This is a genomic window from Bradyrhizobium sp. BRP56, assembly GCF_020194035.1.
Taxonomy (GTDB): domain Bacteria; phylum Pseudomonadota; class Alphaproteobacteria; order Rhizobiales; family Xanthobacteraceae; genus Bradyrhizobium; species Bradyrhizobium australafricanum.
The window spans coordinates 55,132-98,795 of record NZ_JADYVV010000031.1; the positions used below are offsets into that span (position 1 = coordinate 55,132).

The following is a 43,664-nucleotide window of genomic DNA, read 5'->3' on the forward strand; positions in this document are numbered from 1 at the left end:
GCAGCGCACGGCCGGTCATGTCGACCGGATCAGGCGCGGGGTGGCTTGAAAGGAGAGAGGCGATCGGCCAAAGCCGGCAGCCCGATGCTGGCGTCGCCGTAGCTGTGCGGCGCATAGGCGATCGGGAACGCGGTCTCCTGCGGAGCCACGGAGGCGACGTGCGTCAGGCAATGGTCGCTGTGAGGCGAGGCGGGATGCGCCGGAGTCTTGCCGCCGGCGCTGGCGTCGTTGATCGGCTGCGCGATCGAGAAGCCGGGAGCCGCGTCGGTATCGCCGTCGGAGGTCCAGCCGTGGAAGAACGACAGCACCAGCGCAAGCGAAATCAGTCCCGCAAGCAGGCTGCGCCAGCGGCGCGATCCCGTTGCGTCAGGAGAAGACTGAATCATGGTGCGCGAAGCGTCCATGGGGCCTACTTAGCGCCGTGCCCGCGCGCATTCAAGTTCCGGTCCGCGACAGATTGGCCGCGGATACTATAACGTTACGCGCTGTCTGCGGTTCGGCGCAGCAGCTGGCGACGGCACCGGCGAGCGGACCGCGCGTGTCGCGCACGAGAAGCAGGAAGACAAACAGAGCGCCTGTTGCGCCCCACAGCCCAACGCCGCGCCGCCCGGGGCTTCGGCTTGCTGCAGCTCGTGAGCCGGGAGCTGCCGAGGGGCCAGTTGCGCGCGAGTCCACGTTGGCCTTAACCGTCCGATAACTGATTTTCCTAACCACCCCTTGGGTTGTGTTCCCGTACAAGGGCATCCACAGGGGCAGGAAAATGTCGGTTGTCTCAACGAGCAGCGTGCCGGAATACCGGCGGCTGTCGATCAAGGGTGTGTTGCGCGCCAGCAGGATGGGCGCGATCCAGTGGCTCGTCCTGAGTGCCGCGCTGCTGGTGCTCGCCATCACGCTTGGCACCGGCTATCTCGCGCTGCAGTTTCGCGAGCGCGCGCTGGAGATGTCCGAGCGCGAGCTCAACAACACCGCCCTGCTGCTGTCGCGGCATTTCGACCAGCAGCTTACAGATCTCCAGCATGTCCACGACGACATCGTCAATTATCTGCGGGCCGAGCAGGTCGAGACCGCCGATCAGTTCGAAAAGAACATGTCGCTCCTGAGCGCGCACGAGATGCTGCGCACGCGGTTGGCGGCGCTGCCGCATGTCGGCGGGCTCAACCTGTTCAACGCCAAGGGATGGCTGATCAACTCATCCGAGATGTGGCCGGTGCCCGACATCAGCGTTGCGGACCGGCGCTATTTCCAGGAGTTCATTTCGGGACGGCCGACCTCGCCTGTGATCGTCGAGCCCGCGATGAGCAAGGTGACCGGCAACTGGACCACGATCTTTGCGCGCAAGATCACCGGGCGCAACGGCGACATCATCGGCTTCGCAAGCCGCGGCGTCGAGCCGAGCCATTTCGAGGATTTCGTCGCCTCGCTGGCGCTGAGCGGCGACACCGTGATTTCGATGATCCACCGTGACGGCACCATCATCGCGCGCTATCCGCAGGATGCCAGCGTGATCGGTCGCAACATCATCAACCTGCCGGTGTTCCAGAAGGTCATCAGCTTTGGCGGCAACACCTCGGGACGGTTCGTTGGCGCTTCGGGCGAGGAGAACGTCGGCGCGGTCAGATCGCTGTCGCATTTTCCGATCCTGATCCTCGCTACCACGAAGACATCGAGCGCGCTGGAGGACTGGCGCACCCAGACCAAACTGCAATTCTGCGCAGCCGTGTTGGCGGTATTGATCATCAGCTTCGCGGTCTTCCTGATCGTCCGTCAGTTGCAGCGGCAGCACGATGCGGCAAGCCGCAGGCTGTCCGAGAAGAGCCAGCACCTCGACACCGCCATCAACACCATGACGCAGGGGCTGCTGCTGTTCGACGCCTCGGCGCGGCTCGTGATCTGCAACCAGCAATATATCGACATGTTCGGCCTCTCGCCTGATGTCGCGAGGCCGGGCTGCCATCTGCGCGAGTTGATCCTGCATCGCCAGGCGATCGGCTCGTTTGTCGGCGACGTCGACGAGTACTGCGCCCGTTTCACCAATCCCAGGGGCGATGAGGTTCGGGACTCCGTGATCATGACGCCTGACGGTCGCAGCATCCGCCTGATCTATAAGCGTGCGCCCGACGGCGGCTGGGCCACCACGCTCGAGGACGTCACCGATGGGCGGCGTGCGCAGGCGCGGATCGAGTATCTCGCGCATTACGATGCGCTGACCAATCTGCCGAACCGGACGCTGTTCCAGCGCCACGCGGAAGGGCTGCTGCTCGAGGCCGCCACGCGCGAGTTCGCCATCCATTACATCGACATCGACGAGTTCAAGCGGATCAACGACACGCTGGGCCATCTGATCGGCGATGAGTTTCTCCGGCGCGTCGCCGAGAAGTTGCGCCAGTCGGTCGGGTCGAATGACTTCATCGCGCGGCTCGGCGGCGACGAGTTCGCGATCGTCCAGCACGACATCACCTCGGACGACGACGTCGGCGACCTGGTCGCACGCATCTATCAGTCGCTGCGTACGCCGTTCGACTGCCTCGGCCATCATTTGTCGAGCGACGCCAGCATCGGCATTGCGATCGCCCCGCGCCACGGCTCCGACCTGTTCCGCCTGCTCAAATGTGCCGACCTTGCGATGTACGCCGCCAAGGCGGCGGGCCGCAGGACCCATCGTTTCTTCGATCCGGCGATGGAGGCGCAGGCCAATCTGCGCCGCGCGCTGGAGGCCGATTTGCGCATCGCGCTGGCCGAGGGCGGCTTCGAGCTGCACTACCAGCCGCTGGTCGACCTGCGCAGCGACGAGGTGACCGGCTGCGAAGCGTTGTTGCGTTGGCGGCATCCCGTGCGCGGCATGATCTCGCCGGCGGAGTTCATACCGGTTGCCGAGGAGACCGGGCTGATCGAGGAGATCGGGCAGTGGGTGCTGCGCACCGCCTGCACCGAGGCGGCAGCCTGGCCGGCGCATGTGCGCGTCGCGGTCAACGTCTCGCCGATCCAGTTCAAGTCGGAGACGCTGGCGCTGAAGGTTGCGAATGCACTTGCAGAGAGCGGGCTCGATCCGCGCCGGCTCGAGCTCGAGATCACCGAGGCGGTGCTGATCGCCGACGACGACGCGGCGCTGGTCACGCTCGGCCAGCTCCGCGCGCTCGGTGTCCACATCGCGCTCGACGATTTCGGCACCGGATACTCGTCGCTGCAATATCTGCAACGCTTCCCGTTCGACAAGATCAAGATCGACCGCAGCTTCGTCAAGGAAGTGACCCGCAACAGCGGCTCGGCCTCGATCATCCGCGCCGTGGTTTCGATCGCAGCCGACCGCAACATGATCACCACCGCCGAGGGCGTCGAGACCGATCAGCAGCGCGACACCGTGCAGATGCTCGGCTGCACGCAGATGCAGGGCTACCTGTTCAGCAGGCCGGTTCCTGCGCGGGACCTGCGGACGCTGCTCGCGGCCGATTGCGTCGCCGCCTGAGCGCCTGCCGATCCGGTCCGTCAGGAACAATCGTCGCCGTCTCCGATTGAGAGTGGAAGCTCTTAGAGGCGAGGCGGTCCATGAAAAGCAAGCTCGTGTCCGATGCGCCGAGCGCGCAGGTTCACGTCGTCGTGCTCGATAGCGGCGAGGAAGCGTTCGGCGCGCTGACGAAATTCGCCAATGATGCGAAGGTGACGGCGGCATCGCTCACCGCGATCGGCGCGTTCGAGCGGGCAACCGTCGGCTGGTTCGATTTCGCATCCAAGAGCTATCGGAAGATCGAGATCAACGAGCAATGCGAGGTGCTGTGCGCGATCGGCGATATCGCGACCGGCGACGACGGCAAGGCCAGCCTGCATATTCACATCGTGCTCGGACTGTCGGATGGATCGACGCGCGGCGGCCATCTGCTTGCCGGCATCGTTCGGCCGACACTGGAGGTTGTGGTCACCGAAGCCCCTGCCAGGCTTCGCCGGCGGAAGCGGCCCGAGTTCGGCATTGCCCTGATCGATCCCGCCGCGACCGCCTGACGCTTTCCGCCGAAAAGTTCCTAAAAATCGACCTGCCGACGCCGAGGCGCGGAACCGAACCCGTGGAACCGCGTTCCCTTGCGGGGCTCGACCGGCAGGCGATCAATGAAAACCGCAGCAACGTCCGCGGCCATGCTGCTGTTTGCCTCGTGCATGGCAAACGCAGAGAGTGGCCTTGCGTCCTATTATCGTGGCATCGGCAGGAGTGGCGAGATGACCTGCGCGCATCGCAAGCGGCCATTCGGCAGCATGATCACCGTCTCGTATCTGGGAAAATCGATCCGGTGCCGCGTCAACGACCGCGGCCCGTTCGTTCGTGGACGGATCATCGATGTGTCGACCACGGCGGCCCGCGCGCTCGGCATCCTTCAGCTCGGCGTCGCGCATGTCGTGATCCAGTAGAGCGCGGCCGGCAGCAGGATCAGGGCTTGGAAGCGGTCGCCCGCTGCTCGGCGATCGCCTTGCGGAGCGTCCGTGACAGCGCCTCGACCGAATAGGGTTTCTGGATCAGCTCGAAGCCGCTGTGCGCGTTCTCGGCGAGCACATTGCTGTAGCCGCTGGTCAGCACCACCGGCAGGCCGGGAAAGCGATCGCGGATGAGTCCGGCGAGCTCGACGCCGTTCATGCCCGGCATGATCACGTCGGAGAACACCAGGTCGGCGGCAAATTCGTTCTCCGAGAGGATCGAGAGCGCGGCATTGGCATTGGCCGCGCGCTTGACCGAATAGCCGAGATCCTCGAGCAGCTCGGTGGAGAACTGGCCGACATCGTCGTTGTCCTCCACCACGAGGACGCGATAGCCGCGCCCGATCGAAGCCTGCTCGGTGCCCGCTCGGGCTGCGACCTTGGCGTCCGCCGGGCGCATCGCGTGCGGCAGATAGATGGTGAAGGTCGCACCGTGCCCGGGCGTAGAGGTGACCTCGATGTCTCCATCGGATTGCTTGACGAAGCCGAAGGCCTGGCTCAATCCGAGACCCGTTCCCTTGCCGACCTCCTTGGTCGTGAAGAATGGCTCGAAGATCGCGTCGAGGTTTTCCGGCGAGATGCCGGTGCCGGTGTCCTGGATCGAGACCGTGACGAAATCGCCGCTGCGCGAGGCCTGGGCGCGCAGGGCGGGGATATTCTTGACCTTCCGGACGCCGATCGTCAGTTGGCCTTCGCCGCTCATGGCATCGCGGGCGTTGACCGCGAGATTGAGTAGCGCGGTCTCGAATTGGCCGATGTCGGCGATCGCAAAGCAGTCGGGATCCTCGATCCTGACCTCGATGTGGATCCGCGCGCCGACCAGCGGGCGGATCAGCTGCGTCACGCTGTCGACCTGCGTGCCGACATTGAACACTTCCGGATTGAGCGGTTGCCTGCGCGCGAATGCCAATAGCTGGGCGGTGAGCTTGGAGGCCCGCTCCACGGTCTCGGAGATCGCATCGATATAGCGGCGGCGCCGGTCATCCGGCAGATCGCGGCGGCGCAGGAAGTCGGTCGCGGAGCGGATGATGGTGAGCAGGTTGTTGAAATCGTGCGCGACGCCGCCGGTGAGCTGGCCGACCGCTTCCATCTTCTGCGACTGCCGCAGGGCTTCCTCGCCGCGGCGCCGTTCGGTGATGTCGACGGCCTCCGGCACGGCGCCGACGATGGTGCCGTGCTGGTCCTGCAGCGGCCGCATCGCGAAATCGAAATAGCGTTCGCCGATCGGCAGGCGCAGCTGCATCTCGATCTTGACTTCCTCGCCGCGCATCACGGTCGCGAAGGCATTCTGGATCACGCGCGGCATGCCCTCGGTCGCGGCGAACCACGGCGTGTCCCAGAACGGCTTGCCGACGACGTCGGCGGCATCGGTACAGATGCCGGCCAGCGCCGTCTGGTTGGTGTAGAGCAGGCCGCCATCGCGGTTGAGCAGCATCTGGTATTGATGGCTGGTTTCCAGGATCGCGCGCGTCTGCGCTTCGCGGGATTCGAGCTGCGCGGTGCGCTCCAGGATGCGCCGCTCCAGCGACTCGTTGAGCTTGCGCAGCTCGATCTCGGCTTCCTTGGCCGCCGTGATGTCGTGGGCGACGCCGATGAAGCCGATGTGCTTGCCGTTCGGGTCCCAGCGCGGCTGCGATTCCGAGCGCAGCCAACGCCAATCGCCTGCGGCGTTCCGATAGCGGGCCTCGAGCACGAATGGCTTCAGCGAGAGTTCGCCGGTGATCTGCTCCTGCAGGATTTGCGGCAGGTCATCCGGATGCAGCGCCTTGCGCCAGTCGAACACAATCGCTTCCTCGAACGGCAGTCCAAGGAAGTCGAGATAGGCCTGGTTGGCAAAGGAGCGAGTGCGGTCGAGCTTGGTCACCCAGATCGGCACCGGCGCGCTGTCGGCGATCAGGCGGAAGCGCTCTTCGCTTTCCCGCAAGGTCTCCTGCGCCAGCATCTGATCGGTGACGTCGAGATCGGCGCCGACCAGCCGCAGCGCACGGCCGCTGCGGTCGCGCTCGATCTTGGCGACGACGCGGATCCAGCGGCTCTCGCCGTCGTTCGGGCGGACGATGCGGTATTCGGCCGTGTAGTCTTCGCCGCCGGCCTTGAGCACGCCGAACAGGTGCCGGATCGTGCGCTCGCGATCCTCGGGGTGGATGCGCGCGACCCAGTTCTCATAGGTCTCGTTGACCTCTTCGGGCGGCAGCCCATGCACCAGGAGATATTCGGGAGAACGGCGGTTGCGCACGCCGTCGCGGAAATCGATCTCGAGTCCGCCGACCCGCGCGATGCGCTGGATCCGCGCCAGCTCCGCCTCGCGCTCCTGGAGCTCACGATGGGCGCGATCGCGTTCGCGCGCGATCTCCTCAAGATGCTGCCGCAGCCGTTCGGCTGCCGCAGCTTCGGGAAGCACATCAGCGGGATCGGATGGGGTCATACGCGCCGGCAACCTCTCGGTGCAGTTTCACACAGGACGCGGCGGCTTTGCCAGCTTGATTTACGGCAATCACTTGCCCTTCACTTGGCTTTGGGCGGCCGGCAATTATAGGCCCGGCGGAACCCGGCGGCCTGTGCGTCCTCCTCGGAGCAGAACCAGCGATCCGGATTGCCGAGGCCCGGGTAACTGCGGCACGCCTGCAAATGGTAGATGCCGACATTACCGGTGACGCGGGCGCGCACGGCGTATTTGCCCTTGATGTTGCAGCTCGCCGGCATCGGCAGGTCGTCGGGGAAGAGCGCGTTGCGGATCTGCTGGTCGCGGTCGGCGGGGCAGGCGTTGCCGAGCAGGGCGCCGTCCTTCCTGGCCGTACGAAAGTCGCGCGGCGCCACGAAGCAGCCCTTCCAGAGCCCGGCGCGATCGTCCTTGGCGGTGGCTTCATCCGGCTTGAATCGGCCAGTGGCCGAGTTTTCGACATTGAGAGCATAGCCTTTCTGGACCAGCACCTGGCTCAGGCTGGTCGGGTCGCCCTCGATCTTGCAGACGCCGAGGCGGCGTTTCTTGAAGGTCGGATCGACGCCGATATCGTCGCAGTGAACCTGCTTGCCGCCGATCAGTCTGGTCAGCTGGTCGCGCGCCTCGATCCCGCAGGTCCAGACGTCCGCGTGCTCGTCGATGCAGAGCTGATCGACCGCCGGCGCGTCGATGCCGTCGAGCCGATAGGTTGTGTTGCCGAGCTGAACGGTGCCGGCGTCCTTGATGACCGCTGACGCCGTGGGGCCTGCGGTTGCAGTCAGGCTGGTGGTTGCAGACAGGAAGGCCAGGAGAAGCGTCGTGGCGACCGGATTTCGAAACCGCATTTTCTCAACTTCAGATCTTTGGCGGGCAGCCGAACTTCTAGCACAAGCCGGTACGATCCAACCAAGGACTGTTGGCGAGTGGGGGCGTGCGCACCGTCACGTCCCGATCGGCATTCCGCGACGTAGAACGGCCGGACAATTGCCATTGAAGGGATGCGCATGGGCGAGCTTCGTTATCAACGTCCTCCGCCGAAATCGTCACCGGCATTTGGAGCCTGCTATGCCTCGCGCGCTGGCGGCGGAGAAAGACGGCCCAGGAGACCGCGCCCGATCAAAGATCCAATTGACTTGATCAGAACAAAATAGGAACATGATGCGCCACCTGAATCCCGGATACCCCATCATGTCTGCACGGCCCGAATCTGACGACGATGACGGGCTGGAAGCCGCTGTCGATCAGGCCATTTCCGCCTGCGGCGGGAATCTGCGTGCCACCATCCGGGCGCTGATCGTGGCCAATGAATTCCTGGAGAACGAGGTCAGCGAGCTGATGAAGGCCGTCGCGAAGGCTCATTCGCGTGGCCGCTTCAAGACCTATTCGGGCTGAAATACCGATCGGGCTACCGCCCAGGACTGACCATGGACTGGCGGGTCTGCATTAGACCGTTGCCTCCGGGGCAATTTGCTGTACCAACGGAGTGGTTACGCCCAATCGCCCGTGCCAGATTGCGCGGGGAGGAATCCTGCCAAATGGACAATTCGAAGTCCGAAAAAGCCCAAGCAAGAAGAGCATGTTCAAACGAATCCTGATCGCCAACCGCGGCGAGATCGCCTGCCGGGTCATCAAGACTGCGCGCCGTATGGGGATTGAGACGGTTGCCGTCTATTCCGAGGCCGACCGCGACGCGCTGCATGTCGAGATGGCCGATGAGGCCGTGCTGATCGGACCGCCCGCTGCGGCCGAGAGCTATCTTTTGATCGACAAGATCGTCGAGGCCTGCCGCAAGACCGGCGCGCAGGCGGTGCATCCCGGCTACGGCTTCCTGTCCGAGCGCGAGGCGTTTCCGCGCGCGCTGGAAGCCGCCGGCATCGTCTTCATCGGTCCGAACCCCGGCGCCATCGCCGCGATGGGCGACAAGATCGAATCCAAGAAGGCCGCGGCGAAGGCGAAAGTCTCGACCGTGCCGGGTCATCTCGGCGTCATCGAGGACGACAAGCACGCCGTCCAGATCGCCGACGAGATCGGCTACCCCGTGATGATCAAGGCCTCCGCCGGCGGCGGCGGCAAGGGCATGCGCATCGCGCATTCGAAGGCGGAGGTCGCCGAAGGCTTCAACCTCGCCAAGGCCGAGGCGAAATCGTCGTTCGGCGACGACCGCGTCTTCATCGAGAAATTCATCGTCGATCCCCGGCACATCGAGATCCAGGTGCTCGGCGACAAGCATGGCAATGTGATCTATCTCGGCGAGCGCGAGTGCTCGATCCAGCGCCGCAACCAGAAGGTCATCGAGGAGGCGCCGTCGCCGCTGCTCGACGAGACCACCCGCCGCAAGATGGGCGAGCAGGCCGTCGCGCTGGCCAAGGCCGTAAACTACGATTCGGCCGGCACCGTGGAATTCGTCGCCGGCCAAGACAAGAGCTTCTACTTCCTTGAGATGAACACCCGCCTGCAGGTCGAGCATCCCGTCACCGAATTGATCACCGGCATCGACCTCGTCGAGCAGATGATCCGCGTCGCCGCCGGCGAGAAGCTCGCGATCGCGCAGAAGGACGTGACGCTGACCGGCTGGGCGGTGGAGTCGCGCGTCTATGCCGAGGATCCGTTCCGGAACTTCCTGCCCTCGATCGGGCGGCTGGTGAAATACCGCCCGCCGGCGGAAGCCAGCCATGACGGCATCACGATCCGCAACGACACCGGCGTGCAGGAGGGCGGCGAGATATCGATCCATTACGATCCGATGATCGCCAAGCTCGTCACCCACGCTCCGTCGCGCGCCGCGGCGATCGAGGCGCAGGCGACCGCGCTCGACGCCTTCTATGTCGACGGCATCCGGCACAACATTCCGTTCCTGTCGGCCTTGATGAACCATCCGCGCTGGCGCGAGGGCCGGCTGTCGACCGGCTTCATCGCTGAGGAATTCCCGAAAGGGTTTTCGGCGCGCGCGCCCGAGGGCGAGATCGCGCGGCGGCTGGCCGCGGTCGGCGCTGCCATCGACCACGTGCTGGGCGAGCGCAAGCGGCAGATCTCCGGCCAGATGGGCGGCCGCGTCGTGCTGCGCGAGCGCCGCCGCGCGGTGTGGCTCGACCGCGCCGAGATCGCGCTCGACGTCGCGCGCGAGGGTGACGCAATTGCAGTGCGCTTCATCGGCGCCGACGGGCTGCCGGGCAACCCTCATAACCTCGTATCGAGCTGGGTCCCGGGCGATCCGGTTTGGCAGGGCACCATCGACGGCAACTTCGTCGCCGTGCAGGTGCGGGCGATCAACAACGGCTTCCGCCTCGCGCATCAGGGTTTTGAGATTCCGGTCTATGTTTTCACCGAGACCGAGGCGACCTCGGCGCGGTTGATGCCGGTGGTCTCGGCCGCCGACACCGGCAAGAAGTTGCTGTGCCCGATGCCTGGTCTCGTGGTGTCGATCGCGGTGACCGAGGGGCAGGAGATCAAGGCCGGCGAGACCCTGGCGGTGGTCGAAGCCATGAAGATGCAGAACGTGCTGCGCGCCGAGCGTGACGGCACGGTCAAGAAGATCCACGCCGCCGCCGGCGCCACGCTCGCGGTCGACGCGCTGATCCTGGAGTTCGCGTAACCCTGTCATTCCGGGGCGCGCGGTACGCGCGAACCCGGAATCTCGAGATTGAGAGCGAGATGAGATTCCGGGTTCGATGCTTCGCACCGCCCCGGAATGACGGAGAATAGGACATAGCAAATGGCCTTCCGCAAACGCCGCGAAGCCCTGCGATCGATTCTCACCGGATCGACCTGCATCCGCCCGGGCTCGGTCTATGACGCGACCTCGATCCGGATTGCGGACGATCTCGGCTTCGAGCTCGGCATGTTCGGCGGCTCGGTGGCGTCGCTCGCCGTGCTCGGCGATCCCGATATTGCGCTGATCACGCTGACCGAATTCGCCGAGCAGATACGCCGCATGTCGCGTGCGTCGACGCTGCCGGTGCTCGTCGATGCCGACCACGGTTACGGCAACGCGCTCAATGTCCGCCGCACGGTTCAGGAAGTGGAGGCCGCCGGCGCGGCCGGCCTTACCATCGAGGACACGCTGCTGCCGCAGGCGTTCGGCCAGACCAAGACCCAGCTGATTTCGCTGGAAGAAGGTGTCGGCAAGATGAAGGCCGCGCTTGACGGCCGCAGCGATCCGTCGCTCGTCATCCTGGGCCGGACCGGTGCCGTCTCAATCACCAGTCTCGACGATGCGATTGCACGCGCCAGGGCCTATGAGGCGGTCGGCGTCGATGGCTTGTTCTTCACCGGCATCAAATCGCGCGGTGAGCTGGAGGCGCTCTCGGCCGCGACGACGCTGCCGATCGTGCTCGGCGGCGCGCCGGAGGAGATGACCGCGCTGGACTATCTGGCAAGCCAGCGCGTCAGGATCGCGCTGCAAGGCCACGCGCCATTCGCGGCCGCAACCCAGGCCGTCTACGAGACGCTGAAGGCGCTGCGCGAAGGCGCCTCGCCGAACAACCTGAAGGGCATTGCCTCGTCCGAACTGACCGGCCGCGTCATGCGCGAGGCGGAGACCAAGGCGCGCAGCGGCGAGTTCCTCGGTCTGAAAAAATGAGCGGCGTGATCCGCCACGTCACCATCAGCGGTCGCGTCCAGGGCGTCGGCTATCGCGCCTGGGTCGACGAGCAGGCAAACTCACGCGGCCTCGAAGGCTGGGTCCGCAATCGCCGCGACGGCAGCGTCGAGGCGGTGTTTGCCGGCCCCGACGACGTCGTCACTGACATGATTGCGGCATGCAACCGCGGTCCGTTCTCGGCGCGCGTCGCTGCCGTGCACGCCGCATCAGGCAACTCCGATCTTTTGAACCAGCGCCGGGCAGGGGAGCGTTTCTCGGTCCTGCCGACGGTCTGAAGCGCGGCGTCACGCGACCGCTGAGATCACCAGCGCCTGAATCCGGCCTTCGATCGCGCCGCTGCCGAACCGGCGCGCGAGCGCCGATGCGGCGTGCTCGGTCGCAGCATCAACGCCGATACCGCCGCGCGCCTCGATCTCGGCGCGGAGCGGTGATCCCTGGCAAAAGCCGATCGCAGGATCATGCGGCGCATTCGCCCGGCTTTGCAGCCGAACGTCGTCGATCTCGATCTTGCTGAAGCCCGCGGCTGCAAGGTCGGCCCGGATTGGGTCGGCTGCGTAGTGGCCATAAGGCGTGCGCGCCAGAAAGCGCGGGGGATCGGCCGGAAAGACCTCCGCCAATGCCTGGGTCACCACGTCGGCAAACTCGTTGTCCTCGATGCGACCCCACATGTTGAACAGGAAACGGCCGCCCGGCTTCAGCACACGGCGCGCCTCCGAATAACCCTTGGGCTTATCGGGGAAGAACATCGCGCCGAATTGGCACGCGACGACGTCGAAGCTCGCATTGTCGAACGGCAGGTTCAGTGCATCGGCCTGCCGCCAGGTGATTGCGGTCCCGCTTGGCATCTGTGACTTCGCTCGTTCGAGCATCGGCTCATTCAGGTCGGTCGCCACGATCCTGGTGTCGCTGCCGAGCGCGGACGACAGCGCACGGGTGACGGCGCCGGTGCCGGCTGCCGTCTCAAGCAGGTCGCGCGGGCCAAGAGCCTTGGCACATTGCGCCAGATCGCGTGCGTAGGGTTCGAAAATCATCGGCACGAGGAGCCGGTCGTAAAGCTCTGGAATGGATCCAACGAACTCCTTGTCGGACGCTGGCATGCGCAATCTCCCTTGCGGCCGCGACGCGGGCGACCCGGCGCACGGCCCATCATCCACGCGGATCAGCTTGGACGAAGAGCTCGGGGGCCACAAAGGAAAACTCCTCACCTCCGATGCACGGCATTCGCCGAGGCGCCGGATAGGTCAGGAGACCTGCCATGTCTCGTGCGCCGTCGTGGACAGCACGGCCAGCCTTGACTTCTGCTCCGAATCGTCTGATATTTCTGTCATGACAGAAATAACCGCTAAGAAAAAACTTCCCGCCGTCGTCGAGCGCTTCATCCTGCATTGGGGCGACATGGGCGACGAATGGGGCGTCAACCGTTCGGTCAGCCAGATCCACGGGTTGCTCTACCTTGCCGAAGCGCCGATGACGGCGGAGGACATCGCCGACACCCTCGGCATGGCGCGCTCCAACGTCTCCAACTCGATCAAGGAACTGTTGTCCTGGGGATTGATCCGGCGGGTGCCGATCCTTGGCGATCGCCGCGACCACTTCGAGGCCGAGACCGACATCTGGGAGGTCGCGGCCAAGATCGCGGCGGGACGCAAGGAGCGCGAGATCGATCCCGCGCTCGCAGCGCTGCGCGCCTGCGTCTCCGACGCGGCCGACGATCCCGCGATCAGCCCGCTCGCGAGCAAGCGGCTGAAGGAGATGCTGACATTCACCGAGCTGGTCGACCGCTGGTACACGCAGATGCTGAACGTGCCGCGGCCGCGCTTGGTCGCGCTGATCAAGCTCGGCGAGAAGATCGTGAGTTTCCTGCCCACGGGCAGGGCCAAATAAAGGCGGCGGCGTAACGGGAGCGTGCGATGGCGTCAGCAAGGATATCCACCTTAAAGACAGCGCCGGCTTCCGATACAAAGCTGCTCGACGACCATCGCTTCCGCGCATTGCTGTCGGACGAGGATTGGGGCCGCCTGCCGGTTGCGATCTGGCGGCGCTTCTCGAAACGGTTTGAAGATGGCAACACCGTCGTCTATGTCGGCGAGGTCGAGGAAGCCGCGTGCAGCCGCATCGGCTGGTGGCTGGCGCAGGCCGCACGGCTGATCGGCGGACCATTCCCGACCGGTACTGAAACGCGCGTGCCGATGATCGTCACCGTCACCGAGGACGCGGCAAGCGGCGGCCAGGTCTGGACCCGCATCTGCGCGCGCCGCGACGGCTTCCCGCAGGTGATTCATTCCGCCAAGCGCTTTGCCGGTTCGACCGGGCTCGAGGAATATGTCGGCTTCGGCGTCAGCATGGCGCTGCGGATCGCGGTCGAGCACGAGGCGCTGGTGTTTCGCAGCGTCGGCTATTCGCTGCAACTCGGTCCGTTTCGCCTGCCGCTGCCCGAATGGCTTACGCCGGGCGATCTCACCGTGACCCATTCCGATCTCGGCTGCGGTGACTTCCGCTTCACGCTGGAGATCATCCACCCGCGTTTCGGCAGGCTGATCCGTCAGTCCGCCGTGTTCAGGGAGGCCACGCCATGACGCCGCTGCTTTGGACACTTGTCGCCATCCAGATTGCGATGGGCGCATTCGATACGTTCTATCACCACGAATTCACCGAGCGGCTGGCCTGGCGTCCCTCGCAGCGCCACGAACTGCAGCTGCACAGCGTGCGCAACATGCTCTATGCGCTGCTGTTCCTCGTGCTCGGCTGGCTGCAAGTGCACGGCATTCTTGCGATCGCCATCATGGCCGTCCTCGTCGTCGAGGTCGTCATCACCTTGATGGATTTCGTCGAGGAGGATCTGAGCCGAAAGCTGCCGCCGAGCGAGCGGATCAATCACACGCTGCTGGCGATCAATTACGGCGCCATCCTCGTGCTGCTGGTGCCGGTCCTGATCGGTTGGGCGATGCTACCGACCGCCGTCGCGCCGGCCTATGCGGGTCCGCTAAGTCTGTTCGCGACGGCTGCGGCCTTCGGCGCCGCGCTGTTCGGCGCGCGCGACTTTGCCGCGGCCAGACGCCTCGGACGAATGGCCAGCGTGCCGGCCGCGACGCTGGTCGAGAAATTGCCGGCGCGGCAGACCGTGCTCGTCACCGGCGCCACCGGCTTCATCGGCAGCCGCCTAGTCGCGAGCCTCTCCGCATCCGGCCATCAGGTGATTGCGTTGATCCGCAATCCGGCAAAGGCCGACATGCTGACGCCGCCGGTGACGCTGATTACGAGCCTCGACCAATTGCCCGCCGACGCCGGGATCGACGCCATCGTCAATCTCGCGGGCGAGCCGATCGGCAACGGCCTCTGGACCGAGGCCAAGCGCCGCAAGATCGTCGCCTCACGTATCGACATGACGTCTGATGTGGTCAAGCTGATCGCGCGCCTCGAACGCAAGCCGTCGGTACTCGTGAGCGGCTCCGCGATCGGCTGGTACGGACTCTGGCAGGACCAGGTGCTGACGGAGTCGGCGAAATCCCACGCCTGCTTCAGTCACGAATTGTGCGAGGCCTGGGAGAATGCGGCGAAGCCGGCCGCGGATCACGGCGTGCGCGTGGCATATTTGCGCATCGGTCTCGTGGTCGGCACCGATGGCGGCTTCATCACGCGGATGCTGACGCCGTTCGAGTTCGGCCTTGGCGGCCCGCTCGGCTCGGGCAAGCAGTGGATGTCGTGGATCGAACGCGACGACCTCGTGCGTCTGATCGCGCATGTGATTGCGAGACCTGAACTGTCCGGTCCTGTCAACGCGACCGCGCCGATCCCGGTGACCAACATGAAATTCACCGAGGAGCTCGGACGCCGTCTGCACCGGCCGGCGATCTTCCGCGTGCCGGCGGCGCTGCTCCGCGCCGTTGGCGGCGATTTCGCCGACGAACTCTTGCTCGGCGGCCAACGCGTGCTGCCGAACAAGGCGCTGAGCAACGGCTTTGTGTTCCGTCACGAAACCTTGCGCAGCGCGTTCGATGCGATCCTGTGAGGAGGCCTCGATGTGCAGCACCTGTTCCCGTGCATTCGGAGGTTGGCTTGCGGGCTGTGGCGCCGCGACTGCGGTGATTTCCGCCGTCGGTCAGACCATTCTGGATGATGACGTCGCACGGCGATGTCGCGCGGCTGCTCTACGGCATCGTCGTGATGCTGCTTCCGTCGGCCGCGGTCTTCGTCATCACCTGTCTGCTCACAGCAATTCCCACGGCGATCGTCGTCTGGTTCACCGAGGAGTTCCATATCCGAGCCGCGGGATTTTTCGCCTGCGCAGGCGCGGCGATCGGCGCGTTGAGCATCACTGTCCTTCTACGATCCCCGGCTGTCTGGACATCCGGACTGGTTTGCCTGTTCGCCGTGGCCGGATTTGTTGCCGGCCTGACCTACTGGTTCGTCATGTGCGAACTGGCGGCAGGCGAAGACTCGATGTGAACCGCTGCTGTTCAACCTATGCCGCAGACGCCACGCTCCGAAACGTCGCAGCCAGCGTCCTGAGTGCCGCGAGCTTGGCGGGATCGCTGACCTTCGAATGCAGCATCACCTTCGACGTGCCGAGCCGCGGCAGCTTGTGGGCAGGGCCGATATCGATAAGGCCCGGCGGCGCGATGCGGCGGACGAGGGGCGCGACGGCAAGCCCTGCAAGCGCGGCCGCCACCACCGCGGTGACGCCGCCGCCGACGAAGCTTTCGGTCCAGGCGATGCCGGCCTTGTCGAGCGCGCGCACGGCGAGGGCGCGCACGCCGCAGGGCGGGGCGAGGGTCGCGAGCGGCAGCGCATCGCCGCGCGGCCAGACGAAGCGTTTGGCGGCGAACCAGCCGAATTCGTCCTCGGTCAGCTTCTCGCCGCCGCGCCGGCTGCCTTCCTGGCGCACGATCACGGCGTCAAGCTCGCCGCCATCGTAAGCATCGAGCATTTCGCGCGAGAAGCCGATGGTCACGGAGAGGGCAAGCTGGGAGGCCATCGCGTGCAGCCGCTCCAGCAGCGGCACCAGCTCCGGGCCCGCGGCGTGATCGCTGATCCCGAGCGTGAGCTGCGGCCGCGCCGGTTTCTCGCCGGCCAGCGCGCGATCATGCACCTCGATCAGCGTGCGGGCGTGCTGCTAGGAAGGCCGCGCCGTCGGCGGTCAGCCGCACCGCGCGCGGCGAGCGCTCGACCAGCCGCTTGCCGAGTACCGCTTCGAGCCGCTGCAACTTCATGCTGATCGCCGCCTGTGTGGTGCCAAGCGCCTCGGCGGCGCGGGTGAAGCCTTGCAAGCTCGGCGACCAGGAGGAAGGCCTGCACGGTGTGGATATCGAGCGTGGCGGTCATGATCAATTATCTTTATCATTGCTATCAATCTAGATAAGATACCAAGATGATGCGCGAAGGTCTAGCTAGAGGAGGCGCGATTGACCCGCGCCAACCGGATTCAAGGAGACCGATCATGCCGCTCATCACCGTCACCTACGCGACCTCGCGCGGGAGGCCGTCGCTGAAGTCCGACATCGCCGCCGCCGTGTCGGACCTGACCACACGGATTCTGCACAAGGATCCCAAGGTCACCGCAATCATTGTGAAGTCCGCCGATGCGGCCGACTGGTTCGCGGGCGGCAAGTCGCTCGCCGAGCAGGGGCTCGCGAGCTACTGGCTCGACATCCACGTCACCGAGGGCACCAACACTAAGGACGAGAAGGCGGCCTATCTCGCGGCGCTGTTCAAGCGGATGGGCGAATTGCTCGGGCCGCTGCAACCGAGAGCTACGCCCATGTCGACGAGGTGAAGGGCGACGCCTACGGCTTCGGCGGCCTTACCCAGGAGCGCCGCTACATCGCCGGCAAGCTCGAGGTCGCGCCGCAGAAGGCGGCGTGAAGCCTATGACGTCGCTTCCGGCAGGCGCGCTGCGGTGTCGCCGAACACCTCGGAAAAGGCCTGCCGGAGCGCGATGTCGACATCGGCCATGGTGACCGGCAATCCGAGATCGATCAGCGAGGTGACGCCGTAGCGTGGATCGACCACGCCGCAGGGCACGATGGCCTGGAAGTGCGCAAGATCAGGCTCGACATTGATTGCGATGCCGTGGAACGAGACCCAGCGGCGCAGCCGCACGCCGATCGCGGCGATCTTGTCCTCATGGCCCGGTCCCTTGTCCGGGCGCCGCACCCAGACCCCGACGCGGTCCTCGCGGCGTTCGCCGCGGACGTTGAAGGCGGCGAGGGTGCGGATGATCCATTCTTCCAGCGAGGCGACATAGGCGCGCACATCGGGCCGGCGCCGCTTGAGGTCGAGCATCACATAGGCGACGCGCTGGCCCGGGCCGTGATAGGTGACCTGGCCGCCGCGTCCGCTCTGGAAGGTCGGAAAGCGCGGCGCGAGCAAATCGTCGGCCTTGCCGCCGGTGCCGGAGGTATACAGTGGCGGGTGCTCCAGCAGCCATACCAGTTCGGGGGCAGAGCCCGCCGCGATCTTCGCCACCCGATCGTCCATTGCAGCGAGCGAATCGGGGTAGGGCACCGCGCGGTCGGAAATCCGCCATTCGACCGCTTCGCCGCCCGGAGGGCGCGCAAAGGTCGTCAAATCGAGGCTTTGGCGGTCGTTAACCATTAGCTAACCCTAACGTGGTCAGGTGAACCCACAATCTAGTTCCCGTTCGGCGGTTCAGAAGTGCCCACCCTCGATAAAGTCAGCGTTGATCTCATGGTGGTCCTCGGCACCACCACGATGCCGATTCACCAGGTCATGCGGCTATCCCGCGGCGCCATCATCGAACTGGATGCCACCGAGGCCGACGAGGTCAAGATCCTCGCCAACAACCTGCCGGTGGCCAGCGGCGTGGTCCTGGTCGACCGCAACCGGATTGCGGTCGAGGTCAAGCAAATGCTGCCGAAATCTCCCGGGGTTCGCAGTTAATTCCCGCATTAATCGCCTTGTCCCTGCATCCGTGATTTGTTACATGGCCCCGTCGATCCGGCGGTGCCTTCGGGGTTCCATCCGGTATCCCAAGCGCTCGTGGCGGAATTGGTAGACGCGCTGCCTTGAGGTGGCAGTGGGTAACACCGTGGGGGTTCGAGTCCCTCCGAGCGCACCACACCTCAGCTGATCCTTGAAATCGCTGGACTTTTCGGAGCATGGCCGCTCGCCGGCTATGCCGGCCCGTGCCTCCGGGGGCAGGTCCAACGAGTGCAGGCGGGTGACGTGGAGGTGCAGGTCGATGCGGTCATGTAACACCGGTCAGGTAGATTCGCGGATGCATGGCCTTACCGGTTTGGTGTTGCCGACCGAAGCCGACCGCTTTCCCCCAATCGCGCGGCTGCAAGCTTGCCTTACCGGAGCGCCTGATGATCTTTGCCAGCTACGCCTACCGTGTGGTCTCCAACTTCGTGTTCCTGGGGCTGGTCTATTTCACGCTGAACCTTCTGGAGAAGTACGAGCAGCGCGCGACGGTCGCAATTCTGGTCCTGGTCTATGCGGCGATGCACGCCTTTTCCGGCCTGCGCTCGTTCTATTTCTTCCAGCGCATCGAGCGCCTGGAGGGCGAGACGCGACGGCTCGCCGCGGCGGCCGGCGAGGGGCCCAATGCCGTCGCCTCGCGCAGGCAGGTCGTCGCCGATGTCACCGTGCTCAGGCATGCCGGCGAGATCAAATCCTATATCGATATCTTCTTCCTGGCGCTGGTGATCCTGCTCTGCATCGCCAAGATCGTGGCCAGCTAGATCACGTCAATCAGGCACGCGCCTGCCGGTCGCCGCCGCCTCGGCGCGCGGCGTACGCTTCTTCACATTATTGGCGACGTGGACTGACGCGTTGTCGGCAGCCGGCGGCGCGACATGCAAGGGCGCGCCGTGGCCTCGGCCGTGCGCCGGGGCGGGCCCCTGATGCGCAGCCTGCTTCGGATGCCTGGCCTGGCGCGCGGAGAACGCCTGCGCGCGCGATACGCCAACGCCAATTGTCGTACGCTGCACGAGGCGGCGATTGGCCGCCGATCGAGCTGCGAGCAGGGTCAGGTCGAGCGCTTCGGGAATGCGGAACACGTCGGGCGCCGGGACCGGCAATGTCGAGACCGATGCGAACCGCGCAAGCTGGGGCTGCGGCCACAGCGTGCGGACGGGCATCGCGACCCGGGTGCGCTGTGCGTGGTCGAGGATGTCGGCATCGCGCCAATCCATGTCGGCAAACACCGGGGCAGGCAGCGTCCGCGTCGCGGTGTACACGAAGTTCGGAATTTTGGGCCAGCGCGTGGTCGCCACCGTCTCGGTCGGTGGATGCAGGTACCATTGCTGCGGCTGGGTCGGCGTCGCCGGGCGATCGGGCGTTGCGGGCACGACATGAACGATCCGGTAGCCGCGCTCCTTCAGCGTGTTGAGGATGCGCGGCAGCGCCGCAACGGTGCGCGGCTGGATGTCGTGCAGCAGCAAGATGCCCTTGCGCTTGGCTTCGATCCGCTGGATCGCGAGGTCATAGACCCGCTGCGGCGAGATGTGGCGCCAGTCGTCCGCGGGGAAATCGGCGCTCCAGACCTGGATGCCCTGGGACGCCAGATAGGCCTCCGGGATCTCGGCACGCATCAGGCCTGGAATCCGGAAGAACGGCGCGAGCTTGCTCTTGTCGCCATTGAGCGCTGCGAGCGTCGAGGCGATGCCGTCGTCGACCTCCTGCCGCACCCTCTCGAGCGACATCTTGTTCATCGTCAGCGGATGGTTCTGGCTGTGCGTGCCGACGGTATGTCCGGCCGCGATCAGCTTGCGCACGCCCTCCGGATTGAACCGGGCCTGGGAGCCGATGGTGAAGAAGGTCGCCTTGACGCACTGGCTGGCGAGAATGGCCAGCACCTGGTTACTATATTTAGGTAGCGGCCCGTCGTCGAAGGTCAGTACCACTTCGTGATCGGCGAGCGGCAAGGTCTCCGGGTACTGCATGGTGCCGATCCGGGGATGCTCCTTGGGATCGACGACGAGGGTCCGCGAGGTGCCGAGTGCGTTGGGGTTAGGGCAGTCTGCGGCGAGGGCGGCGTACGGCGTCATCAAGCCGCAGCCCAGCAGCGCCGCGCGGACCACGGTCCGCGACCGCTTCCGGATCATCACCAAGACGTTTGCAATCATCGAATCTCGGCCGCATTCCAAACGCACTGACGAATCCTTAGGTGCGGCGCCATGAATGCCGCCTTAACGGTCTGTAATCCACCTAGCGTCCCGGGTTCAATGTGTCCGGTCGGACACGGTTTTCAGCGCCGCCGGGACGATGTGGACGACGTGGTATTTATGCTCCTGCAGGTACCTCAAGAAGGCGGGCAGCATCTCGGCTGTCCGCATTTGCGGGTCATGCAGCAGGATAATTCCCTTGCGGTGGCCTTCGAGCCGCCCGGTGAGCAGCTTCAGTTCCTCCTCGGGGGTCATCTTGTTCCAATCGCTGGCCCAGAAATCGGCTCCGAACACCGCGATACCGCGCTTTTCCAGGTGGTCCAGCAGGGCGGGTGTCGATTCGAAATAGGGGAACCGGAGGAACGGCGTGCTCGGAATCTTGCTTTCGGTGCCGCGCAGGGCCTTCTGGACCGCTTCGATCCCCCGGTTGATGTTCGCCTCGGCCTGATCCGGCGGGAGTTTGTTGAGATGTGGATGGTCCCAGCTGTGATAGCCGATGGTGTGGCCGAGGCGCGCGATCTTGCGGACCATATCGGGATGATCGGCCGCGTTGCGGCCGACCATGAAGAAGGTTGCCTGCACGCATTCAGCCGCCAGCGCCGTCAGTACCTTGTCGGTGACCCCCGGCGTCGGTCCGTCGTCGAAGGTCAGCACGACCTCGCCATCCCTGAGCGGCAGGGTCTGCGGAAAGCTCTTCAGCCCGACGCGCGGATAGGTCGCGGGGTCGACCTCGAGCACACGTGAGGTGCCGAGCGCGTCCTTGCGCTGGCATTCGGCGGCGTGCGCCGAGCCGAACAGTGCAACAGGCGCGAGCGCGACCAGCGCCGCGAAAGTCTTCCGGAGCGGTCGCGGTGCGCTCGACATCTTTCTCATTGCACTGGGCCCCACCGATTAGGTAATCCGTTCCGCACTCATCCAACCAGTTTTTCTCCTCCTGTCAAACCGGCGAAACACGGCATGGCCGAGAATTTCGACGTTGCCGAACCCGCCGAGGCCGATCCGTTGGCCCGGATGCCGATGCGGGGCGAGGAGGGCGAGCTCCGCGGCGAATTCGTCGCGGCGATCACCCAGGCCATCCACGCCGCCGACCGGCCGCTGCTGTGCGAGGTGGTGGCGGAACTGCACGAGGCCGATCTCGGCGACCTGATCGCGGCGCTGGAGCCGGTCGACCGCGTCACCCTGGTCGAGATCACCGGCACCGATTTCGACTTCTCGGCGCTCAACGAGGTCGACGAGACCGTCCGCGAGGAGATCCTCGAGGAACTCGAGCCGGAGACGGTTGCCGAGGGCGTCAGGGAGCTGGAATCCGACGACGCCGTAGAGCTCCTGGAGAGCCTCGACGAGGAGGACCAGGAAGAGATCCTGGAGAAGCTGCCGGCGGCCGAGCGCGAGGACATCGAGCGCAGCCTGCTGTACCCGGAGAATTCCGCAGGCCGGCGGATGCAGACCGAGTTCATAGCGGTGCCGCCGGATTGGAATGTCGGGCAGGCGATCGACTACATGCGCGACACCCCGGATTTGCCGGACCGCTTCTACGAGATCTATGTGGTCGACGCCGACAAGCATTTGCTCGGCGCGGTGCCGCTCGACGTGCTGCTGCGCACGCGCCGCCCGGTTCCGATCAAGGACCTGATCGACGAGGACCGCCGCCGGGTCTCCGCGCTGGAGGACCAGGAAGAGGTCGCGCGGATGTTCGGCAAGTACAACCTGGTCGCAGCTCCCGTGGTCGACACCATCGACCGGCTGGTCGGCGTGATCACCATCGACGACGTCGTCGACGTGATCGAGGAGGAGGCCGACGAAGACTTGAAGGCGCTCGGCGGCGTCACCAGCGACGAAGAGCTGTCCGACACGGTGTGGACCATCGCCCGCGGCCGCTTTAACTGGCTCCTGGTTAATCTCGCCACCGCGTTCCTGGCCTCGTCGGTGCTCGGTCTGTTCGAGGGCCAGCTCGAGAAGATGGTGGCGCTCGCGGTGCTGGCGCCGATCGTGGCGAGCCAGGGCGGCAATGCCGCGACCCAGACCATGACGGTCGCGGTGCGCGCGCTCGCCACCCGCGAGCTCGGCCCGTACAACGCGATGCGGGTGGTGCTGCGCGAGACCATGGTCGGGCTCGTCAACGGCATCGCCTTTGCCGTCATCACCGGCGTCGCCGCGGTGGCCTGGTTCAAGATCCCCGGCCTCGGCATCGTGATCGGGCTTGCGATCATCTGCAATCTGGTCGCCGGCGCGCTCGGCGGCATCCTGATCCCGATGGTGCTGGAACGGGTGCGGGCCGACCCCGCGGTCGCCTCCGGCACCTTCGTCACCACCGTCACCGACGTGGTCGGCTTCTTCTCCTTCCTCGGCATCGCCACGCTGTGGTTCGGCCTCAAGTAACGCGCTCGCGGGCAGGGCGGCGCATGGTCCGGGCGCGAGCCGCGCTGGGCCGCTTATCGTTAATCCGAACTTAACGCGCTTCATCGATGATGCCGCTATCTCCAAGGGGCCATCACGGGGGCCATCATGCAGCGATTGCGGCTCAAGGCGGACGGACGGATCGTCGAATTGCGCGACGGGCAGGAAATCCCGCTCGTGCCCGCTCATCCCGACCAGGCGGCGATGCAGCCTGCGGCAGCGCAGCCGGCCGTACGCGATCTGCGCCGCCGGGCCCAGCTCACCCAGCTCGAATTCGCCGCCAAGCTCGGCGTGCCGGTGGAAACCATCCGCAACTGGGAGCAGGGCAAGCGCGCGCCGCGTGGACCCGCCCGCGCGCTGCTCGCCGTGATCGCCCATTCGCCGGAGACGGTGTTCGCCGCGCTGTCGAGCGAGCCCACGGCGGCTTGAGCGGGTAGGGCGTACGTCGCCATCATCGCTGCAATCTCGGTGTCGTCCCTGCCTAGTGCGCAATTGCGCACGGGAGCAGGGACCCATACTCCGCGGCCCGTGTTGAGAACGGGACTCGTCGTTCGACCATCCCGCGACAATGCCGATCTGTGGTTATGGGCCCCGCTTTCGCAGGGACGACAGCGAGTGTGTTGCACGACCGGGAGTCAAACTTCCGCATTCTCGCGACATGATCTGCCCGAGCTTTGCTCTTCGTTCCGCCCTCTCTTCACAGAGGGCGCAAGGAAAGCCGGGTGCCGATCGCACCCATGGGTCCCGCGTAATAAAAAACGCGGGAGGTAGGACCACAGGTGTAACCGGAAACAACCCGGCTTTCCCTGCGCGATGGGTTACGGCTTACTTCGTGCTCTCCCCGGCGAGACTTGGCTTGCTTGTCACCGTCTTCGCAACGACGCATTCACGTCCTGCGAAGAGACACCTGCCGCTAGGGCGTCAGGACCACACGACTTCACCGTCCACCTCGGTCACGCGTCGTCGGTCGTGACCTCGGCGTCCACCGCATCTCACCGCAACACTCCTGACGATGCGCAGCGCCCCTCGATCGGGTGAGACGGGTTATTCATACATTGAGTTTCCCTTCGGATAAAGCGAAATATTTTTGCTCCGAGGGCTTGACCTGTCGGGCAACTCAGTGATCGGCAATTCCGACAGCCCACGCTTACCGCTCGTGGAGGTGGATCCGGCGATACTCGGTGGGTGATGCGTCGAACGTTTTCTTGAACAGGCGATTGAAGTAGGAGATGTCGTTGAAGCCGCACGCAAATGCAACTGTAGCAATCGGGCGATCGGGTGTGCGGGAAAGCTCGAACGCGCAGCGCTTGAGACGTTTTTCCCGGATGGTCGCGCCGAACGTCGTTCCCGCTGTTTCAAAAAGCCGATGGAGGTACCGAGGCGTGATGTGGAATCTTCGGCATGCAGCTTCGACCGACAGCGCAGGATTGCTTGAGTTCACATCGATATACCTGAAGATGGAACCCAGAAGCGCCCTTCGTGCGGACGGCTCGGCCGTCTCAACGACCTGAGATGATCCGCCCAATGATAATGCGACCAGCTTCGCAATCATATCCGCGAGTGTCTCTCCAGCTTCTGGAGGAAGCTGCGGCTGCCCGAGAACGGATTGCAGGAAATCCACCGCGAGACGACCTGTAGGGGTCTCTCGCGAGACACGGATTGCCGTCGAGCCCGACGCGTTCTTTAAGAGGGGATCAAGTCGCCGTTTGGGGACCCTGAAGGAAAAGATTTCAAGATCAGATCTATAGTCAAGATCGTACGGCTCGGTCGAGTCCACGACATAGAATTCGTGCGGCTTTATCAGGACCTCGCGCCCTCGCTGCTTCGCCAACACATCGCCTTTGATCTGCATGTTCACAAAATAGTATTCGAGCGGCGTCTTTCGAATTTCTTTGGCGCCCCTTATGACGCGGTGCTCCTCCGTTAGGAGTCGCGTAACGTTCACATCGGACAGCAGGTTTGCCTCGACGCTTCCCGAAAAGGCGCCTCGGGATTTACGCGTAGGATTGAGTGTTATGAACGCCTCGCACAGCACCTCGCGCCAAAAGCCGAATTGTTGATCAGATGGAAGATCGTGCGTGGTCCAGAACGGCATCGCGTCACTCCGTCGGCAGCAATCCTCACGAAGTCGCAGTCACACTCAAAGGCTAGTCTCTCCGGTTGCGCGATCAAGTACAAAATTTAGACGGCCGGCGCCCATTCTCTGATTGGCACGCGATCACGTCCGCAGGGCAGCGGAGACGACACTCCAGGACAACTCAATTGTCACTCGCGTCCAAGACGGGAGTTTCACTTCTTGCTGACATCCGCCCATCAATCAACCTGACGGGGCCTGCCATGAGCATCGAGTTCGCACTTAGTCCGGATCAAGCTGCGCTGCAACGAGGCGCACGCGAGTTTGCGATGACCGTATTGAAGGACGTGCGGCCAACGATCCGGAAGTACGGCAAACCGGACGAGCGCTTCTACGCGACGCGTCCGTTCCATAAGAAGGCCGTCGAGGCGGGTTTTGTAAAGGGACTTTTCCCAAAGGAGTATGGCGGCACTGACGTTTCAACTCTGGATTTTGCTCTGGCTGCGGAAGAGCTCGCGGCAGTAGACGTCAACGTTCCCAGCACGCTTCTCGGCACCGGGCTTGGGGTTAAGCCAATCATTTTCTTCGGCACTGAAGACCAGAAGAAACGATTTCTTCCCGATTTCGTCGCGGACGGCACACGGCTTGCCGCACTGGCCTTTACCGAGGTGACGGGCGGTGCAAACTTTGATGCGGTTGATCCACGTTTTGGCGTGAGGACCTTCGCCACTCGTGAAGGTGACGAATGGGTCATCAACGGGGAAAAGCACTACACGACCAACGGGACGGGGTGGGACGGAAAGAACTGCCATCTCTATGCTGTCGTCTGCCGAACGAATCCAAACAAGGGCGCCCAGGAATCACTGGCGGTCATTATGGTTCCCGGCAGCGACCCCGGAGTGAGGGTCACCGGATTGCTCGACACGGTTGGACATCGCGCGTCAATTTCGCCGCGGATGAAATTCGAAAATGTCCGAGTGCCGGCCGGCAATATCGTTGGCGAGCCCGGCGACGGCATAAAAATCGTCTCCACCAATTTTGCGTGGACCGCGGCTTTGATCGGTGCAGCGTGCGTCGGGGTCATGCGAGCGGCCTTTGACCATGCGCTCGAGTTCGCGAAAAACGATTCACGCTCCGGACCGCATCCGATCATCGAATATCCAACTGTTGGATACATGCTGGCGGACATGAAGATGAGGATGGAAGCTTGCCGTTACCTGACTTGGAAAGCATGCCAACAGTTCGACCGAACCAAGGGCAAGGAGCACGAGCTTGCTGTCATGACGAAGGTATTCTGCTCGGAAACCTGCGTCGATGTCGTCTATGATGCCATGCGGGTCGTTGGTGTCGATAGTTACACCGACATGCACCCCCTGGCGGAGCTTATGAACGACGCGATGTGCTTTCCCCTGTATGATGGCGGCAACATGGGAGCCCGTAGGCGTCAGTTGCACGGCATCATCAAGAGCCCGGGCTACGATTCCCATGCGGCTGCGCGGATCGGCTAGCGGTTCTGGTGCGAAGCGACAGCGAGGCTCCAAGTCTCGCTGTCGAGCTTATACAACGTTCGCTACGAGCGCGTCCGGACGAACGGTGCCGTTGACGGTCTCAATTTATCAATCGCGCTCCTTTCATCGCGGGGGCTTGCGCTGTCGGGCAAATCAGCGGTGGGCGATTTCCGGCATGAGCCCGCGACCGCGAGCGCCAATCCGGGTGACACTCCCGGTTCCGTTCGGGATTTGTCCGGCAAGCGCTCAGATATCCATCAGCCGCAGCAAGGCTGTTTGGTTTTCGGTGCGCAGCAGGACACCTGTTCCTGGAGCCATCGGTCGCGCGGCTTGCAGCTCGACGGGCGCGCCGAGAGATGGACCCGGATCGCCGCGTCGCCGGCATCCATGCGTTCCGCGCGATAGATCTGCATCGGCCGAACACCGTCGCTCACCTCGAAGGTCAGCCGGGCTTGCGGGTCGAAGCCGACGGCCTCGTCGACCTTGCGGATGATCGCAAGAAATTTTCCGGCCGGCATGTGACTGCGGTTGTCCTCCTCGATGTCCCAGAGCTGAATGAAGGTCTCGCTCCAGCTCTCCGGGTTCGCGCCGCAATCGAGCGCCCTGAACGAACCGGTCTTGACTTCGGTCACGTGGTAGCTGGGGCGGACGTCTCGGCCATCGTAGCTGAAGATCAGCGGCTTCTCCTTGTGCGCCTCAAGGCTGGAAAGGAGGGCTGCGGATGACAGCTCTTCCACCGGAAGCAGTGCACCGACGATCGAACGGGTATTGGCAAGCGTGTCCATGGCTGCTATCCTCATTTCAATGATTATTGAATTGTAGGATTATCGAAAGATGGAGGAGCGTCAAGCCCGAACCGCCTTCGCCGCGTTGTCGCAGGAAACGCGGCTGCGGATCGTGCGGCTGCTGGTCCAGGCGGGTCCCGAGGGGATGGCCGCGGGGGCGATTGCGGAGGCGGTCGAGGTGTCGCCATCCAACGTGTCGTTCCATCTGAAGGACCTCGAGCACGCCGGCATGATCGTGCCGCGCCGCGAGGCGCGCTCGATTATCTACTCGGCGGATTTCACCGGCTTGCGCGACCTCATCGCCTTCCTGATGAAGGATTGCTGCGCGGGCCACCCGGAGATCTGCGCGCCGGCGCTCGCCGCCCAGTGCAAGCCTTCCACCAGCAAGAAGAAGGCGCGTGCGTGATGCGCGATTTCGATCTGCCACGGCGCCTTGTGGCCGAAGGTCTCGGCACGTTGCTTCTGGTCACGACCGTCGTCGGCTCCGGCATCATGGCAGAAACCCTGACCAAGGACGTGGCGCTGGCGCTGCTCGGCAATACGCTGCCGACCGGTGCCATCCTGGTGGTGCTGATCACGATCCTTGGACCGATATCCGGCGCGCATTTCAATCCGGCGGTCACGCTGGTGTTCACGCTCAAGGGCGAACTCCGCCCGCCGCACGCGACGCAGTACGTCGCGGCGCAGGTGCTCGGGGGAATCCTGGGTGCGATGGTCGCGCATGCCATGTTCGGCCTGCCGCTCCTGGAGTTCTCCGCCAAGGCGAGGACCGGGTTCCCGCAGTGGTTTGCGGAATTCGTTGCCGCGTTCGGACTGGTCGCAACGATCATCGGTGGCGTGCGGTTTCGCGAGGCCGCTATCCCATGGCTGGTCGGGCTCTACATCACGGCCGCCTACTGGTTCACCGCGTCCACGTCTTTCGCCAACCCGGCCGTTGCCATCGCGCGATCATTCACCGATACGTTTTCCGGTATCCGCGCACAGGACCTGCCGGGATTCATCGTCGCCGAGATTCTGGGGGCGATGGTCGCGCTGGCGCTGATGACGTGGCTGTTGCGGCAGAGCGAAACGAAGATGGAAGCAATCCGATGACGATCACGATCTACCACAATCCCGATTGCGGGACGTCGCGCAACGCCCTCGCCATGATCCGCCAAAGCGGGGAGGAGCCGGAGATCGTCGAGTATCTCAAGACGCCGCCCGCGCGCGACACGCTGATCTCGCTGATCAAGGCCATGGGCATGACGCCCCGCGCGCTGCTCCGCGAGAAAGGCACGCCTTATGCAGCGCTCGACCTTGCCAATCCGAAATGGAGCGACGACGAGTTGATCGATTTCATGATCGCGCATCCGATCCTGATCAATCGGCCGATCGTGGTCTCGCCGAACGGCGTGAAACTGTGCCGGCCGTCCGAGGCTGTGCTTGAACTTCTCGCCACTGACATTGGCCAATTCGTCAAGGAGGACGGAGAAGTGGTCCCGCCCAGGACGCCGGGTGCGCGCGCCGGATGAGCCGCCGTGCAGACAACGTCCTGATTGTTGCGCTCGGGACCACGCAAACCCTTGCCTGGGCGTCGAGCTATTATCTGCCCGCCATCCTCGCGGATCCGATCGCGCGGGACCTCGGCATCTCGACCAACTGGCCGTTCGGCGCGTTCTCGATGGCGCTCGTGATCTCCGGGCTGCTCGGCCCGCGCGTCGGCCGCCAGATCGACCGGATGGGCGGACGCGAAGTGCTCTGCGCGTCCAACCTCATCCTGGCGTCCGGTCTGATCCTGCTCGGGCTGTCCCAGAGCGGCGTGCCATGGCGGTGAGCTGGCTGTTGCTCGGCGTCGGCATGGGCCTTGGCCTGTATGATGCAGCCTTCGCGGCGCTCGGGCGCATTTACGGCAACGCCGCCCGCCGCTCCATCACCGGCATTACCCTGATCGCGGGCTTTGCCAGCACGATCGGCTGGCCGCTGAGCGCGTGGGGACTCGCAACCATCGGCTGGCGCTGGACCTGCTTCGGCTGGGCCGCTGCACACATCCTGATCTGCTTGCCGCTCAACGGCCTCCTGATCCCGAAGCTGAAGCGGGAGCATCGGATCGCGGCCGACACGCCGAAGCCGCACATTGCCATCGATCGCGCGATGGTGTTGCTCGCCTTTGCCTTCGCCGCCGCCTGGAGCGTGACGTCGGCGATGGCGGTTCATCTGCCGCGAATTCTGGAGTCGCTCGGTGCGACGCAGGCGCAGGCGATCGCGGCGGGCGCACTGATCGGCCCGGCTCAGGTGGCGGCGCGCATTGTCGAAGCGAGCCTGCTGAAGCACTTCCACCCGCTCTGGTCGGCGCGCCTGGCCTGCATCACCCATCCCTTGGGCGCCTGCGTCATCGGCCTGTTCGGCGGTGGCTTCGCGGGGGTGTTCGCGCTGTTGCACGGTGCGGAGAATGGAATCCTGACGATCGCGCGCGGCACGCTGCCGCTGGCGATATTCGGTCCGAAGGATTACGGCTACCGCCTGGGACTGCTCGGCGCGCCGTCGCGACTGTCTCAAGCCCTCGCACCCCTTGTATTCGGATTCCTGATTTCGCCGCTCGGCGGCTATACGCTTGCGGTCACGTCGGCTCTGAGCTTGGCTGCGCTTCTGGCGCTGTTCGCACTCAAGGCCGGGCCGAAGACACCCTCGCGGTAGCATCACGACCCTTCATCCGCCGAACCGTGTCGATGAACGCCTTGATGATCGGGGAGTGGGCTCGCCCGCTGTGATGGGCGATGCTGTACTGGGTCTTGATGGTGCGGTCGCTGATCTCGAGCGCGCGCAGATTGGGATGCGGCACGAATTCGAAGTCGGCGACGACGCTGATGCCGAGGCCGCGCTCGACCGCCTTCCACACACCCTCGCGGCTCTCGATCTCGAACACCGGTTCGATCCTGATGCCCTCGGCCTGCATCGTCGCCTCGAACGCGCGCCGCGTGGTCGAGCCGCGCTCGCGCAGCACGATGGGCTGGTCGGCCAGCTCGCGCAGCCTGACCGACTTGCGCTTGAACCAGGGATGATCGCGGTTGACGAACACGATCACGCGGTGCGTGCGGTAGGGGATCATGGTGACGCGCGGATCCTCCGGCACCTCCGCCAGGATCGCGACGTCGGCCTCGAAGTCGACGATGTGGCGGAAGGTGCGTTCGGAATTGCCGAGCAGGGTCGAGATCTGCACCTCCGGATGATCGCGCTTGAAGGCCGCGATGATCTCGGTGGCATGAAACGGCCCGACGGTCGCGACGCGCAGATGGCCCTTGGTCGCCTTGCCGTGCGCGGCCAGGAGGTCGTGGGCCTCGTCGCAGAACGTCATGATGCCGCGGGTGATCTCGAACAGCGCGGCGCCGGCCTCGGTGAGCTCGGTATGCCGCGGCTTCCGGATCAAAAGCTCGACGCCGTAGCTCTCCTCCAGCTCCTTGACCTGGATGGTCAATGTCGGCTGGCCGACGTTGAGCACGCGCGAGGCCGCGGTGAAGCCGCCATGGGTGGCGACCGCGTGGAAGGCGCGCAGCTGGCTGAACACTATTGACATAATCAATAGAACGCATCCGTATAATGAATTTGTCAATAGCAGCCGGCGCCGTACCTTCGCACCAAACGGAGGACGCGCTGATGGACTGGACTTATTCCAACCCGGTGAGGATCGAATTCGGAGCCGACAGCTTCGACAAGCTGCCGGGCCTGATCGGCAAGCGCGCCTACGCGCTCGTGACCTATGGCGAGCCGATCTTCGACGAGCTCGAGCGGCGGCTGCGCGCCGCGGCGGGACCGTCTGTCCTGACCATCCGCGACGTCGCGCCCAATCCGGACTACCGCCTGCTTACCGAGCAGACCGCGCGCTTTGCCGGGCTCGCGAGGCAGCCCGAGGTGATCGTCGCGCTCGGCGGCGGCTCGGTGATCGACTCCGCAAAGGTGTTCGCGGCCGCCGGCGGCGACTTCGCGACCGTCAAGACCTATCTGGAGACACAGCAGGGCGCCGAGCGCCTCGCGGCGATCCCGATCATCGCGGTGCCGACCACTGCCGGCACCGGCAGCGAGGTGACCTGCTGGGGCACGGTGTGGGACGAGGCCAACGGCAAGAAATATTCGCTGGCGCGTCCGTCGCTCTATCCGACCCATGCGGTGATCGATCCGCGCCTGATGCTCGGCAAGCCGCAACTGCTCACCATCAGCACCGGGCTCGACGCACTGTCGCATGCGCTGGAGAGCATCTGGAACGTCAACAACAATCCGGTGTCGGCCAACCACGCGGTGGCCGCGGCACGCAGCATCCTCGAGGTGCTGCCGAAGCTCGCCAACGACCTCGGCAATCTCGAGCTGCGCAGCCGCATGGCGCAGGCGGCGCTGTTCGCGGGCCTTGCGTTCTCCAACACCAAGACCGCGATCGCGCATTCGCTGTCCTATCCGATCACGCTGCGGCACGGCGTGCAGCACGGCATCGCCTGCTCGTTCTCGCTGCCGATGGTGCTGCGCAGCGTCAAAGGGGCAGGCGGGCTCTGCGAGGACAGCTTGAGGCAGATCTTCGGCGCCGATCTGGCCCGCGCGGCCGACGATCTCGAGGACTTCATGGCCCGGCTCGGCATCTCCTGCAATCCGGCCGCCTACAGGATCGAGCGCGCCGAATGGCACGCGCTGATCGCGGACTCGCTCGAGGGCGAGCGCGGCCGCAACTTCTTAGGATCGAAGGAGCGGCTGATCGAGGCGGCGCAGACGCAGCGGATGCCGAGCGCGGTGAACGCGTGACGACGGCGCAGTGACAGGGAGAGGCATCATGCAAGACAAGCGCAAGACAATCACCGTCAACGGGCGCCGTTACGACGCGCCGACGCGGCCAACCGTCGTGATCTGCCTGGACGGATCGGAGCCCGGCTACATCGAACAGGCGATCGAGGCCGGCGTCGCGCCGACCTTCGCGCGCTTCATGAAGGAGGGCGCGCATGTGCATGCCGCCAGCGTGATCCCGAGCTTCACCAATCCGAACAACCTCTCGATCATCACCGGACGGCCGCCCGCGGTGCACGGCATCGCCGGCAACTACTTCTATGACACGGCGAACAACGCCGAAGTCATGATGAACGATCCGAAATTCCTGCGCGCACCGACAATCCTGGCCGGTGTCCATGATGCCGGCTACAAGGTTGCCGCCGTCACCGCCAAGGACAAGCTGCGCACCTTGCTCGCGTACGGTCTGGACTATTCCAGCGGCCGCGCCATCGCGTTCTCGTCGGAGAAGGCCGACCAGGCCACCAGGGCCGCCAACGGCATCGACAATGTGCTCGATTTTGTCGGCCTGCCGCTGCCCGAAGTCTACTCGGCCGATCTGTCGCGCTTCGTGTTCGCGGCCGGCGTCAAGCTGGTCGAGCGCTACCGTCCCGATCTGATGTACCTGTCGACCACCGACTACATCCAGCACAAGGTCGGCCTCGGCACCAAGATCGCCAACGACTTCTACGCCATGATCGACGGCTATCTTGCGAAGCTCGATGCGCTCGGCTGCAACATCGTGGCGACCGCCGACCACGGCATGAACGACAAGTTCCTGCCCGACGGCAAGCCCGACGTGATCTACCTCCAGGACGTCATGGACGACTGGACGGGTACGGGTGCCGCACGCGTGATCCTGCCGATCACCGATCCCTATGTCGCCCATCACGGCTCGCTCGGCTCGTTCGCGACGATCTACACGCCGGAGGGCGCCAACGTCGACACGCTGCTGTCGCGGCTGCGTGCGACCGGAGGCATCGAGGTCGCGCTGACGCGCAAGGAGGCCTGCGCCCGGTTCGAGCTGCCGCCGGACCGGATCGGCGACATCGTCGTGATCTCGACCAGGCACAAGGTGCTCGGCACCAGCGAGTCGCGTCACGATCTCTCGGGCCTGACAGAGCCGCTGCGCTCGCATGGCGGGCTGACCGAGGAGCGGGTGCCGCTGATCGCCAACCGCAGGATCGCGCTGCCCGCCGGTCACGCCCTGCGCAATTTCGACGCCTTCGACGTCGCGCTCAACCGCATCCAGTGACGCATTCGGACCCCAAGGACAGTGCCATGAACATCCAGAGCCCGGCCGTTCGCCACGAGCAGATGCGGATCGCAGGCAGCCTCGTCGACACCGACGAGCATGTCGAGGTTTTCAATCCCTACACCAACAAGGTGGTTGGCACCGTGCCGGCGGCCCGGCCGGAGCATGTGCGCAGCGCCTTTGCCAGGGCGGCCGCGTTCAAGCCGAAGCTGACGCGCTATGAGCGCCAGCGCATCCTGCTGCGCACCGCGGAGATCCTGGCCGGGCGCAAGGAGGAATTCGCGCGGCTGATCACCGCCGAGTCCGGCCTTTGCTGGAAGGATTCGCTCTACGAGGCCGGCCGCGCCTATGACGTCTATTCGTTTGCCGGCCAGCTCGCGATCAAGGACGACGGCGAGACGTTCTCCTGCGACATCAGCCCGCAGGGCAAGGCGCGCAAGATCTTCACGACGCGCACGCCGCTGCTCGGCGCGATCTCGGCGATCACGCCGTTCAACCATCCGCTCAACATGGTGAGCCACAAGATCGCCCCCGCAATCGCGACCAACAACCGCGTGGTGCTGAAGCCGACCGAGCTGACGCCGCTGACCGCGCTCGCGCTCGCCGACGTGCTCTACGAGGCCGGGCTGCCGCCGGAGATGCTGTCGGTGGTGACCGGCAATCCGCATTCGATGGGCGATGCGATGATCACCGATCCGGACGCCGATCTCGTCACCTTCACCGGCTCGGTCAGGGTCGGCAAGCACATCGCCGGCAAGGCGGGCTACAAGCGCCTGGTGCTCGAGCTCGGCGGCAACGATCCGCTGATCGTGATGGAGGACGCCGACCTCGACAAGGCGGCCGAGCTCGCGGTCACCGGCGCCACCAAGAATTCCGGCCAGCGTTGCACGGCGGTGAAGCGCATTCTCTGCGTCGAGGCGGTCGCCGACGATTTCGCCGCGCTGGTGCTGACGAAGGCACGCAAGCTGAAGTGCGGCGACCCCATGGACCCGACGGTCGACGTCGGCACCGTGATCCATGAGGGCGCGGCGAAGGAATTCGAGCGCCGCGTCAATGCCGCCGTCGCCGACGGCGCCGAGCTCTTACACGGCAACGCTCGCGACGGCGCGCTCTATCCGCCGACCGTGGTCGACCGGATTCCCTACACCAGCGAGCTGGTGATGCAGGAGACCTTCGGCCCGGTGATCCCGATCATCCGCGTGCCCAACGACATCGACAGCGTGATCCGGATCTCGAACGCGACCGCGTTCGGCCTGTCGTCGGGCGTCTGCACCAACCGGCTCGACTACATCACGCGGTTCGTCAACGAGCTCGATGTCGGCACCGTCAATGTCTGGGAAGTGCCGGGCTATCGGATCGAGATGTCGCCGTTCGGCGGGATCAAGGATTCCGGCCTTGGCTACAAGGAAGGCGTGCAGGAGGCGATCAAGAGCTTCACCAACGTCAAGACCTACTCGCTGCCCTGGCCGGTCTAGAGCAGCGCGTTCGACGAGGGCCGCACGCGGACAACAAGAACAACGCGGCGGCCGACTGCGATCAACCAAACAAAGGGGAGGCCTCAATGTCGATCACGTTCAGTCCGTCGGGCGTCGGCTCGGTCGGAGTGCAGAATCCGGAGCTTGCGACGTCGTTCCGCCGTGCGCAGTGGCGGATGCTGTTCGCGGCGATGTTCTGCTATCTGTTCTTCTACACCGGGCGGCAAACCTTCGGCTTCGCCATTCCCGGCATCCAGGCCGAGTTCGGCGTCACCAAGGAGGCGCTGGGCTGGGCCAGCGCGGCGCTGCTCTGGTGTTACGCGGTCGGGCAGGCGATCAACGGCAATCTCGGCGACAAGTTCGGTGGCCGCCGCGTGATGAGCGCCGGCGCGATCCTCTCCTTCATCATGAACTGGGCCACCAGCCTGTCGACCGGGATCGTCAGCCTCACAGCGTTTTGGGGCATCAACGGCTATTTCCAGTCGATGGGGTGGGCGCCAGGCAGCCGGCTGCTGTCGAACTGGTGGGGCCGCCACGAGCGCGGCACGGTCTACGGGCTCTATACATTCGCGGCCGGTCTCGCCTCGGTGCTGTCGTTCGTCACCTCGCTGGTCGTGGTCGGCTACTTCCAGCTCGACTGGCGCTGGATCTTCCGCATCCCGGTCGCGCTGCTGCTGCTCGGCGGCATCGCGTTCTATCTGATCGCGCGCGAGAAGCCCGAGGACATGGGCTTTGCCTCGCCGCATGACGAGGCCGACGATGTCGCTGCTGCGGAAGCTGCGGTCAGCGCCAATGAGGGCTCGCTGGCGCGCTACAAGGCGGTGCTGTCGAACTGGCGCCTTTTGGTCGCCGGCGTCGCGATCGGCTTCCAGAACGCGGCGCGTTACGGCCTCTTGGTGTGGGTGCCTGTGCACTTCCTCGGCAGCAACTGGGCCAAGGCCGGCGCCGCCTCGGTGATCGATCCGCGCTGGATCAGCATCGCGCTGCCGGTCGGCATGGCGGTCGGCGCGTTCAGCAATGGCTGGGTCTCCGACAAGGTGTTCGGCTCGCGCCGCTACCTCGCCATCGTGCTCTACATGGCGCTCGCCGCGGTCACCTCCCTGTGCATGTACGCGATCCCGACCTCGGATGTCGTTCTCGGGATGACGGTGCTGTTCCTGTGCGGCTTCTTCACCTACGGGCCGCAATCCTCGTTCTGGGCGCTGTGCCCCGATCTGGTCGGCCACAAACGGGCGGGGACCGCGACCGGGGTGATGAACTTCTTCGCCTATCTGTTCGCAGGTCTCGGCGAGCCGATGATCGGCCACTTCATGGACAAGCATAACCAGACCTCGCTGGTGTTCCTGGTGGTCGCTGTCTGCGCGACCTCCAGCGCGGTGGTTGCGGCCTTCATCCGCCGCTGACGAACGAACCGCATCAGCGGCTCACCACAGGTCCGCGCTTCCGACGGGAAGCGCGGACCACTGTTTTTGCAATGAGCAGAACACCGTTGTCCGTGCGATCGCCGGTGCCGCAACGCCGGGATGAATTCCCTGAAATTGCCGGCTCGAACGGGATGACCTGACGCTCAATCCCTCATCACCGGCTGACCAAAATCAATGCACGGAAGAATAAATTTCACGTAATATCAATGTGATATAAAAAATTGTATGCAGAATACAAAATGTGCTTGTCGCTTTTGACGCCTTGAAGCAGACTTCGCGCAGGGCAGGAGAGGCCAGCGACCGTCAAGGACGAGGGGCGCGGCAGGGCAAAACAATCGTCGGGAGGAGCGAGCAATGAGCGATCAGGTGTCCACCATCGCAATGGCAGATACGGCAAAGCCTTCCGGCGTGCGCTGGAAGATCTTCCTGCTGATGCTGTTCCTGATCTCGATCAACTATATCGATCGCGCCTCGCTCTCGGTCGCAATGCCGGTCATCGCCAAGGAGTTCGATATCGATCCGGCGATGCAGGGCCTGATCCTGAGCTCGTTCTTCTGGACCTACGCGCTGATGCAGGTGCCGGGCGGCATGCTCGCCGATCGCTTCAAGCCGCGCATCGTGATCGCGCTCGCGACGCTGTTCTGGGGCTTCTTCCAGGCGCTGGCGGCGCTGTCGACCAGCTGGATGCTGCTGCTGCTGACCCGGCTCGGGCTCGGCGCGTCGGAAGCGCCGATCTATCCGGCGGGCGGCAAGCTCAACGCGATCTGGATGACGCAGACCGAGCGCGGCCGCGGCGCCACCTTGCTGGACGGCGGCGCGCCGCTTGGTGCGGCGCTCGGTTCGATCGTGATCGCCTGGCTGATGGCGGCGTTCAGCTCCTGGCGCGTCGCCTTCGTCATCGCCGGCGTCGGCACCATGCTGTGCGGGCTGTGGGCCTGGTACTACATCCGCAACGTGCCGCGCGAGCATCCCTCGGTCAATGAAGCCGAGGCGCGCTATCTCGAAGAGGCGCATGCGATCGAGGATGCGGCGACGCCGCCGTCCTCGGGCGCAAGCTGGGTGGCGTATTTCCGGTTTCGCTCGGTGTGGTGCATGTGCCTCGGCTGGATGTTCTTCAACACCACGTTCTACGGGCTGCTGACCTGGATGCCGACCTACCTGTTCAAGGTGCACGGCTTCGACATCAAGGCGCTGGGCGGCGCGTCCTTCATCATCTTCTTCGCAGGCTTTGTCGGCGAGCTGGTCGGCGGCTGGATCGGCGATAACTGGCGGGAGCGGGGCGGGTCGCCCAACACCGTGTTCCGCACGCTGTTCGGCATCGCGGCGATCATGGCGACGGTCTCGATCTTCCTCGTCGCCTACGTCACCAACGCGGTTGCGGTCGTGGTGCTGCTGTCGACGACGCTGTTCTTCCTGCGCTGGTGCGGCATGTACTGGGCGATTCCGTCGGCGCTGGCGGGCCGCGGCAAGTCCGGCTTCCTCGGCGGCTGCATGAATCTCGGCGGCAACATCGCCGGCATCACGACGCCCCTGATCGTCGGGTTCATCGTGCAGGCCACCGGCTCCTACTTCCTGGCCCTGATGTATTTCGCCGCCGCGGGCATTGCGCTGTTGATCTGCTCGACCCTGATCGATTACAGCCGCAAGCTCCCGGTCTAAAACGGATGCGGCCGAATCCGCCAAGGGTTCGGCCGCTTGACGAGGCTCACCAATGACACGTCCTATCAGGCTCGGCATGCTGACGCCGTCGTCCAATACCGCGCTCGAGCCGATCACCTGCGCGATGCTATCGGGGATCGACGACGTCTCGGCGCATTTCTCGCGCTTCAAGGTGACCAAGATCGCGCTGTCGGAGCAGGCGCTGCGCCAGTTCGACGCCAGCGAGATTCTTCGCGCGGCCGAGTTGCTCGCCCATGCCAAGGTCGACGTCATCGCCTGGAACGGCACCTCGGCAAGCTGGCTCGGCTTCGACCGCGACGAGAGCCTGTGCGAGGAGATCACGGCGGCAACGGGGATCAAGGCCTGCACCACGGTGCTGGCCTATCGCGACCTGTTGCGGCGGATCGGCGCCAGCCGCATCGGGCTGGTGACGCCGTATCGCAAGGACGTGCAGGAGCGGATCGTCGCCAACTGGAATTCGCAAGGGCTGCACTGTTTTGCCGAGCGGCATCTGTCGCTGCAGGACAATTTCTCCTTTGCCGAGGTCAGCGAGGCCGAGGTCGCGCGGCTGATCGAGGAGGTGGTGCGCGAGGGCTGCGATGCCGCCGTCGTGCTCTGCACCAACATGCGCGGCGCCGGCGCGGCCGAGCGGCTGGAGCGCGGATTTGGCGTCCCGGTGCTGGACTCGATAGCGGTGACGCTGTGGGCGTGCCTTGCCGCGGCCGGCTGCGATCCGTCGCGCGTGCAGGGCTGGGGCAGCCTGTTCTCGAACCCCGATCTGCGCGCGACCACCGCGATCCACGTGGGAGGGCGCGGTCTCCAATCATGACAGTGAAGGCAAGCGGTGACTGAAGCCAAGACCAATACAAAAGCGACCAGACGGAACAAGGAACCCAAGCGCGCGATGACCGCGCTGCAACGGCGCCGTCTGCGCGTGCCGCGGGTCGGGCTGCACGAGCAGGCGGCGACGCGGCTGCGCACCATGATCGTGCGCGGCGAGCTGGCGCCGGGGCAATCGCTGGGGGAGGCGGACCTGTCCGACGCGCTCGGCATCTCGCGCACGCCGCTGCGCGAGGCGCTGAAGCAATTGGCGAGCGAGGGCCTGGTCGAGCTGCGGCTCAACCATAGCGCCGTGGTGGCGCCGTTCCGCCGCGCCGAGCTCGCCGAACTGTTCGAGGCCGTCAGCGGCATCGAACGCTGCGCCGCCGAGCTCGCCGCGCTGCGCATGGAGCCGGAAGACTTCGAACGGCTCGCGGCGCTGCAGGACAAGATCGAGTGGCATCACGGCCGCGGCGAGCTGCGCGACTATTTTCAAGTTAATCAGCAGATCCATTCGGCGATCGTCGGCTTCGCCCGCAATACGGTGCTGAAGGCGACGCATGAGGCGCTGCTGGCGCGGGCCGAGCGCGCGCGCTTCTTCGCGCTGTCGGTGCTCGGCCGCTGGGATGAATCGGTGCAAGAGCATCAGGAGATTTTGTCCGCGCTGAAGGCGCGTGATGCGGCCCGGGCCGGGCAGATACTGGCCCACCACGTGCGCCGCACCGGCGAGATCGTCGCCGAGACGCTGGATGCCAAGGCAATGAACGACAAGGCGGACGACGCCGCGGCACCGGAGGCACCGGCAAGGCCGCGCGGCCGCTAGACGAGGGACGTTGCGCCATGAAGATCCTGCTGCTCAATCCCAACACGACGGCTGATGTGACGGATCTGCTCCATGCCGCCGGCAGCAAGGCGGCGTCGGTCGGCACCGAACTCGTGCCGGTCACCGCCGCGCGCGGCGTGCCTTATATCGCCACCCGCGCCGAGGCCCAGATCGGCGGCGCGATCGCGCTGGAGATGCTGGCCGAAGCCGGCTCCGGCGTCGATGCGGCTGTCATCGCGGCGTTCGGCGATCCCGGCCTGTTCGGCGCGCGTGAGCTGTTCGCCTTCCCCGTCGTGGGATTGGCCGAAGCTGCGATGCTGACGGCCTGCATGCTCGGCCGCCGGTTTGCGATCGTCACCTTCGCCGGCGCGCTGGCGCCCTGGTACGAGGAATGCGTCGCCATGCACGGGCTGAGCTCGCGCTGCGCCGGCATCCGCACGCTTGACGGTCATTTCCAGTCGATCTCGGAGGTGCAGGCGGAGAAGGAGGAGCTGCTGGTCGCGCTCGCCAACCGCGCGGTCGAGCAGGACAACGCCGACGTCGTCATTCTGTCGGGCGCACCGCTCGCCGGACTCGCGGCAAAAGTCCGCGATCGCATTCCGGTGCCGGTGGTCGATCCGGTCGCGGCGGCGGTGCGGCAGGCGGAGACGCTCGCCGTGCTCAAGCCGCGCAAGGCGGTGGCCGGCACCTTCCGCCGTCCCGATCCGAAGCCGACGCGCGGGCTGGCCGAGCCACTCGCGGCAATCATCGAACACCGCTCACCGAAGGAGGGAACAAACTGATGTCCTTCGACACCATTATCCGCCGCGGCACCGTGGTGACCGCGGCCGACACCTTCGCCTGCGACGTCGGTATCCGCGGCGGCAAGATCACGGCGCTTGGCCATGATCTCGGCGATGCAGCCACGATCATCGACGCCACCGACCGCCTGGTGCTGCCCGGCGGCATCGACAGCCATGTCCACTTCGCCCAGCCGTCCGGCGACGGCATCGTAATGGCCGACGGTTTTGCCAGCGGCACGCGATCGGCGGCGTTCGGCGGCAACACCACTGTGCTGCCGTTCTGTCTGCAGGAGAAGGGCCAGACCCTGCGCGAGGCGCTGAAGCATTACCATTCGCTGGCCGAAGGCGAGTGCCATGTCGACGTCGCCTTCCATCTCATCCTCACCGATCCGACCGAGCATGTGCTGGGCCAGGAGCTGCCGGCCCTGGTCGAGGACGGCTACACCTCGCTCAAGGTCTTCATGACCTATGAGGGCCTCGCGCTGTCGGACCGCGAGCTGCTCGAGACCATGTCGGTCGCGCGCGAGACCGGCGCCATGCTGATGGTGCATGCGGAGAATTTCGACGCCATCCGCTTCCTGACCGACCGGCTCGAACGGACCGGTAACACCGCGCCGCGCTTCCATGCGACCTCGCGGCCGATCCCGGTCGAGCGCGAGGCCACCCATCGCGCGATCTCGCTGTCCGAGCTCGTCGACGTGCCGATCATGATCGTGCATGTCTCGAACCGCGAGGCGATGGACGAAATCCGGCGCGCGCAGCAGCGGGGCTTGCGGGTCATGGGCGAGACCTGTCCGCAGTACCTGATGCTGACCGAAAAGGATCTCGATCAGCTCAACATGGAAGGCGCAAAATACGTCTGCTCGCCGCCGCCGCGCGACGTCGCCAGCCAGCAGGCCTGCTGGGAAGGTCTGCAGCAGAAGGTGTTCTCGGTATTCTCGTCGGACCATTGTCCGTTCCGTTACGACGACCCGCAAGGCAAGCTTGCGCTGAAGGGGCGCACCAGCTTCCGCTGGGTGCCGAACGGAATCCCGGGTGTGGCGACGCGGCTGCCGATCCTGTTCTCCGAAGGCGTGGTGAAGGGACGGATCGACCTCAATAGCTTTGTTGCCTTCAGTGCCACCAACCATGCCAAGATCTACGGCCTCTATCCGCGCAAGGGCACGATCGCGGTCGGCTCGGATGCCGACATCGCGCTGTGGGACCCGAAGCGCAAGGTGACGATCCGTCACGAGCTGATCCACGACGGCGCGGACTACACGCCCTATGAGGGGCTCGAGGTCACGGGCTGGCCGGTGCTGACCATGGTGCGCGGCAAGGTCGTCGTCGATAACGGTACGCTCATCGGCGGCAAGGACCACGGCACCTATCTGCCGCGCGCCAAGCCGCTGAAGGCCGCGACCATTCCGTAACGCGACCATCCCGTAACAAGCAAAGAGAGAAGGCAGGAGATCAACATGCCCTATGCTGTGACAGACGACGGAGTGCGGCTCTATTTCGAGGAGACCGGATCGGGGCATCCGGTGATCCTGGTTCACGAGTTCGCCGGCGACCTGCGTAGCTACGAGCCGCAGATGCGGCACTTCGGCAAGCGCTTCCGGACCATCGCCTACAATGCGCGCGGCTTTCCACCGTCCGATGTGCCGGAGCAGGTCTCGTCCTATTCGCAAGCGCGCGCCGCCGACGATATCCTGGCGGTGCTCGATCACATCGGCGCGCCGAAGGCGCATATCGTTGGTCTGTCGATGGGCGGCTTTGCGACGCTGCATTTTGGATTGCGTCACCCTGATCGGGCGCTGTCGCTCTGCATCGGCGGCTGCGGCTACGGCGCCGAGCTCGACAAGCGCGAGACGTTTCGCGCCGAGGCCGACGTGATCGCGAATATGATCCGCAAGGACGGCATGCCGGCGTTCGCCGAGCGCTACGCCTACGGGCCGACCCGCGTGCAGTACGAGAACAAGGACCCGCGCGGCCACGCCGAGTTCAAGACCATGCTGGCCGAGCATTCGGCGGTGGGATCGGCCAACACCCAGCAGGGCGTGCAGAAGGAGCGTCCCTCGCTCTACACGCTGGTCGACGAGATGAAGCGCATCAATGTGCCGACGCTGATCATCACCGGCGATGAGGATTGGCCGTGCCTGCTGCCGGGCATCCTGATGAAGCAGAGCATCCCGTCGGCCGCGCTCGCGGTGATGCCGAACTGCGGCCACGCCATCAACATCGAGGAGCCCGACGAATACAACCGGATCGTCGGCGATTTCCTGTCGCAGGTCGAGAGCGGCCGCTGGCCGCAGCGCGATCCCAGAGCCGTCAGTGCCTCGATCACCGGGATGAAGGATTAGTCCCCCGGACTCGTTAAGGCGCAGCCATAGTCTGATTGCCGCTGGTTGAGCGAAGACAAGGTAGCTGGCGGCAAAACCTTCAAGGTTCATCTCGACAGCTACACTTTCCAGGCATTCCGGAAGGGTGACAGTCGCAAGACGCAGCTGAAACCCACCATTGATCTAAATCAATTCAGATGGCGAAATGTCTGCGGCAGGTTGTGTCGCGTGGGGCCGGTGTCGTGCTCAGGTCCCGGCCGGTGGCGCGCGCTGCCGTCCGTCATATTGGAATGGGAGTGTTTGATGCAAAGGCGATCGGCCCAGAGCCCGCACAGGGTGACGAAGCGCGATTTTCTGCGATCTGCCGCGTTGGCGGCGATTACGGCAACTGCCAGCAGTTCAACCTGGGCTCAGTCCGAGCGTCCGGGATTCTTCAAAGCCAAGGACATCGCCGAGGCCGGCTTCATCTACGGCCTGCCGATGGTGATGTCCTATGGCGTCATGTACGAATACGCCGTGGACAAGTCGTCAGGACAGTACAAGGCGCCGTTCAATACGCTGGTCAACGAGGCCCGCGTTTACACCTACGAAGATACCGCCATCGTCACGCCCAACAGCGACACGCCGTATTCATTTGCGTGGTTGGACCTGCGGGCCGAGCCCATCGCCATTTCGGTGCCGGCGGTCGATCCCAAGCGCTACTATTCGCTGCAGCTGAACGACCTTAATACGTATAATTTTGGCTATGTCGGCACGCGCGCGACGGGCAGCGATGCGGGAAGTTATCTGGTCGCCGGCCCGCGATGGACTGGCACGACGCCGGCCGGCATCAAGAGGGTGTTCCGGTCGACGAGCGATTTCTGCCTGGCACTCTTCCGGACCCAGCTGTTCGATCCGGCCGATATTGAGGCCGTCAAGAAAATTCAGGCCGGCTACA

The 43,664-nt window shown here is 64.9% G+C and carries 40 protein-coding genes, 1 tRNA gene and 3 pseudogenes; 33 read left to right on the top strand and 11 right to left on the bottom strand.

All coding sequences use genetic code 11. The features are described 5' to 3' along the window. Window positions 1-29: 29 nt before the first annotated feature. Entirely contained in the window at window positions 30-386 is a 357-nt protein-coding gene (locus tag I6F38_RS22070; protein ID WP_225161793.1) for a hypothetical protein, read from the bottom strand. A 374-nt stretch (window positions 387-760) separates the two neighbouring features. Here I6F38_RS22070 and I6F38_RS22075 point away from each other — a divergent pair, with 374 nt between their 5' ends. The 3 genes from I6F38_RS22075 (at window position 761) to I6F38_RS22085 (ending at window position 4,395) form a co-directional block, all read left to right on the top strand. Further along, a complete protein-coding gene (locus I6F38_RS22075) occupies window positions 761-3,463 on the top strand; it encodes an EAL domain-containing protein (RefSeq protein ID WP_225161794.1) in 2,703 nt (900 codons plus the stop codon). An 80-nt stretch (window positions 3,464-3,543) separates the two neighbouring features. Beyond that, complete coding sequence (locus tag I6F38_RS22080) at window positions 3,544-3,993, top strand: PPC domain-containing DNA-binding protein (protein WP_225161795.1); 450 nt, start codon at window positions 3,544-3,546, stop codon at window positions 3,991-3,993. 153 nt (window positions 3,994-4,146) lie between these two features. Further along, entirely contained in the window at window positions 4,147-4,395 is a 249-nt protein-coding gene (locus I6F38_RS22085) for a septal ring lytic transglycosylase RlpA family protein (protein WP_245467148.1), read from the top strand. Window positions 4,396-4,414: 19 nt separating this feature from the next. Here I6F38_RS22085 and I6F38_RS22090 read toward each other — a convergent pair whose 3' ends face one another. After that, entirely contained in the window at window positions 4,415-6,883 is a 2,469-nt protein-coding gene (locus tag I6F38_RS22090) for a PAS domain S-box protein (RefSeq protein ID WP_225161796.1), read from the bottom strand. Window positions 6,884-6,963: 80 nt separating this feature from the next. After that, the gene (locus I6F38_RS22095) at window positions 6,964-7,743 is read right to left on the bottom strand and encodes a thermonuclease family protein (RefSeq protein WP_225161797.1); all 780 of its coding nucleotides are present in this window, start codon (window positions 7,741-7,743) and stop codon (window positions 6,964-6,966) included. A 343-nt stretch (window positions 7,744-8,086) separates the two neighbouring features. On the opposite strand from I6F38_RS22095, the gene I6F38_RS22100 reads away from it, so the two are divergent. The 4 genes from I6F38_RS22100 (at window position 8,087) to I6F38_RS22115 (ending at window position 11,773) form a co-directional block, all read left to right on the top strand. Next, the gene (locus I6F38_RS22100) at window positions 8,087-8,290 is read left to right on the top strand and encodes a hypothetical protein (RefSeq protein WP_157348769.1); all 204 of its coding nucleotides are present in this window, start codon (window positions 8,087-8,089) and stop codon (window positions 8,288-8,290) included. Window positions 8,291-8,474: 184 nt separating this feature from the next. Further along, window positions 8,475-10,490, top strand: coding sequence for an acetyl/propionyl/methylcrotonyl-CoA carboxylase subunit alpha (locus I6F38_RS22105; protein ID WP_057017049.1), 2,016 nt, complete (start codon window positions 8,475-8,477; stop codon window positions 10,488-10,490). A 120-nt stretch (window positions 10,491-10,610) separates the two neighbouring features. Beyond that, window positions 10,611-11,477, top strand: coding sequence for an isocitrate lyase/PEP mutase family protein (locus I6F38_RS22110; RefSeq protein ID WP_225161798.1), 867 nt, complete (start codon window positions 10,611-10,613; stop codon window positions 11,475-11,477). Continuing rightward, on the top strand, window positions 11,474-11,773 hold the full coding sequence (locus I6F38_RS22115) for an acylphosphatase (RefSeq protein WP_225161799.1): 300 nt from the start codon (window positions 11,474-11,476) through the stop codon (window positions 11,771-11,773). The genes I6F38_RS22110 and I6F38_RS22115 overlap by 4 nt, the downstream gene beginning before the upstream one ends. A gap of 9 nt (window positions 11,774-11,782) precedes the next feature. On the opposite strand, the gene I6F38_RS22120 is transcribed toward I6F38_RS22115, so the two are convergent. Further along, window positions 11,783-12,595: a methyltransferase domain-containing protein gene (locus I6F38_RS22120; protein ID WP_225161800.1), complete on the bottom strand. Its 813-nt coding sequence runs from the start codon at window positions 12,593-12,595 to the stop codon at window positions 11,783-11,785. A gap of 229 nt (window positions 12,596-12,824) precedes the next feature. On the opposite strand from I6F38_RS22120, the gene I6F38_RS22125 reads away from it, so the two are divergent. From I6F38_RS22125 to I6F38_RS22140, 4 genes are all read left to right on the top strand, one after another. Beyond that, window positions 12,825-13,382 (top strand): MarR family transcriptional regulator, encoded by a 558-nt coding sequence (locus I6F38_RS22125; RefSeq protein ID WP_038385827.1) that lies wholly within the window; start codon window positions 12,825-12,827, stop codon window positions 13,380-13,382. Window positions 13,383-13,408: 26 nt separating this feature from the next. Beyond that, window positions 13,409-14,074 (top strand): DUF4166 domain-containing protein, encoded by a 666-nt coding sequence (locus I6F38_RS22130; protein WP_028336452.1) that lies wholly within the window; start codon window positions 13,409-13,411, stop codon window positions 14,072-14,074. After that, entirely contained in the window at window positions 14,071-15,507 is a 1,437-nt protein-coding gene (locus I6F38_RS22135) for a TIGR01777 family oxidoreductase (protein WP_225161801.1), read from the top strand. Before I6F38_RS22130 ends, I6F38_RS22135 begins: the two co-directional genes overlap by 4 nt. Window positions 15,508-15,611: 104 nt before the next feature. After that, a complete protein-coding gene (locus tag I6F38_RS22140) occupies window positions 15,612-15,944 on the top strand; it encodes a hypothetical protein (protein ID WP_225161802.1) in 333 nt (110 codons plus the stop codon). A gap of 16 nt (window positions 15,945-15,960) precedes the next feature. Here I6F38_RS22140 and I6F38_RS22145 read toward each other — a convergent pair. Next, a pseudogene (locus tag I6F38_RS22145) lies at window positions 15,961-16,820 on the bottom strand (LysR family transcriptional regulator). A gap of 115 nt (window positions 16,821-16,935) precedes the next feature. Here I6F38_RS22145 and I6F38_RS22150 point away from each other — a divergent pair. Then, window positions 16,936-17,360, top strand: a pseudogene (locus tag I6F38_RS22150) (4-oxalocrotonate tautomerase family protein). A 3-nt stretch (window positions 17,361-17,363) separates the two neighbouring features. Here I6F38_RS22150 and lipB read toward each other — a convergent pair. After that, the gene (lipB, locus tag I6F38_RS22155) at window positions 17,364-18,092 is read right to left on the bottom strand and encodes a lipoyl(octanoyl) transferase LipB (protein ID WP_225161803.1); all 729 of its coding nucleotides are present in this window, start codon (window positions 18,090-18,092) and stop codon (window positions 17,364-17,366) included. Between the two features lie 60 nt (window positions 18,093-18,152). Here lipB and I6F38_RS22160 point away from each other — a divergent pair, with 60 nt between their 5' ends. The 3 genes from I6F38_RS22160 to I6F38_RS22170 all read left to right on the top strand — a co-directional run bounded on the left by I6F38_RS22160 (window position 18,153) and on the right by I6F38_RS22170 (window position 19,201). Then, window positions 18,153-18,398, top strand: coding sequence for a FliM/FliN family flagellar motor switch protein (locus tag I6F38_RS22160; protein WP_021080574.1), 246 nt, complete (start codon window positions 18,153-18,155; stop codon window positions 18,396-18,398). 93 nt (window positions 18,399-18,491) lie between these two features. After that, window positions 18,492-18,576: transfer RNA gene (locus I6F38_RS22165), tRNA-Leu, on the top strand. Between the two features lie 250 nt (window positions 18,577-18,826). Further along, entirely contained in the window at window positions 18,827-19,201 is a 375-nt protein-coding gene (locus I6F38_RS22170) for a hypothetical protein (RefSeq protein ID WP_225161804.1), read from the top strand. Between the two features lie 6 nt (window positions 19,202-19,207). Here the strand turns inward: I6F38_RS22170 and I6F38_RS22175 are convergent, their stop codons facing one another. Both I6F38_RS22175 and I6F38_RS22180 read right to left on the bottom strand, forming a co-directional pair. Beyond that, window positions 19,208-20,587, bottom strand: coding sequence for a polysaccharide deacetylase family protein (locus tag I6F38_RS22175; protein ID WP_225161805.1), 1,380 nt, complete (start codon window positions 20,585-20,587; stop codon window positions 19,208-19,210). A 96-nt stretch (window positions 20,588-20,683) separates the two neighbouring features. After that, window positions 20,684-21,499 carry a polysaccharide deacetylase family protein gene (locus tag I6F38_RS22180; protein ID WP_225161806.1) on the bottom strand — a complete coding sequence of 272 codons (816 nt, stop codon included), beginning with the start codon at window positions 21,497-21,499 and terminating at the stop codon, window positions 20,684-20,686. An 84-nt stretch (window positions 21,500-21,583) separates the two neighbouring features. Here I6F38_RS22180 and mgtE point away from each other — a divergent pair, with 84 nt between their 5' ends. Continuing rightward, window positions 21,584-23,005 carry a magnesium transporter gene (gene mgtE, locus I6F38_RS22185; protein ID WP_225161807.1) on the top strand — a complete coding sequence of 474 codons (1,422 nt, stop codon included), beginning with the start codon at window positions 21,584-21,586 and terminating at the stop codon, window positions 23,003-23,005. 126 nt (window positions 23,006-23,131) lie between these two features. After that, window positions 23,132-23,452, top strand: coding sequence for a helix-turn-helix domain-containing protein (locus I6F38_RS22190; protein ID WP_028343385.1), 321 nt, complete (start codon window positions 23,132-23,134; stop codon window positions 23,450-23,452). Between the two features lie 718 nt (window positions 23,453-24,170). Here the strand turns inward: I6F38_RS22190 and I6F38_RS22195 are convergent. Beyond that, window positions 24,171-25,118, bottom strand: coding sequence for a helix-turn-helix domain-containing protein (locus tag I6F38_RS22195; RefSeq protein WP_225161808.1), 948 nt, complete (start codon window positions 25,116-25,118; stop codon window positions 24,171-24,173). A 242-nt stretch (window positions 25,119-25,360) separates the two neighbouring features. Here I6F38_RS22195 and I6F38_RS22200 point away from each other — a divergent pair, with 242 nt between their 5' ends. Further along, window positions 25,361-26,605, top strand: coding sequence for an acyl-CoA dehydrogenase family protein (locus tag I6F38_RS22200; RefSeq protein ID WP_225161809.1), 1,245 nt, complete (start codon window positions 25,361-25,363; stop codon window positions 26,603-26,605). Between the two features lie 257 nt (window positions 26,606-26,862). On the opposite strand, the gene I6F38_RS22205 is transcribed toward I6F38_RS22200, so the two are convergent. After that, window positions 26,863-27,390: a DUF6428 family protein gene (locus I6F38_RS22205; protein ID WP_225161810.1), complete on the bottom strand. Its 528-nt coding sequence runs from the start codon at window positions 27,388-27,390 to the stop codon at window positions 26,863-26,865. A 49-nt stretch (window positions 27,391-27,439) separates the two neighbouring features. On the opposite strand from I6F38_RS22205, the gene I6F38_RS22210 reads away from it, so the two are divergent. The 4 genes and pseudogenes from I6F38_RS22210 (at window position 27,440) to I6F38_RS22225 (ending at window position 30,063) form a co-directional block, all read left to right on the top strand. Next, window positions 27,440-27,796: a metalloregulator ArsR/SmtB family transcription factor gene (locus tag I6F38_RS22210; RefSeq protein ID WP_225161811.1), complete on the top strand. Its 357-nt coding sequence runs from the start codon at window positions 27,440-27,442 to the stop codon at window positions 27,794-27,796. Next, a complete protein-coding gene (locus tag I6F38_RS22215; protein WP_225161823.1) occupies window positions 27,796-28,482 on the top strand; it encodes an MIP/aquaporin family protein in 687 nt (228 codons plus the stop codon). The genes I6F38_RS22210 and I6F38_RS22215 overlap by 1 nt, the downstream gene beginning before the upstream one ends. Beyond that, on the top strand, window positions 28,479-28,901 hold the full coding sequence (arsC, locus tag I6F38_RS22220; protein WP_225161812.1) for an arsenate reductase (glutaredoxin): 423 nt from the start codon (window positions 28,479-28,481) through the stop codon (window positions 28,899-28,901). The genes I6F38_RS22215 and arsC overlap by 4 nt, the downstream gene beginning before the upstream one ends. Next, a pseudogene (locus I6F38_RS22225) lies at window positions 28,898-30,063 on the top strand (MFS transporter). The gene arsC and the pseudogene I6F38_RS22225 overlap by 4 nt, the downstream one beginning before the upstream one ends. Here the strand turns inward: I6F38_RS22225 and I6F38_RS22230 are convergent. Beyond that, window positions 30,032-30,940 carry a LysR substrate-binding domain-containing protein gene (locus I6F38_RS22230; RefSeq protein ID WP_225161824.1) on the bottom strand — a complete coding sequence of 303 codons (909 nt, stop codon included), beginning with the start codon at window positions 30,938-30,940 and terminating at the stop codon, window positions 30,032-30,034. The pseudogene I6F38_RS22225 and the gene I6F38_RS22230 overlap by 32 nt on opposite strands. Window positions 30,941-31,020: 80 nt before the next feature. Here I6F38_RS22230 and psrA point away from each other — a divergent pair, with 80 nt between their 5' ends. From psrA to I6F38_RS22285, 11 genes are all read left to right on the top strand, one after another. Further along, on the top strand, window positions 31,021-32,151 hold the full coding sequence (psrA, locus tag I6F38_RS22235) for an iron-containing alcohol dehydrogenase PsrA (RefSeq protein WP_225161813.1): 1,131 nt from the start codon (window positions 31,021-31,023) through the stop codon (window positions 32,149-32,151). 28 nt (window positions 32,152-32,179) lie between these two features. Next, window positions 32,180-33,424, top strand: coding sequence for a phosphonoacetate hydrolase (phnA, locus tag I6F38_RS22240; protein WP_225161814.1), 1,245 nt, complete (start codon window positions 32,180-32,182; stop codon window positions 33,422-33,424). Window positions 33,425-33,450: 26 nt separating this feature from the next. Continuing rightward, complete coding sequence (phnY, locus tag I6F38_RS22245; protein WP_225161815.1) at window positions 33,451-34,899, top strand: phosphonoacetaldehyde dehydrogenase; 1,449 nt, start codon at window positions 33,451-33,453, stop codon at window positions 34,897-34,899. Between the two features lie 86 nt (window positions 34,900-34,985). Beyond that, window positions 34,986-36,302 carry an MFS transporter gene (locus tag I6F38_RS22250; RefSeq protein WP_225161816.1) on the top strand — a complete coding sequence of 439 codons (1,317 nt, stop codon included), beginning with the start codon at window positions 34,986-34,988 and terminating at the stop codon, window positions 36,300-36,302. A 375-nt stretch (window positions 36,303-36,677) separates the two neighbouring features. Further along, complete coding sequence (locus I6F38_RS22255) at window positions 36,678-37,982, top strand: MFS transporter (RefSeq protein WP_225161817.1); 1,305 nt, start codon at window positions 36,678-36,680, stop codon at window positions 37,980-37,982. A gap of 52 nt (window positions 37,983-38,034) precedes the next feature. Next, on the top strand, window positions 38,035-38,811 hold the full coding sequence (locus I6F38_RS22260) for an aspartate/glutamate racemase family protein (protein ID WP_225161818.1): 777 nt from the start codon (window positions 38,035-38,037) through the stop codon (window positions 38,809-38,811). A gap of 15 nt (window positions 38,812-38,826) precedes the next feature. Continuing rightward, window positions 38,827-39,624, top strand: coding sequence for a GntR family transcriptional regulator (locus I6F38_RS22265; protein ID WP_225161819.1), 798 nt, complete (start codon window positions 38,827-38,829; stop codon window positions 39,622-39,624). A 17-nt stretch (window positions 39,625-39,641) separates the two neighbouring features. Beyond that, window positions 39,642-40,406, top strand: a complete 765-nt coding sequence (locus I6F38_RS22270; protein ID WP_225161820.1) for an aspartate/glutamate racemase family protein — start codon at window positions 39,642-39,644, stop codon at window positions 40,404-40,406. Continuing rightward, a complete protein-coding gene (gene hydA, locus I6F38_RS22275; RefSeq protein ID WP_225161821.1) occupies window positions 40,406-41,818 on the top strand; it encodes a dihydropyrimidinase in 1,413 nt (470 codons plus the stop codon). Before I6F38_RS22270 ends, hydA begins: the two co-directional genes overlap by 1 nt. A 45-nt stretch (window positions 41,819-41,863) precedes the next feature. Beyond that, entirely contained in the window at window positions 41,864-42,748 is an 885-nt protein-coding gene (locus I6F38_RS22280; RefSeq protein WP_225161822.1) for an alpha/beta hydrolase, read from the top strand. A gap of 282 nt (window positions 42,749-43,030) precedes the next feature. Further along, on the top strand, window positions 43,031-43,664 hold a 634-nt coding region (locus I6F38_RS22285), incomplete at its 3' end, for a DUF1254 domain-containing protein (RefSeq protein ID WP_225161825.1).

Bases quoted from the DNA above. Each gene is read 5' to 3' on its own strand.
- I6F38_RS22070 (WP_225161793.1), bottom strand. From the start codon at position 386: ATGATTCAGTCTTCTCCTGACGCAACGGGATCGCGCCGCTGGCGCAGC.
- I6F38_RS22075 (WP_225161794.1), top strand. From the start codon at position 761: ATGTCGGTTGTCTCAACGAGCAGCGTGCCGGAATACCGGCGGCTGTCG.
- I6F38_RS22080 (WP_225161795.1), top strand. From the start codon at position 3,544: ATGAAAAGCAAGCTCGTGTCCGATGCGCCGAGCGCGCAGGTTCACGTC.
- I6F38_RS22085 (WP_245467148.1), top strand. From the start codon at position 4,147: ATGGCAAACGCAGAGAGTGGCCTTGCGTCCTATTATCGTGGCATCGGC.
- I6F38_RS22090 (WP_225161796.1), bottom strand. From the start codon at position 6,883: ATGACCCCATCCGATCCCGCTGATGTGCTTCCCGAAGCTGCGGCAGCC.
- I6F38_RS22095 (WP_225161797.1), bottom strand. From the start codon at position 7,743: ATGCGGTTTCGAAATCCGGTCGCCACGACGCTTCTCCTGGCCTTCCTG.
- I6F38_RS22100 (WP_157348769.1), top strand. From the start codon at position 8,087: ATGTCTGCACGGCCCGAATCTGACGACGATGACGGGCTGGAAGCCGCT.
- I6F38_RS22105 (WP_057017049.1), top strand. From the start codon at position 8,475: ATGTTCAAACGAATCCTGATCGCCAACCGCGGCGAGATCGCCTGCCGG.
- I6F38_RS22110 (WP_225161798.1), top strand. From the start codon at position 10,611: ATGGCCTTCCGCAAACGCCGCGAAGCCCTGCGATCGATTCTCACCGGA.
- I6F38_RS22115 (WP_225161799.1), top strand. From the start codon at position 11,474: ATGAGCGGCGTGATCCGCCACGTCACCATCAGCGGTCGCGTCCAGGGC.
- I6F38_RS22120 (WP_225161800.1), bottom strand. From the start codon at position 12,595: ATGCCAGCGTCCGACAAGGAGTTCGTTGGATCCATTCCAGAGCTTTAC.
- I6F38_RS22125 (WP_038385827.1), top strand. From the start codon at position 12,825: ATGACAGAAATAACCGCTAAGAAAAAACTTCCCGCCGTCGTCGAGCGC.
- I6F38_RS22130 (WP_028336452.1), top strand. From the start codon at position 13,409: ATGGCGTCAGCAAGGATATCCACCTTAAAGACAGCGCCGGCTTCCGAT.
- I6F38_RS22135 (WP_225161801.1), top strand. From the start codon at position 14,071: ATGACGCCGCTGCTTTGGACACTTGTCGCCATCCAGATTGCGATGGGC.
- I6F38_RS22140 (WP_225161802.1), top strand. From the start codon at position 15,612: ATGATGACGTCGCACGGCGATGTCGCGCGGCTGCTCTACGGCATCGTC.
- lipB (WP_225161803.1), bottom strand. From the start codon at position 18,092: ATGGTTAACGACCGCCAAAGCCTCGATTTGACGACCTTTGCGCGCCCT.
- I6F38_RS22170 (WP_225161804.1), top strand. From the start codon at position 18,827: ATGATCTTTGCCAGCTACGCCTACCGTGTGGTCTCCAACTTCGTGTTC.
- I6F38_RS22175 (WP_225161805.1), bottom strand. From the start codon at position 20,587: ATGATTGCAAACGTCTTGGTGATGATCCGGAAGCGGTCGCGGACCGTG.
- I6F38_RS22180 (WP_225161806.1), bottom strand. From the start codon at position 21,499: ATGAGAAAGATGTCGAGCGCACCGCGACCGCTCCGGAAGACTTTCGCG.
- mgtE (WP_225161807.1), top strand. From the start codon at position 21,584: ATGGCCGAGAATTTCGACGTTGCCGAACCCGCCGAGGCCGATCCGTTG.
- I6F38_RS22190 (WP_028343385.1), top strand. From the start codon at position 23,132: ATGCAGCGATTGCGGCTCAAGGCGGACGGACGGATCGTCGAATTGCGC.
- I6F38_RS22195 (WP_225161808.1), bottom strand. From the start codon at position 25,118: ATGCCGTTCTGGACCACGCACGATCTTCCATCTGATCAACAATTCGGC.
- I6F38_RS22200 (WP_225161809.1), top strand. From the start codon at position 25,361: ATGAGCATCGAGTTCGCACTTAGTCCGGATCAAGCTGCGCTGCAACGA.
- I6F38_RS22205 (WP_225161810.1), bottom strand. From the start codon at position 27,390: ATGGACACGCTTGCCAATACCCGTTCGATCGTCGGTGCACTGCTTCCG.
- I6F38_RS22210 (WP_225161811.1), top strand. From the start codon at position 27,440: ATGGAGGAGCGTCAAGCCCGAACCGCCTTCGCCGCGTTGTCGCAGGAA.
- I6F38_RS22215 (WP_225161823.1), top strand. From the start codon at position 27,796: ATGCGCGATTTCGATCTGCCACGGCGCCTTGTGGCCGAAGGTCTCGGC.
- arsC (WP_225161812.1), top strand. From the start codon at position 28,479: ATGACGATCACGATCTACCACAATCCCGATTGCGGGACGTCGCGCAAC.
- I6F38_RS22230 (WP_225161824.1), bottom strand. From the start codon at position 30,940: ATGTCAATAGTGTTCAGCCAGCTGCGCGCCTTCCACGCGGTCGCCACC.
- psrA (WP_225161813.1), top strand. From the start codon at position 31,021: ATGGACTGGACTTATTCCAACCCGGTGAGGATCGAATTCGGAGCCGAC.
- phnA (WP_225161814.1), top strand. From the start codon at position 32,180: ATGCAAGACAAGCGCAAGACAATCACCGTCAACGGGCGCCGTTACGAC.
- phnY (WP_225161815.1), top strand. From the start codon at position 33,451: ATGAACATCCAGAGCCCGGCCGTTCGCCACGAGCAGATGCGGATCGCA.
- I6F38_RS22250 (WP_225161816.1), top strand. From the start codon at position 34,986: ATGTCGATCACGTTCAGTCCGTCGGGCGTCGGCTCGGTCGGAGTGCAG.
- I6F38_RS22255 (WP_225161817.1), top strand. From the start codon at position 36,678: ATGAGCGATCAGGTGTCCACCATCGCAATGGCAGATACGGCAAAGCCT.
- I6F38_RS22260 (WP_225161818.1), top strand. From the start codon at position 38,035: ATGACACGTCCTATCAGGCTCGGCATGCTGACGCCGTCGTCCAATACC.
- I6F38_RS22270 (WP_225161820.1), top strand. From the start codon at position 39,642: ATGAAGATCCTGCTGCTCAATCCCAACACGACGGCTGATGTGACGGAT.
- hydA (WP_225161821.1), top strand. From the start codon at position 40,406: ATGTCCTTCGACACCATTATCCGCCGCGGCACCGTGGTGACCGCGGCC.
- I6F38_RS22280 (WP_225161822.1), top strand. From the start codon at position 41,864: ATGCCCTATGCTGTGACAGACGACGGAGTGCGGCTCTATTTCGAGGAG.